This window comes from Mesorhizobium sp. Arg314 (genome assembly GCF_053714275.1).
This window is the reverse complement of record NZ_JBSKBP010000041.1, coordinates 1-43,178: the sequence shown is the minus strand read 5'-3', so window position 1 is coordinate 43,178 and position 43,178 is coordinate 1. Positions and strand designations below refer to the sequence as shown.

Sequence of the window (43,178 nt, the reverse complement as noted above, 5' to 3'; positions counted from 1 at the left end):
TGTCCGACCGCGAGAGCACCCATTCCGCTCAGGAAGTCGATATAGCGCCGTCCCTCCACATCCCAGATCTCTGCACCCTGAGCCCGCTCGACATATATTGGGACGGACCAAGAGGCTCCCGTCGAAACAGCAGCGTTCCGGCGCTCGTCCAAAGCAACATTCGACACCATTCAACTAGCTCCTGTTGTGATCCGCATCGAGATACAGGGGGGACAATTTGTCGGCAAAGCCGCCCGGGGTCGCGTGCCTACTACACTTGTCACGGCGTATTCCCTTGCTTCTGCGCCAGCGGCAACAAGGGCGTTTCGCCAGTACAGAAACGCTGCTATCGCGTTGAGGCGTTCTGCAAACCGTACGCAGCCCACGTAAGGACTGCAGCCGAAGAAGGTACGAGCAAACGCTTGAGTTGCAATTTTACGGAATGGGCGACCTGTAGACCGGAACGGCCAAGGCCCATGCGCGCCACGTCGGCGACCAAGTCGATATGACGGTGGCCGTCGGTGCCCCCAGATCTCCGCAGCTCCGGAGCGTTCCGCGCATTTGGGAAACGAACAGCCGATCCTGCGCGGCAGCGCACTCTTAGATTCCGTCTGGCATTCCGCGATTGATCTTGCCGTCATGTCCGATGTACTTTGTTGTAGATGCACGCGCTGCCTTATGTGGGGCCCTCAGCGAACTTGTAGCCGTTCTTCCTGGGTGGGCCCGTACTTTCCAGGTATCCGGAAAACCCAGTAGTGCGCGTCCTCCTCCGCGACGTATCTGCCGTCGTTCAGACACTGTGTTAGCGCGAGTACGCCCTCATCCTGAAGACGCTTCACCTCGTCCTCAAAGCGCGTGGCATCCGCATAGCTCTTGCGGGTGTTTGTGATGATGAACCCCTCCGGGCGCGTGATCCGAGCCAACTCACGCAGCCGATCCGGTTGGACATGGCCGACCGTTAAGACGCCGCAGCAGACCGTGATATCATAGCTCGCCGAGTAGTCGGAAAGCGGTACGTTGAGATCGACATGGCCCCTGACGTGGCGGTAGACGTGAGTGTGCCGGGCCTTTTCGGCCATCTCCTCGGAGAGATCGAACCCGTCGATCACGCGAAACCCGAGGCGTTCCAGTTCCACTCCGACGAGGCCTGTTCCACAGCCGGCATCCATAATTGAGATGGCTGCTCGCTCCCTTGCCAAATAGGCCATTTGCACAACTCCCGCCAGTTCCGCCACGATCATCGGCCCGCAGTACCCGTAGTGGATAGTATCCAGATCGTAGCTATTGGCCCATTCGCGATAGAACTTCGCCAAGCGATCCGCGTCGCCATCGAGGCCAAGGACATCCTTTAGGCGCTTTCGCGCGGCTTGCTCCAGCGCGGTTGGTTCATCGACGATATTCATCCAGTTTCTCCGCACGTAGGCAGATGGTCATCGGTGGCGCCCGCGCTACCCGTTGCCGGTCCCCAGCGACCAACAAAACTCGTGCCAACTGGCCGAGCTGGGTAAAAGGACGTTGTTTGCCAAGGTTTTTGGCCTGAGCAAACTAGAAATTGCCTAGGAGCCAAGGGGCGCGGACGGAACAAAATCGACAGAAAAGCTGACATTGTTTTGGCTGACATGACGTTATGCTTTGAAGCAGAAGCAGAAGAGCAACCAGGCGATCCTGGTTCTGTGCGCCAAGTTCCTGCATGCCATGGATGCCACTCTTTTTTGCCGGGGAGACCTCCATTGACGTGTGATCGAGTGCGCGGTCCCGTGCCAGGCCTGGTCCGCCAATCTCACCTCCCGACCAGCACCCGCCCAGTGGCTCCGGATTGCAACAGATCGTTCAACCAAACTTTACAAACTCTTCAGGTCTGAAAATGGTTCGTGATGTTACGCTCCGCGCAATATCAGTTCTAGCGGCGGCAATATTTGTACCGCTTATGCTGCGCTGGCCGAAGCGGGGACTTACAGCCTTTGGCAAGAAGGGCGTTCATCCGAGTTGAATCGACGAATGCGGCGTTGCCGGAAATGTGGCGTGATGCTGATCAATGAAAATACTGATAATCCGCTCATCATGGCAGCTCCTCCTAATTGTCTTCGGAGACTAGTCGTTTGCGCGCATCCCGACCAAGGGATTCGCAGACATCTGCGCTCCTTTCCCGGTGCCTGGCATCACCGACCGGTAGGACCGTCCAACTCAGGCGCCTAGAACTTAAATAGATGAAGGGAGGCTACTCCATGGCTAGACAGTTTGTGTTCTCCTCTGAATCCGTTGGCGCCGGACACCCAGATAAAATGGCCGACAACATCTCCGATGCCATTCTCGATGCCGTTCTTCGTAAGGATCCCAAGGGGCGCGTGGCCTGTGAAGCGCTGGTGAAAAACTGTGAGACTTTGGTGAAGACAGGGATGGTCGTGCTGGCTGGCGAGATCACCAGTGACGCCCAGATCGATTACAGCCAAGTTGCACGCGATACCATTCTTGACATTGGATATGATGACGACGCCATCGGGTTTGATGGTCGCCGTTGCGCTGTCGTTCTGGCGATCAACGAACAATCATCTGACATCAGCCAAGGTGTCGACCAAGGACGAGGGATTGATCTGGATCAGGGAGCGGGGGATCAGGGTCTCATGTTCGGGTACGCTTGCAACGAGACCGATACACTCATGCCCTTGCCGATCCAACTCGCCCACCACTTGACAAAAAGGCAGGCGGAGGTCCGCAAAGCAGGACAGCTCAGCTGGCTGCGTCCCGACGTGAAGTCGCAAGTCTCCGTCCGTTATGAAGGTTTGCGTCCGGTGGCGCTGGATACCATCGTCCTGTCGACGCAACATGACGAAGAGGTTTCGCAGGAAGCCGTACGGGAAGGCGTTATTGAGGAGATCATAAAGCCGATCTTGCCGACCGACCTGGATACGACAGGGATCAGAATCCTGGTCAATCCGACGGGACGGTTCGTGGTCGGCGGACCGCGTGGCGACTGCGGCCTCACCGGACGCAAGATCATCGTCGATTCCTACGGCGGGATGGGACGCCACGGCGGCGGTGCCTTTTCCGGCAAGGACCCCTCCAAAGTCGACCGTTCGGCAGCCTACGCGGCCCGGTACGTCGCGAAGAATGTCGTGGCGGGCGGACTTGCCGAAGTTTGCGAGGTGCAGATTGCTTACGCAATCGGCGTGGCCGCACCGGTTTCGGTTTTCGTCAACACCTTCGGCACGGCGACGATCGAGGAAGAAAGGATCGAGCGCCTCATTCTTGAGCTGTTCGATCTCAGGCCCAAGGGCATTATCAAGATGCTTGATCTGTTGCGCCCGATATACCGCAAGACGGCGACCTACGGGCACTTCGGCCGTGAAGAGCCCGAGTTCACCTGGGAGAGGACGGACAGAGCCGATCTCTTGAGGCGGGAGGCAGGTCTGGCTGCAGCGTGAGGCCGCTGCCGCATTTGCAAGCGTCAGACCATCGCAAAGAGCGCGCCCGGTCGGCATGGCAAGAAGCCGGCTCGGTTTTTTGGCGGAGACACATTGATGCCGGAATATGACGTGCTTTGCATCGGCAATGCCATTGTCGACATCATCGCGCAATGCGACGAGGCTTTCCTCGAGACCAACGGCATCATCAAGGGCGCGATGAACCTCATCGACGCCAAGCGCGCCGAATTGCTTTACAGCCGCATGGGACCCGCGATCGAGGCTTCCGGCGGCAGCGCCGGCAACACCGCGGCCGGCGTCGCCAGCCTCGGCGGACGGGCCGCCTTCTTCGGCAAGGTGTCGAAGGACGCGCTGGGCGAAATCTACACGCATGACATCAAGGCACAGGGCGTGGCCTTCGATACCGGGCCGCTCGAGGGCGAACCGCCGACGGCGCGCTCGATGATCTTCGTCACGCCCGACGGCGAGCGTTCGATGAACACCTATCTCGGCGCCTGCGTCGAGCTTGGCCCAGAGGATGTCGAGGCCGACAAGGCGGCCGGCGCCAAGGTGACCTATTTCGAGGGTTATCTGTGGGATCCGCCGCGCGCCAAGGAAGCCATCCGCCAGACCGCGAAGCTGGCGCATGCGGCGGGCCGCGAAGTGTCGATGACACTGTCGGATTCCTTCTGCGTCGACCGCTATCGCGACGAGTTCCTCGAGCTGATGCGTTCGGGCACCGTCGACATCGTCTTTGCCAACAGCCACGAGATCAAGTCGCTCTACCAGACCGCTTCCTTCGAGGAAGCGCTCGACGCCATCCGCAAGGATTGCAGAATAGCCGCCGTCACCCGTTCCGAAAAAGGTTCGGTCATCGCGCGCGGCGACGAGACCGTCACCATCCAGGCGACAAGGATCAAGGAGCTGGTCGACACGACAGGCGCCGGCGATCTCTACGCAGCCGGTTTCCTGCATGGCTACACACAGGGCCGCGACCTCAAGGCCTGCGGCGACCTTGGCTCACTGGCAGCCGGATTGGTGATCCAGCAGATCGGGCCTAGGCCCCGGCAGAACTTGCGCAAAGAGGTCGAGCAGGCGGGGTTGTTGTAGGCACATCTTGAAGATTTGGCCCCTGTCGGCCCCATCACCCGCAAGGGACCGAAAGCACGCTACGCGGGCGTCAGCAATGTTGCGTTTTGTCGAGTCCGCGACACTGTGGGTTCGGCCTCATCTTCTGCTGCATTCTCGTTAAACCCCTGAAATAAAAGTCGCAAAATCTTTTCAGCGGCTCGCTTCGTGTTGGCACGAATTTTGATTTTTCTGATCTTGAGAGACGATGAACCCGCTAGGGGGCATTAATGGCCAGGGGAGATATTGGAAACGGGAACGAAGCTAGCAAGCAACGGGTCAGCTCGGCATCAGATAGTGCACGTATTAAAGAGGCGTCGAGTTTACCGGTGGGAAACTGCGCCGAACTGTAGCTGCGATTGACGTGGACTCCTTGGCGCAGCAGCTCGGATCTACCGGCCGGTCTGCCTGGCAGACCCAATCCAAAGCTGATCCACGGTCTCCATCGCGGGCCAGACAAGGAACCCCGTACATGAGGTGTTTGGTACTCTTCGTTTGCAGGCAACACCAATTGCCATGGCCAAGGGCCATGAGGGAAGTGTCTCGTGGCAGCGGTAGAACGACAGCTGGCGCATCGAACCGGCGCTCGAGAGCGAGCGACCGGTGCGCAATGCTGATTTATGAAGGGTCCGCATATGACGCCACTCATCCTGATCTGTTCTGAGGATGCCGAGTTCTACCTAATCTTCAGTCATGTCCTGGAGGTGGACGGCTTCGCAACTGAGCTGGCCGGTGGCGTCGAGGACGCGATCCGGCACGCGGCTGAGCGTGAGCCGCAGGCTGTTGTCCTGGACTGTCAAGTGGCTAGCGCTGCCGGCCCCAGAATCTGCGCCCGGCTGAAAGGTGATCTGCAAACCGAGGCCCTGCCCGTCATCGCCCTGATCGCATCCGGCGCCGAGCACCAACAGCTCGATCTGATTAAGGCCGGCATTGATGAAAGTTTCCTACGGCCGTTTGCGCCGGCTAAATTGCTTGCTTATTTGGGCGGGAAGCTGCGCGCACCGCTGCTCCCCAACGGGGGGCAAAGGGGGTCGCTGAACTGCGGACAACTTAAGATGGAGTTCGGCAGCCATAGGGTACATTGCAATGGCCAGCAACTCCATCTAGGCCCACTCGAATACAACATGCTTCGTCACTTGATGGAAAATCCTGGCAAGGTCTGCAGCCGCGACGAACTTGTCAGCGCGGCCTGGCCCGCCAACATCCATGTCGGTTCGCGCACCGTTGATGTCCATGTCAGCCGACTGAGAAAGGCACTCTCCCCCCACAACGTCATCCGAACTATACGCTCGGCGGGTTATGCTCTCGAAGAGCAGGAAATCTGAATTCACGATCGTCTGCTCGTGTGTGGTGTAACTCGGCGGAGCAAAAGCTGCTCGCGAGCGCGCCCTCGATTGACCGAATGACGATCACTTGCTCCGAGATCGGGGTTTCCTGAATGTGCTCATTGAACGAGCAGCAGAAAGGAAGCTCTCATGCCGGCAGGAAAGAAGTTTATCGGCCTCGACGTTCATCAGGACACCATCGTGATTGCGGTTGCAGACGATGGCCTGGACAGGGAAGTTCGCTATTTCGGCACGATTGCCAATCGACCGGAAGAATTGCATGCGGCACTCAAAAAGATCGCTCAGGATGGCGCGCAGCTTCGTGTCTGCTATGAATCCGGACCATGCGGTTTCATCATCTATAGGTTCCTCGCAAAGATCGGCGTGGACTGCATGGTGATTTCGCCATCTTCGATGCCGCGCCGGCCGGGAGATCGTGTGAAGACCGATCGCCGGGATGCACAGACGCTGGCCCGACTGCTGCGAGCCGGCGAACTGGTTGCCGTGTGGGTGCCGGACGAAGCGCATGAAGCGATTCGCGATGTCGTTCGGGCTCGGCGGCAAGCGAAGGACGACGTCAGCTCAGCAAAGTCCGCCCTGAAGAGCTTCCTCTTGCGCCATGGCCGGCGGTTCTCTGGGAAGGCTATCTGGGGCAAGGCTCATTGGGGCTGGCTTTCGGATCAGAAATTCGACTTCCCGCACCAGCAATTCGTCTTCGAGGAATACAAGCGGCGGATTCATGTTTTGGAGGATCGTTGCGACAGACTGGACGAGGTTTTGAAGGAGGCCGTCTCTGGCTGGGTGCTGGGTCCGCTGGTCCATGCGCTTCAGGCTTTGCGAGGCGTGAAGCTGATAGCGGCCGTCACCCTCGTCGCAGAGATCGGAGATCTCCATCGGTTCGATAGCCCGAAGCAGCTCATGGCCTGGCTCGGCTTGGTGCCGGCTGAGTATTCCAGCGGCAAGAGGATCAAGCGTGGCGAAATCACCCGAAGTGGAAATGCGGCGGCGCGCACGATGCTGATCGAATCGGCGTGGCACTACCGCTTTCCTGCGCGCGAAGGCCGAGCCTTGTTAAATCGCAATGCCGAGATACCAGAGCTTATAAAGGCCATCGCGTGGAAGGCGCAGGTTCGCCTTTGCGGCAAATTCCGAAGGCTTGCGGCCTCTGGAAAGCAGACGGTCAAGGTGGTGACCGCTGTTGCGCGTGAGCTTGCCGGGTTCATCTGGGATATTGCACGGCATACGCCGCTAGTTGCCATTGAGGCACGGGGGTAGCGCGCGCAGGGCGAAGCTGGTCGGGGTGCACAGCCCGGAGCGCGCGGCCTTCAGGCACAACAGGAGTGATGAGAAACGGAACAAACATGGACTTGGCTGGCGTGCTGCACGGTCTGATTGATGTAGGATAATCCTCGATACGGCGCTGGGGCAGACTTGATCGATGCCCGCCACATTGAAGGAGGAAGGTCCGCGACGGAAAAAGGTCGTGCGGTAGCCAATCCGCGTATAGGTGCTTGATCAATCGTCGTCAGGAAACAGCCGCGCAGCACACCAGCCAAGTTCTCATCTTGCAACGGCATCGATTTTGGTGCCAGAGTAACCTTGTGCACACTCAGTCGTGATCGTCATAGGAGCGCTGTAGCGAGCGAGCGGCTTTGCGGTGATCATCGGCGCCTCCAGATCGACGCGTCGGAAGAAGAACCGGGCCCTCAAATCAGTGCCCGTCAGCGCGCGCCGTTTCTGTACGTCCTGACGAAACGGGATGCCCGACGCGGGTGCCTTGCGGCGGGCACTCAGCTCTACTACTCGGTTTATGCCGTCACCCGCCCGGGCGACGGCATAGACTTTTCCTAGGCCGCCTTGGGTGCGTCTCTCAGGCTGCGCGCGGCTTTGACCATATTGACGAGTGCCGGGCGGACTTCCTCCCACCGACGCGTCTTCAAACCACAATCGGGATTGACCCAAATCTGACTGTCGCAAAGGCGCTGGCGCGCCTGCGTAAGCAGGTTCGCCATCTCGTCGACTCCCGGCACCCGCGGCGAATGAATATCATAGATGCCCGGTCCTATCTGATTGGGATATTCAAAACTCCGGAAGGCGTCGAGCAATTCCATCTGCGAGCGCGAGGTTTCGATTGAGATCACGTCGGCATCCAAGGCCGCGATCGCGTCTATGATGTCGTTGAATTCAGAGTAACACATGTGCGTGTGGATCTGAGTCGCATCGTACACGCCCGTCGAGGCCAGTTGGAAGCACTCGACAGCCCATTCGAGATAGGGTTTCCACTCGGATTTGCGCAGCGGCAATCCCTCGCGCAGTGCAGCTTCGTCGATCTGAATGACTCTAGCACCGGCCATTTCGAGATCACCCACTTCGGCACGAAGGGCGAGGGCGATCTGACGGCAGACGACCGAGCGCGCAAGATCGTCGCGCACGAACGACCAGTTAAGAATCGTCACGGGGCCGGTGAGCATGCCTTTAACGGGTTTGTCAGTCAGCGATTGGGCGTATCGCCACCAGCGCACCGTCATCGGGTTGGGACGCGATACGTCGCCAAAGATGATCGGGGGGCGCACATAACGCGATCCATAGCTCTGCACCCAAGCGTGCTGCGTGGAAACGAAGCCGGAAAGCTGCTCACCGAAATATTGCACCATGTCGCTTCGCTCAAACTCGCCGTGCACCAGCACGTCCAGGCCGATCTCTTCCTGCCAACGGATGGCTGCTTCGATCTCCTTCCTCAGGAACGCCTCATAGTCGACATGGCTCAGTTCTCCCTTTGCATGGGCGGCACGCGCGTTGCGAATCTCGGGTGTTTGCGGGAAAGAGCCGATCGTCGTGGTCGGGAAAGGCGGCAGCCAGAGGCGTTCCTCCTGAAACCTGGAACGTTCAGAAAAGCCGCTCTTCCTGCGCATCATGACTTCGTCGATAGACGCGAGGCGTCCTTCGACCAGCGGATCATGGACCTTCGGTGACGTCAAACGCGCGGCTGCTGCTTGGGTGGAAGAGTCCAGCTCTGCTGCAACCGCGTCGCGGCCTTCGCACAGGGCCCGGGCGATCGTGGTCAGTTCGTCCATCTTCTGCGCCGCGAATGCGAGCCATGACTTCATGTCATTGTCGAGCGCGGTTTCCTGTTCGAGGTCGATCGGCACGTGTTGAAGCGAGCACGACGGCGCGATCTCCACTCGCTCCAGTGGCCAGCCGGCGACGACCGGCTTGATCCGGTCAAGCATGGGGCGCAGGTTCGCGCGCCAGACGTTGCGACCATCGATCAGGCCAAGCGACAGCACCAGGTCTTTTGGCGCAAGCCGACCCACCACCTCCAATTGTTCGGGAGCTCGTGCAAGGTCGAGATGCAGGCCCGCCACAGGAAGCGAAAGAGCGGTCTCGAGATTGTCCTCCAACCCGCCGAAATAGGTGGCGAGCATGATCTTTAGCTCCGGCACCGCTTGCGACAGTCGCTCGTAGGCAAAATTGAACGCATCTTGCTCGTTTGGAATGAGGTCGAGCACGAGTGCCGGCTCATCGAGCTGCACCCAGTCGGCGCCCGCCAGTTTCAGTCGACGTAGCAGCAGCTCGTAAACCGGCAGAAGCCGCGGCAGCAGCGCAACAGGGTTGAAGTCGCGGGCGGGCGACTTGGCGAGCTTGAGGAAGGTGACCGGCCCAAGGATGACCGGGCGGGTGTGAATGCCCAACGCCCTGGCATCGAGGAAGTGATCCAACGGCTTTGAGGACGATAGGGCAAAGGCTTGATCGTCGGCGAGCTCCGGGACCATGTAGTGGTAGTTGGTGTCGAACCACTTGGTCATTTCCAGGGCTGTCACGGCCTGATCGGTCTGCCCGCCACCAGCAGCCTCTCCTTGGCTGCCACGAGCCATGGCAAAATAGGTGTCGAGCGAGATTTCTCCCTCCCTCCAGCCATAGCGTGGCGGGATAGCGCCGACCATTATTGCTGTGTCGAGCACATGATCATAGAGCGAAAAGTCGTTGGACGGGATCTTTGTGACGCCGCGGTCGCGTTGTTCAATCCAGTTCGCGACACGCAGCGCCTGCGCCGTTTTGAGAAGGTCGGCAGCGCAACATTTTCCGGACCAATACGCTTCAAGCGCGCGCTTTAGCTCGCGACGGCGCCCAATGCGCGGCACGCCAAGTGTGGCTACAGGAACTTTGTTAGAGAGAGACATACCATACCCCGATGATTGGGACGTGGACGCAAGGCAGACGTTGGCAAGCAGACGAGCCGGTTGCTACGCCCACCGAGACACCCCGCGTGTGGACCTTGTTCGCCGTGGCAGGTCTCCTGGCTCGCGGGTCGACACCTCAGCCCGTCTTCCCGAGGCTATTCACCTCAGTGACTTGAATAGGCTTGGCTCGCCGCTTACAGTTGCGGGGGGCAGCGCCGGCATCTACCGGCTTCCCTCTTAGCTCCGTGCGGCTAACCGCATCAGAGAACCATCGACAACCGGACACTCGCCGAAGAGAAGATTCCAGTCAAGGTGATATAAACAAATCTTTATGTCTTTATACAATTCTTATTATCGCTCGTGCGTGCGGGATAGCTGTAAACGTCGGCTGACTGCGACCATCCTTGCCACCGAGGGGCTCGGGCAAGTTCTTCCGCTTCTGCCCCTGTTGATGGCGACCTGTCGCAGGTCAAGCCTACCCGTGGTGCCAGGGGTTGACTTCGATCATGCTGGCGGCAACATTTCGGATACACTCGAAGCGAGCATAGGCAGAGGCAATTCGCTCTATTTCCCGGGCACTGCGTGACGCCCCCCCGGGAACTGAACAGTCCCCATTCGGCCCGCTTGGCGGTGACATCGAGGCCAGGCTCGACCTCAGCCGAGCAACATAGCGATCTGGAGGCAGACAGGGGATAGTTTTCGGCGAGCACCCGGTCTGCCAGCAATGGGAGAAGCTTGATACCTTCAATGGCATCCGCGCCACACGCCCCAAACGACCATCATCATGGAAGCAATGCGCTATGGAAGCACCTGCGCTTTGGCGTCGGCACCTCGATGACACGTTCGAGTTCCTCAATCAGATCCGCAACAGCTCGAGCCAGCAAGAAATCTGCCAGCACCTGATTTTCCATGCCGAGCGGTTTGGCGCCAGAAACGTGCTGGCAGGACCGATCCCGCCACCGCGAGCGCTGAGGCGCGAGCAGATTTCCCATGTGCTGCTTGACGCCTGGCCACAGCAATGGTCAGAGCGCTATTTTTCGAACGGCTACCTTTATCGCGACCCTACCATCCAACTCGTGAAGCGTGGGGCCACGCCCTTCCGGTGGAGCGAGATCGATCAGGTTGCCAGCGTTTGCTCTTTCGGCCGACGGGTCATGGCGGAGGCATCGGAGTTTAAGCTACGCGACGGATTCACGATACCGTTCGCGACTTTGAACGGACAGGCGGTGGGATTTTCCGTTGCAGGGGAGAAGCTCGAGCCAGATCCTCACGACCGGCTCGCCTTTCAGTTTGTCGCCGCGTGCGCCTTCGGTTGCGCGGTTGTTCTTGCCGAGGGAAAACGAACTTCGAAACCCGTACGTCTGTCGCCTCGACAACAGGATGTCCTGCGCTGGGCTGCCGAAGGCCTCACCGTCGGCGATATTGCGGATCGCCTGAACATCAGCCGCAACACGGCAGATACCCATCTGCGATTGGTGCGCGAGAGGCTCGGCGTGACAAACAACGTGCACGCCGTCACGAAAGCTTTCCGCCTGGGGCTGATCAGCTAGCCTCACACAATTGCGTGATGCCGCATCGGTCCGCGATGAACCATTTGGTTGGCCTCGAAACTGGAGAACAACCGAGATGCTTCTTGCCGTCACGTCGCACAATGCCGACGAATAACAGGCGGACCTGGATCAGGCGTTTCGTCTGCGCCACAACGTGTTTGTCGAGGAAAGGCGCATGCGACACGGGCCGCATCGAGTAGCGGCTCAGATCGTGATAGACCTGCTCACCGCACGTCGGTCCCAGTTCCCGCACGCGCGACTGTCGGCTTGCCGAAAGGAGTCGCAAGACCCAGCGCATGAGCTTCGGCAAGTACAAAGGCCGGAGCCGAACGGGCACCATCCGGGTCAAGCACCGCTTCGGCATCCGCGGCCCAAGGGCTAGTGCATGCAGCCAGGGAACGCCATCAGGGCGGTGCTCGCCATATCGCTGAAGGCGGTTTGGCCTGGCGTGTCGCGGCAAATCAGGAGGGTCGCGGCCGTCGCCGCTACAGCTCGAAGGCGAAGGCCGCCAATCGCGATCCTGGCCTTCATGCATTCCACTTTCATGGCCTTCAGCCCGAGGGCCGGTTCTTTCCACCTCGGCGAAGTCGGCATATTCCTAAAACGTCAGCGGCAGAAGCGGCTCGGCGCGCGGCCAACCGACGTGTCGCCGAGTTCACTGCCGTACCTCTGCGCGAAATTGGCGCTCGCCAGATTGGAAATCGCGCTGCAGAAGCCCTGCATCCTGTCGCCCCCGACCCAATCACCTGCTCAATGTTCACGAGATCGACACACGCCTTGGCAATGCAATTGGCAGACTGCTGATCCACCACATCGCACCCCAGAGATAGAAATCCGGCGTCTCGTCGTGGGGCCCGTTGGTGACCTAGTCGCCTAACGCAGACCCGATGTCGTTGACGCGCAGCAGGCTGGCCCTGGGCTTCCTTTATGAGGACCATGCACGGCTCATCCAAAGCACGGCGTCCAGCCCGACCTCGGCGCCGGCCTTCCGTAGGTACTTGTAGAGGTACGGGTCTGCCCACTGACCGGCTTGAGGAGCGACCGATCGTGGCCGATCAGTTCGGTCGGCACGGGCGTGGCATTGACTTGCCAGAAAGCAACACCGCACCGCAACCGAGATCGCGCGCGGTTGTAGGCTCGATTCCATCCCGGGTGAAGGCCGTATTTGTCGCATATCCGACTAATGTCGGCCAGCGCACAGCGCCCCGACAATCGTATTCGTCGCATTGAGCGGGCTTTCACTTGGCGCGGCATTTGCAAGGCCGATTGGCAACGAGCCTGCATATCGGCTCAGGACAAATCGTCCCAGCTCAACTCGCCAAACCCGCGGTGGTGTCCGGGGCCGAAAGCAGAATCACCGACCTACAATCAAGGAGTAGCCCATTGACCCTTCGCCGAGGACGCGAGTTTTTAGCATGAGCAGCCAGAATGGCAGAAGTCCCAAAGCTCCTCAACCAACTGCTGTCTGTCACAATACGTCCTGGCCACCGGGTGTGCGTTTAATGAAGAAGCGGCTCGGCACGCTTCCGGTTATAGCCATGTTTATCGCGATGGTGTGGCGGACAAGCCCGTATCTGACCATCTCGTCATTGCTGCTGAGGCTAGTCAATGCGCTGCTTCCCGTCAGCACACTCTATGTCAGCAAGCTGATCATCGACAAAGTCGTTGAGCAAAGGCCATCCGGGGCGCCCGCCCTATCCACGTTGATTTATAACGAGCAGTTATATTCGCTTGCACTGTTGATCGCCGCTGGCTTCGGGCTGGCTGTGTTCGCCGATTTAGTCAGCCGCGTCGGCTCTCTCGTTCAAAACGTACTTGCCGAGCGCGTTACCACCGCATCGAGCGTCCGTCTCATGGAACATGCCGCGACCCTGGATCTGAAGGATTTCGAAGACGCCGAATTTCAGGACCAGCTCGAACGCGCTCGCGCGCAAACAAGCAACTCCATGACGCTGCTGTCCCTTTTTGGCCAAGCGGCGGGCATGATAAGAGTGATCAGCTTCGCCACGGGCCTTCTCATCTTCGCTCCATGGGTTATTGTTCTGCTGTTGGTGGCGGTGGTTCCGGCATTACTTGGCGAATTCCATTTCAATGCGAAGAGCTACTTGCTCGATTTCAGCCGCACGCCCGAGCGGCGAGAACATAACTATGTACGCCTGACGGCAACCAGCGTGGAAACGGCCAAAGAGGTCAAGATTTTCGGCTTGAGCCGCTTTCTCATCGATCGCTATGTCCAGCTTGCAGGGAAATTCTACACCGCAAACCGCAAGCTAGGTGTACGGCGTACGATCTGGAGCGGTATATTCACCTCCATCAGCACGATGGCCTATTGGGGCGCTTACGCATACATCGTGTGGGGTACGCTAAAGGGGGACTTCTCCATTGGCGACCTTACGTTCCTCTCCGGTTTGTTCCTGCAACTGAGCGATCAGCTGGAAACACTGCTGTTCGGTTTCGCGAGTACCGCCGGTCAGGCGCAGTACCTCAAGGACCTGTTCTCCTTCTTTGACTTGGAGCCTGAAATCCTGACGCCCGAGAATCCGCTGCCCGTGCCTCGTCCAATCAGAGAAGGCTTCGTCTTCGAAGATGTGGGATTCAGATATCCGGGAGCGGAGCGGTGGGCGGTGCGCGGTCTCAGCTTCACGCTGCGGGCCGGAGAGGTGTTGGCGCTTGTTGGGGAGAACGGCGCTGGCAAGACCACGCTGGTTAAGCTTCTGGCACGCCTCTACGATCCCAACGAGGGCCGGATCCTTCTCGATGGGAAGGATTTGCGCGAGTACGATCTGGATGAACTGCGTAGTTCGATCGGCGTGATTTTCCAGGACTTCGTTCGCTACAATATGACCGCTAGCGACAACATCGCGGTTGGCCGCATCACGGAGCGCGAGGATAGAGGTCGCATAGAAAGCGCTGCCGAACGCAGCCAAGCCGGCCAAGTCATCGGCAGGCTGCCCGGCGGGTATGACCAGATGATCGGTAAGCAGTTTGATAATGGCGTGGAGCTGTCAGGCGGCGAATGGCAGAAGATCGCCATTGCTCGTGCCTATATGCGCGGTGCCCAGCTATTAATCCTGGACGAACCGACAGCCGCACTGGATGCCCGTTCGGAATCCGAGGTGTTCCGGCGGTTTAAGGAACTGAGCAAGGGCAAGACATCGGTTCTAATTTCCCATCGCTTTTCCAGTGTGCGGATGGCCGATCGAATCCTGGTGTTGGCCGACGGGAAAGTTGAGGCGCAGGGTATACATGAGGAACTTTTGGCGCAGTCAGGTCGCTACGCCGAGCTCTTCGAACTCCAGGCCGCTGGCTATCGCTAGGCGCTCATTGGCTAGTAAGGAGTGAACGGCCCTTCCAGATGCCCAGCGTGCCTGCTTCTCCAAACCCATTCGGCGACGTCACATTCCATTGGGATGGATAGCGCTCTGCTGTTTGACAGAGTGGAGTTGTTCACCGACCGCTCGAAAAACATGCCCGGTAGCTGACAAATGGAAGAACCACGCCATCTGCACAGGTCTTGGCGCAATTCCGCTTTGGAATTGCGCCGATCGACCTGACCGCGCACGTCTGTCTCCTCGCTGCCCCCCCGAGTTGCGCCCACACTATCGCCCTAGTCCTTCCCGAAAGTCCTGTTTCTGGCTATATTTCTTAAATAGGTAAAGGTGATCATGGGAAGTTCACAGAAGCGCGCCATCCAACATTATCGATCCCGCCTTGGCCTGCGCGGCTTAGCGCGCTTCGAAGTGCTCGGTCGGGATGTTGATCGCGATCTGATCCGATCGATCGCCCGGCGCCTGTCAGAGGACACCCGCGAAGCTTCAGAGCTTCGCGCGACCGTGAGCAAGTCGATCGCTGGCGAGCCGTCCCAGCCTGGCGGGATTCTCGCCGCATTGCGGCGGTCGCCGTTGGTGGGGGCCGATCTCGATGTTTCACGGCCTCACGAGGAGGGGCGCGAGCTCGACCTGTGACGCGCCACTTGGTTGATACCAACATCATCAGCAATGTAGTCAAACCGCAGCCATCGGAATCGCTCGTGGCATGGATGTCGTCAAAGCGCGACGAGGATCTGTTCATAGCGTCGCTGACCCTTGCGGAAATCCGTCGCGGTATTTTGGAGAACCGCGAGGCAAAAAACGCCACGCGCTTGACAAGTGGTTCTCGGGCTCTGAAGGGCCGCAGGCACTGTTTGCTAACCGCATCCTCTCGTTTGACGACAAGGCGGCGCTGATCTGGGCGCAGCTAATGGCGAAAGGGAGAGCGGCCGGCCAGCCACGCAGCGGGCTCGATATGATCATGGCCGCTGCCGCCGGTGCGAACAATTGCGTGGTGGTGACGGATAACGAGAAGGGCTTTGCGGGACTGCAATTCGTCAATCCGATACGCGGGCGGTGTGACGCTCGTCGGTAAGGGATGCTGGGGAGGGAGACGCCGAGACTCAGTTAGAGTGGGCTGACTCCACATCCGCTGTGCGCTGCTCAGTTCGTCCGCTTGCGCCAGCTGTATAGACTTGTCGCAGGTCCAGACTACCCCTTGTGCCAGGGGTTGACTCCGATCATGCGGGAAACAACATTTCGGATGTATTCAAGCTGAGCATAAGCAGAGGCATCATACACGCTTGCACTCCAGTAATGCGCGCAGCGGAGCCGATCGTCGGCCTGCTTCGCGGTGATGTCGAGGCCAGACTCGACCTCAGCCGAGCGACATAGCGATCTGGAGCCAGATAGGGGACAGTTTTCGGTGAGCATCCGGTCGGCCAGCAATGGGAGAAGCTTGATACCTTCAATGGCACCCCCCCGCCACACACCACAAACGACCATCATCATGGAAGCGATGCGCTATGGAAGCACCTGCGCCTGCGCTTTGGCGTCGGCACCTCGATGACACGTTCGAGTTCCTCAATCAGATCCACAAAAGCTCGAGCCAGCAGGAAATCTGTCGCCATCTGATTTCCTATGCCGAACGGTTTGGCGCCAGAAACGTGCTGGCAGGACCGATCCCGCCACCTCGCGCGCTCAGACGCGAGCAGATTTCCCATGTGCTGCTTGACGCCTGGCCACAGCAATGGTCAGAGCGCTATTTTTCGAACGGCTACCTTTATCGCGACCCTACCATCCAACTCGTGAAGCGTGGGGCCACGCCCTTCCGGTGGAGCGAGATCGATCAGGTTGCCAGCGTTTGCTCTTTCGGCCGACGGGTCATGGCGGAGGCATCGGAGTTTAAGCTACGCGACGGATTCACGATACCGTTCGCGACTTTGAACGGACAGGCGGTGGGATTTTCCGTTGCAGGGGAGAAGCTCGAGCCAGATCCTCACGACCGGCTCGCCTTTCAGCTCGTCGCCGCGTGCGCCTTCGGTTGCGCGGCCGTTCTTGCAGATAGAAAGCGAGCCTCCAAACCGGTGCGTCTGTCACCTCGACAACAGGACGTCCTGCGCTGGGTTGCCGAAGGCCTCACCGTCGGCGATATTGCTGATCGCCTCAACATCAGCCGCAACACCGCAGATACGCACCTGCGAGCGGTGCGCGAGAGGCTCGGCGCGACAAACAACGTGCATGCTGTCGCCAAAGCTTTCCGCCTGGGGCTGATCAGCTAGGCTCCCACAATTGCGTGATGCAGCATCGGTCCGCGATGAACCATTGGTTGGCCTCGAAACTGGAGAACAACCGAGATGCTTCTTGGCGTCACGTCACAATGCCGACGAATATCAGGCGGAACTGGATCAGGCGTTTCGTCTGCGCCACAAGATGTTTGATGAGGAAAAGGGCTGGCCGACCTGCGGCCCGAAGACGGTCGTGAGTTCGACCGCCTTGAGGACAGGCGTGCCGTACGCATGCTCGTCATCGCGTGTCGTGGGCTACCAACGCCTGCCACGCGGCGGAAGTGCTTCAGCTTGGAGAAGAAACGCTCGAAATTCCAGGGTCGGTTGCTGTCCGTCGGAATGTTGGGCGGCCTTTGCTGCTCGTTCAGCTCGCGGATGCGGTCGGCGTCGCAGGCCGGTGGGGCGGGACCAAGCGCTTGGGCAGGTCGCGCCAGGGCGCACCAGATCGCAGGATCAAAAGATGCCCTTCAACCGGAGATTCCCGAGTCAATAGGTCGCAGGTCATTAAGGCTTCCTTAACCATATGATTCTGTTATGATTTTTGCCTCAACGGAGGGCGAATCGCTTGGACGCGACCTACAATCTCAACGGCGGCTTCAAACCCACCATCAAGCGGTTCGCCGATCTCGCAGGCCCGGACTACTTCCCGACCCCGGCATGGGCAACGCACGCGCTCATGGAAAATGAACGGTTCGACGGCGAGATTTGGGAGTGCGCCTGCGGCGATGGCGCGATGTCCCGAGTGTTGGCGCGCGACGGCAATAAGGTGCGCAGTTCGGACCTTTTCAATCGAGGCTTCGGCGATATCGGTATAGACTTCAACACGGCCAAGATCGCCGCCGACAACATCGTGACTAACCCGCCTTACAACAGCGCCGAAGGGTTCGTGCGATCTGGCGTCACACTGGCCCGGAAGAAGTTCGCTTTGCTGCTCCGGCTCGCCTTCTTAGAAGGCGCAAATCGCGCCAATACGATCTTCGCCAAATGCCCGCCGTCTCGCGTCTGGGTGTTCAGCGAGCGCATCACGTTCTACCCCGCCGGAGCCGTTCAGGGCGGCTCCGGGACCACGGCATACGCATGGTTCGTCTGGGATAAAGATGCCCAGACGCAAACAGAACTGAAGTGGTTTAAACCAGGCTACAAGGCCAAGTTCTCTAAGGCCGCCTGAAACCGCCGGGAATGGCAATCAAGTCTCCTTCATGGATAAGATTGCCGGGCTGGTTCCGATGAGATTTGATGTTTCGAACGATCTGCGAAAAGCAATCGTCGGCTCGGCCGTCTAGCTGTTCTTCATCTTCGGCGCCAAGCGGAATACGCTTTCGTAGTTCAGCAATGAGCTTGGTCGTGGTAATTTGACGGCCCGGCTCCGCGTCTATGATCGCAATCACATCGGGGCCGATATCTGCTTCGCCTACTCTGCCCGGTTTCTTAGCCATTATTCCCTTCCCATAGTTTGGCGTCGGGGAGAATGACTCGGATTCAAATTAGGTGCAACTCACTACGTGAAGGGGATAATTCCCTGAAAGAAACGCCGGTTGACGGCCTAAGCGCAATCGTCTGACCGCCCATCTCAGCCGTTCACGTTTAGGTGTTCACACCTAGTTGGGATCCTTCTTTCCTTCTGGCGCCGGCTTCTTGACCCCGTGCCGTTCCAACGTCGACAGCATGGTGCGTTCGGTCAGTTCGACGCCTTCGATCAGCGCCTTGAAGCCGGCATCGCCCGACGCCTTTGCCTCGGCGGGAATGGCGTCGAGCGCGCTGCGCAGATTGTCCGACACCGACAGCATGTCGCGGGCGAAATTGGCGACCGCATAATTGCGCGCATCGTGTACGTCGCGCGCGGTGCGACGGCGCAGGTTTTCCATTTCGGCGGCGACGCGCAGCGCGCGGTCCTTCAGCTCTTCATTTTCCTTCAGCAGCCGCGCAACCGCTTCGCGGTCGCCATTGAGGCTGCCTTCCTTGCGTTCGGCATTGGCCTCGACGGTCTCAACTTCATCGGGCGCGCGTTCGTCTTTTGATTGGTCGCTCATCAACATTTCCCGTGCTCTCGAATGGTATGGATTTTGTGCCGGATATCGAGGTTTGGCGGCCAAAAATCAATGGCAGGCATACTGAAAGCCCCTGTCGCATTTGAGCACGAATGACGAAGAGCTTTCGATTCCTACTATTGAACGGCCACTTTGGCTTAGCCATCGATCGAAGAAGTGGCCAAGCGCAGATTTGAACGCCGCTGAGCCGGTTTGCGCCGGGTAGCGCTGATTGGTTGCCGTCGCGTTCATTGGGAGCGCGGCTACAGACTGCCGCGCTATCCGGCCATCGCCGGATTGTCGCAATGAACCTGCAATTTACAGGCCATTGACTTCCAATTGTCACGCACGAAGCTACGGCTGGGCCGATGATGCTTTATTTATCACCAAAGATCTCGCCAGCGCGATTTCAATAGGCGGTTGGTAGCGCAACCGTTTCGCAATCTGCATCCGACGGCCACCGCCGGGCTTATACGGCAGGCGTTCGACATCAGCGAGCTGCGCGTGGGACGGCACTCGTGCCTCTCTGTTTTTTGATGGTCTTGGCTGCCAAGTTTAGAAGATAAGAAGCGCCGTTGAGCACTTAAAACGCAATCGTCTGGCCATTTCCACCATCTTACCCCGTTCGGGTCATTACGAGCTCCGATCGTTGCGCGAGAGGCTCGCGCGTGACAAACAACGTGCTGCTGTCGCGAAATTTCCGCCTGGGCCTGATCAGCTAGCCTCACGCAATCGCGTGATGCCGCATCGGTCCGCGATGAACCATTGAGTTGACCTCCACAAATTGGAGGACAACCGAGATGCTTCTTGTCGTCACGTCGCACAATGCAGACGAATATCAGGTGGAGCTGGACCAGGCGTTCCGGCTTCGCCACAAGGTGTTTGTCGAGGAAAAGGGCTGGACCGACCTGCGGCGCGAGGACGGTCGCGAGGTCGACCGCTTTGACGACAGGCGTGCCGTCCACATGCTGTTCACCGCGGACAACCGCATCGTCGGCTACCAACGCCTGCTGTCGTCGACGCGACCTCATCTTTTGTCGGACGTCTTGCCTGAGCTATGCGAAGGCACGCGTCCCGTTGGAGAAAACATTTGGGAATGGTCGCGCTACTGTGTCGAGCCCCAATATCGGGAACGGGGACGGATGCTGAGCCCCGTTGCCAATGCGCTGTTGTCGGGCATCGTCGAGTGGGGGCTGGGCAGCGGGATCGACACAATCATTATCGAAATGAACCCGCTCTGGCTGCTGCGCCTGGTTCAGTTGCATTTCAAGGTGACGCCACTGGGATTGCCGAAAATGATCGGCGGCGAAGAGACGGTCGCGGTAACAGCCAGTTTTGATGAGCGCACGCTGCAAAGGCTTCGCGAGACGCGCAGCCTCGGAAGCAACAAAACCACATCGTAATTGCAACACCGGTCCCGCGCAGGGGAAAGGTGCCATGCGCCGCTCCGTCCAACTCATCACACTTCATTTTGCCACCGTTGTCGCCGAGGAAGGCAGCTTCCTTTGTGCATCCCGGCGACTCGGGATTCATCACTCGGCGCTCAGCCGGCGCATAAAAGATCTCGAATTGACGCTGGGCGTGACTTTGTTCAACCGCTATCCGGGCGGCGTCAGGGTGACGGCCGCCGGCGGGTGTTTCCTGACGAAGATACGACGCATTCTGAAAGATCTGGACGACACTTTTCAAGGGCTTGAATCAGCGGGCCACGGCGATAGCCAGCCGCTATCGATAGGTTCGGATGGGCCACCTTGCCATTGTGGGCTTCTCAGTGCTGTTGTTGCCTCCTTAGGCAAAGATCCCAACTTGCTCGCGTTTCTACGCAAGCATCATCCCGAGCTCTGATGCTCCATCATCGTCCCGCGCGCGAAAATCGCCGCCTTTGATGTCGCGGCGGACCCAATCGAACGCTCGATCCGCGGCCATGAACGGAGACAACATGGGCGCAGCTACATCTGGCCGGATCTGCTTGCGGCCGACTTGACCGCCGAAGAGTTTGTGGCGTCCAGACTATAGGATCCATGTCTCAGGATCATTCATGGAGACGCTGAACCGAGCGGCGGCCGCAGAGCTGGTTTTTCGGATGCAGGCGAAGTCCTGCATCTTGGGTACGCAGCCAGCTGGACAGCGCGAGGAGTACCGCTCGCAACAAGGTTCGCGCCGAGGGCGCTCCGCTTTGGAGAACCGACACCGCGACTTTAGCTCGCCGATCTTTCGGCGCGGCGCCAACCGGCCATCATTGACGGCATCCCGCCTGGGCTCGCGAGGCAGGCCTTTGCTGCTGCGCACAGAGGAAGGATCGGGGACAGCATCCCATCCAACCCACGATGGCGGCGGCGCATAAGCCCAAGCACTCGCCCAACAATTCGCCCAGTCAGGCCACGCCATTTCCGACCTGTCATCCCTCTTCATCTTTCGTCTTCCCCCGGGTGTGGTTTGGCTTCGGGAAATCCTGTTGTGGAGCCACACAGAGATCTTGTGAGCAAACCTGCTCACCCTTGTAGTTGGCCAGGGCCTGCAGCAATCGCTGTCCAATCCGCCGCTTCGTTTTTTCCGAGCCATTCTGCCAGTCGGCAAGCGACTTCAGTGCCACTTCGATCAACTCGATCGCGCGATCCTTGTCGCCGCTCTCGTAAAAGTACTGACCAACTGCCGGATAATATAGGAACTTGAAGGCGCCGCAGCCTGCCGGGGGATCCAGAGCCAGGATGTGTTCGGATAGCTCCTTGCCCATCGCGAAGCGGTCGGCAGATGGAATGTTTGAATAATCCTCCTCCGGATGGAAGAGTTGTTCCAGCGCCTGAGACAACCAATTCACTGAGTTTTTGTTGATCGCGTCGCGAACGAAGAGCTGCAGGACCGGCAATCCTGCCCTCATATCGCGCATTTCGTGAAGTAGCAGATTCGCATGACAAGTCCGGATGTTGGGATCGTCCGGGAACAAGGCGACACCCACTTCGATGGCCGAGAGCGCGGTGTGCCACTCCTGTTTCTTGAACGCCGCATAATATTTCTCCAAAATCGGCATTTTCACCGCTCGTTCGCGCATTCTGGCTTCGTCTCCGGCAATCCGCTTGGCATCACCGGCTTTCGCTTGTTTGCTGGTGCGCCAGGTGCCGTCGATCACTTTGGGCAAGACCTCATCGAGGTCCATCGGATGACCGATAAAAGCGATGGCGCCGTCACGATCGACAATGAACGAGGTCGGAATCCCGAGGGAGAAGCTGGGTTCCATCCAAAGCTTGTCCATTTCGCCTGAGAAGTCGAACGCTATCCGATAGTTCAGATACGAGCAGTTTCGGGTCAACCACGCGTCCAGCTGAGTACGCGCTTCGTCCGCGGTCGGAGCGCGTTCAGAAGTTGCGACGCCGACAACCTCAAGCCCGCGATCCTTGTATTTCTCCTGCAGCTCCGCGAGATGAGGCATCGCCGCCACGCATGGGCCACACCACGTCGCCCAAAATTCGACGATGTACAGTTTCCCAGGCTGGAAGGCTGTTAGCGGCTCGCCACGCAGCCAGTTTTCCATTTTGATCGCAGGGGCCGGGGAATCCATCCGAAGCACCATGTCACTCTCCAACTATCGCCAGATGCGCTACTTTTGTGCGAGCTTTGTTTTTCCCGGGAAACCGAACACGCGAACGAAGCGTGTGGGCAGCCCTCACTCAGTATTGCCGCTCTTTAAACTTAAGCAAAGGCCGTGCCACATCGCTCAGCGCCAGTAAGCCTACGACTTTGCTCATGACGTCTCATCGGCCAAGATCACCCTTTGTAGCAAAACCGACGTGGCGTCTGTCGCGGTCGGATTTTGGACACGGACACGTGTGGTGTAGCCAAGATCGATGGTCGGCTCGTCGAGCAGCAGCACTTCGGCCGCTGGTCAGAATCACGCGCGCGATCTCCGCGCCCTGTTTGCCTCGCGCAGGAACAGCCTGCTTGCCTGCTCATGGCTGATTTCCTAGCGCGGTTGATCAGGCGAGCGCGGCGCGGCGCGGGCTGCCGCAATATCGAGAGCAGACACCTTGAGGCCACCGCAGTTGCCCAGCACGGTCTTGCCTCTTGCTCGCTGCTTCGCCTCTGATGAACCGCGCTGAAGCGTTTGGTGCAGACCTCACGCCTGTCGGAGGTCAGCGCGCCCCTGAAGCTCGGATCTCCGTATTGGTCTCGGCTCGTATTGGGCGCGCTAGGTGAATGATTCCTTCCGCCTTACATAGGTGCACGGCCGCACCTGTCTCGAGATGGCCGGCCCCGTGTTACCGGACTTGTCCCCGCGCTGCTTGCGCTTTGCGGCTGCGATAACCGCGATCGGATCGCATAAAGGCCTCCAGCATATGGGGGATCAGAGCCGCCGCTTCGACGGGCTCATACAACCGGCTGTATTCCGCCGCGTAGCGCTCTAGCAGGCTGTTGAAGAAGTCCACTTTCGGGCGGTGAAGTCGGCTTCGTCGCCGTTGTGGAAGCAAATTTGCCCGTTGATCGAGCCGTCAGGTTGGATTTCAGCCCAGCCGTCGCCTTGGGCTTCGTCCATTTCGTCGTTGCCTTGCCAGGAGAAGGCGACGTGATTGGCATCGGCGCCGCCGAAGATCTGCCCGGTGACGCAGCCGAAGGCGAATTCGCCGGAGCCATTTGCCGCGAACTCGATGTAGGCGGGCTCCATCATGTCGGCATAGTCCTCAACATAATCGGGCATTTCCACGATCCGCCAGCGGCCTGCGACGCTCATGGCGGTGCCGCCAGCAGCTTGGGCAAGCGCACCAGATTGTAGGCCGCCAAGTTCAGGGTGAAGGCCGCGCCCACACGGGCGCATCCTCGCAGCTTGACCTTGGCCATGCCGGCCGAGGCCTTGATCCAACCGAACACTTCTTCGATGCGCTTGCGGCGGCGCTGGCTGACCGAATAGCCGGTGTGACAGCGCGTGCGGCCATCGATCGCCGTCACGCGAGGCTTGCCGGTCTTGCTCAAATGGCCGTTGACAGCAATGTGCGGCGTGACCTTGCGCTCGCGCAGGTCGTTGACGAACTGGACGACATCATAAGCCTTGTCGGCACCGAGCGTGATGCGTCGCCGCGATGGTCTGCGGTCCAACATGGCCAGCGCTGCCTCGCGCTCGGCTGTACCCGTAGCCTGGGTAATGCTGCCATCGATCGCCAGCCCGTGACGGTTCTCCATCAGCGCATGTCCCAGATAGCAGAGCTTTGCCGGCTGCCCGTCGCCCTTCTTGTAGAGGCGCGCCTGCGGATCGCTCGTGCTCTGGTGCGTATCGTTGGAGCGCCTCTCCTTATGAAAGCCACGCTCGGCGTTGCGACCCGTTCCATCCGGATCGTTGTCGCTGCCGTCCTTGCGGCGAAAGCTCTTGATCGAAGCCCAGGCCTCGATCAGCGTCCCGTCCACCGAGAAGTGATCCGACGACAGCAGCCGCTTCACCCGTGGCTGGGCAAGCACCGCGCGCAAAAACTTTGCCGCGATCTCACCTTCCAGCAGCCGATCCCGGTTCTTGGTGAAGCTCGAATGATCCCAGGCCGCTTCGTCAACACCCAGCCCCACGAACCAGCGAAACAGAAGATCAAACTCCATCCGCTCCATCAGCTGACGCTCTGAGCGAATGCCGTAGAAAGCCTGCAACAGCATCGCACGCAGCAATCGTTCCGGCGCGATCGAGGGCCGGCCGAACCCGGGCCGATAAAGCACCGCAAAATCGCTGTCCATCCCTGCAAGAGCCGTGTTCACGATCTCGCGGATCACCCGTAACGGATGATCGCGCCGAACACGCGCCTCATGATCAACATACGAAAACAGCGAGCCTGTCCGTTCGTCTAAGCCGCGCATCAAATGGCCCTTCCTAAGGACACCAGTGAATCACGCTTAGTCCGGCCGCGCTACCGACTTCTTCAACAGCCTGCTAGCTCATCCTTGAGCGGCTCGGGAAGCGCGATCGTCCTGCGCACCGTCCCGAATTTCGGCAATGGGCCAAGTTTCAGGTTCCCCATGCGCCGCCTCCCACGGAAAATGCGACAGAGACATGTTGAGCGTTCAGATGCTCGACGTAGGCGACCAGATCGCGATGGACCGCCGCCGGCAGTTCAATTGTGAACTTGACCGGTCGATCGTCACGAATTGCAGAGAGTTTCAGCTTGGTCATGTGGGATCCTTCGCTGCGCCGTACGGCGCCAGAACGAGATCGCGATTGACGATGACGCGAACAGGAAAACCTGGCCGGATGGTCAGCGTCGGCTGAACATTGAGCTGATTGCGCACGATCTGTTGGCCGACATTGCTGAGCGAATCCTGCGCGCCTTCGCGGATGGCCTTGGCAATATCACTTTCGTCTTTGCTGGACCCAAGAGACGTGCCGATTCCGAGTACAGTCGAAAGTGCCGCAGCTCGGAAGAGTTGGCTCCAATGGTGATCAACTTCATCCTCGAGCCCGGAGAAACCCTCAGTATCGGCGCCCTGCTGGCGCTCCAGCACGATCGAGACGCCGTCCGGCATGATGAGCCGGTTCCACACCAGCAGCACGCGCGACTGGCCGAAGGCGACCTGGCTGTCGTACTGACCAATCAGTTTTGCTCCTTGGGGGACGAGCAGGTATGACCCTGTCGGGCTGTCATAAACATTCTCTGTGACCTGAGCGGTGATCTGACCAGGCAGGTCGGAACGGATGCCCGTGATGAGGGCAGCCGCAATAACCGTTCCTGCCTGGACGACATAGGGCGAGGCTTTTTCGGCGAGACGATCGGGACTGACGGTGCGGCGGTCCGGCGCTGCATTGACGAAGGCGAGCTTGCGGTCGTGCAGGTTTTGAGCCGAGCCTGGATCGAGCGCCGGCGGTTCGAGAGGCGACGCCGACCCGGACAAGGGGTCGCCGACGCCATTATTTGCGCCAAAACTCTGTCGCGCTGAATTGGTCCGCGCGTTGCTGTCAGTGAACAGCTTCGCCACGCGGGCAGCCTCGATTTCGGCCAGGCGGCGTTGTTCATCCGGATCGACGCGCGGTGTGCGAATATCTGGGACCTGAACCTGCTGGCCGCGTTCTTGCGCGCGAAGGATCGGGCGTCCGAGATCGCCGGGCAATGCAGGCCCGAGTTTCGGGACACCCGAATAGTCCTTTGGCAGCGTCTGCAGCCCATCAGCGGTCGCGCGGTTTTCGGTGCTAAACAGGTCAGTCGGCTGCTCCTTGCCGTGCCGTCCAGTATCCAGCGCCCAGATCACCGTTGCCAGGATCGCGACGCTTGCGACGCCGCTAAGGCCAATGAGTACCTTGCGCGATAGTCGAGTCACCCTGGCGGGCTCTGGTCGCAGCCGCAGCTCCGCTTCGATATCGGGGCTATTTGAATTGGTCGTTTCGCTCATCGAAACAGCCCCACGCTGCGCTGCGGCTTCTTCCCGTCGGTGCGCACGATGCGGACGCGCTTCTCGCTCGTCTTGTCGCCCAGCCTCAGTTCGGCCGCTGCAAACAGCCGGTCGACCACATAGTAGTTTTGCCGAGCGCGGTAATTCACCAGTTCGGAGCCGCCGGATGGACCGATGACGAAGAGCGGCGGCATTTCACCCTGGCCGATGCCCGATGGGAATTCGATATAGACCTTTGCGCCGTCGTCGAAAGCGCGCAGCGGCTTCCAGGGTGCAGCGTCACCCTCGATGCGATAGCGGAAGTTGAGTTTCTGGATGTCGACGCCCGAAGCTACAGGCTGCGCAGCGGAAGCTTGTACGTTCAGCCGGCGCAGAGCAATCAACTGATCCTGTGGGTACTGCCAGGAGACCGAGGCCATGTAAGTCTTCTCGGTCGAGCGCAGCTCGATATGATAGGTGCGAAGGTCACTGTTGATGACCAGGTTGGTCAGGAGATCCGGGCGTGTCGGCTTAACGAGGATATGGACCTGAAGTCGGTCCCCTGCCCCGCTTTGCGTGTCGCCAATGATCCAGCGAACGGTGTCGCCGGCGGCGACGGGACCGGAGCCGACAAGTTGCTCGCCCGGCTGCAAGGCGATGTCGGTCACCTGGCCCGGGGCGGCATAAATCTGGTAGAGCGCGCCCTCGCTCCAGGGATAGAGCTGGATCGCGTTGATGAAGCCGTCACGGACGGGCTGCATGCGGGCGGCCTCATTGGCCTGGCTAATGCGCTGCTTGGGATCGGGCGGCTCAGTCTTCGCCTTGGCACTGCCGAGGGGCTTCAACTGGCCGGGAAGCGGGAGCGGTTTTGCGAGCTCCACCACCTTCACCGGCCCGGGCGGGTCGGCTTTATGGACAGCAGGCGCGGCATCGTCGTAGTCGATCTCGGGCGGAATGTACTTTTTCGAGGCGCAACCAGCGAGCGCTGTCGCGGATAACAGCCCTACGGCAAGCATGCGCGTCATCGTCATGCTGCGCGCGGTTTGTCTCGCCGATTTCCGTGTCCGTGCCGCACGCATCATGAGAGCTCCTTCGACCAGTTAATGGCGTTGACGTAGACGCCGAGCGGATTGGCTTTCAGCCGGTCGGCATCGCGGGGTTGTTGAATGATGATGGTGAGGATGGCGGTCCAACGCTCGGTGCTGGCCAGGCTGCCGTTCTCGTAACGGCGCTCGGTCCAGGCGACACGAAACGAGTCAGGCGAGGCGCGGATGACGCTCGAGACGTCGATCGCGACCTGGACTTTGCCAACCTTGGCAAAAGGATCGTTCAGGCGGGCGTAGTCGTTGAGAGAGGTGGCGCCGCGATCGGTCGTGTAGTCGTAGGCGCGCAACCAGTTCTGGCGCACAATGACAGGATCGTCCGCTATGCTGCGCACCTGCTCAATGAAACGGGCGAGATGCCATGCGATCTGCGGATCTGTGGGCTTGAAGTCGGCCATGGCCGGGGTCACGACCTGGGCCTCGCCAACCTTGTCGACCTGGACCACCCAGGGAACGACGGAGCCTCGCGTCGACTGCCACACCAATGCCGCGGCGAAGCCGCCGGCGAGCAGGAGCGAACCGAAGGCCATCAGCCGCCAGTTTTTCGCCTGCACACGGGTCGAGCCAATGCGCTCGTCCCAGGCTTGTGCTGCACGCTGATACGGTGTCTCTGGTTGAGGTGTGTTGCTGTAGCGCACAGAGGGTCGTTTGAACTGATTCATCGGCGGTCGTCCTGATTGAGGGAAACACTCATCGAGCCGCCGCCATGATCGCCGGAGCGGATGGAATGGGCGGCCATGCTGGCGCCATGGCTCATGGTCTGGTCGCGCTTCATGCGGCTGGCCCATGCCGGCGGCGGGCCTGCCACCGGACCCTGAGAACCGAATGATGCCTCCTTAAAGGAGGATTCATTTGCCGCTGCGCCCATGCCGCCGACAGGTGACTGGCCGCCCGTCGCATTCCATGCAGCGGACCGACCGGATTGACGACTGCTGGCTAGAGCCGACGCTGCCCGCGAAATGGCCTCTTTGAATGGCTGAACGGCCGCGCCGGCTCCGCCGGCTCCAGCCCGCGCGACACCGCCGAGACCGGCAGCGACGGCACCCGCACCGCCATGGCCCGACGTTGCAGCCGCGAGCCCGTAAGCCGTCGACATGCTTCCCGCCAAGTGCGCCCCACCACGCGCTGCTGCGGCCGATAGGCGCCCTCCGGAGCCAACAGTACTTGTCGCAGCGCTTAGTCCTGCACGTGCTCCCATGTAACCGGCAGCGCCCAGGCCGCCGGCAGCAAGGCTCGTGCCGACGGCGGCACCCGCGCCGAGTTGCGGGGCACCCGAAACAAGGCCCGTCGCAATGCCCGGGCCGAAGATGGAAAGCCCCAAAAGCGAAAGAGCGCCCAGCACAAGCGACAGCACATCGGTGATCGTGGGTTGATCACCGCCGAAGCCTTGCGTGAACTCCCCAAATAGACCCGAGCCGATACCGACGATCACGGCAAGCACAAGAATTTTCACACCGGAGGCAACGATGTTGCCGAGCACTTTTTCGGCGAGGAAGGCCGTCCTGTTGAACAGCGCAAACGGGATCAAAACAAAGCCGGCAAGGGTCGTGAGCTTGAATTCGATCAGCGTGACGAAAATCTGAACGGCGAGAACGAAGAAGGCGATCAGCACGATCGCCCAGGCGATCATCAGCACGGCGATCTGGACAAAATTTTCGAAGAACGAGACGTAGCCCATCAATTGGCTGGCGGCTTCGAGGATCGGGTTGCCGGCGTCGATGCCAACCTGCGCGACGCGGCCCGGCTGCAGCAGTGCAGAACCGGAAAGTGTGGACCCTCCTGCCCTGAGTCCGAGCCCGGAAAAACTCTCGAAGACGATGCCGGCGAGATGATTGAAGTTTCCAATGATGAAAGCGAAGAAGCCGATATAGAGCGTCTTCTTCACCAGCCGGTGCAGCACATCCTCGTCAGCGCCCCACGCCCAGAACAGGCCGGCGAGCGTAATGTCGATGACGATTAGCGTGGAGGTGAGAAAGCCCACCTCGCCACCGAGCAGGCCGAAACCGGAATCGATGTAGCGGGTGAAGGTTTCGAGAAAGCGGTCGATGACGCCGGTATCGTTCATGTGCGTTAGGTCCTAATCAAAGAAAGGAGTGCTTTGATTTTATTGTCGTTTCTGGTCTCGCAGGGTGAGAGACCCTGCACACCGTGTGGCGCAACATGCGGTGATGAGCAGATGGGTGAGGCGAGCCGGGTGCTTCCGGTGAGCCGTAAATCAGCAGAACCCATCAAAGCCGGACGGGCGGGGACTTCCGACCCTGTACGTGGTCCGGCCAGCGAGCTTGCCATGGCGAGGGAAACCGAACCGATGGTGAACGCCTCGTTACACTCGGACACTCGCCAACTCGGAAGTAGGCGGGTCGGTCGGTGGTGCGAGCCACGGACCTGTGGAGCGTTGGTCCGGGCTATGAGTACTCGGACTGGGGGCGCGCGGTGTGCCGCGCGCCAGCCTCGATATGGGCTTGCGTGGTATCGAGGCCAGAATCCACACGGGGTAAAGTCGGCGCCTAAAGCGGGCGAGAGATCAGTTACGGAACCTAAGAACCTTTCCGTCGCTTCCGGAATAGTCGGACCCCGGATGGCTGAAGCGACCAGCGACCGCGATGGTGAGGGACGGAGCCTTCGTAGTAGTCCGAGGACGGGAAAGCCGTCCACATGGCGAAGGAAGGCAGTGGATGCAGCAAGCAGGCAGGAGGCGGACTGATGTCCAACGAGGTGAATATCTCGTTGGTCCTCGACATGCAGCGCAAGCTGTATCGGTGGAGCAACGAAGACCCCGATAAGGTCTTCGCTGATCTGTTCAATCTCGTATGCGACCGTAGAATCCTGGAAGAAGCTTGGCGAAGGCTGACCCGCAATCGCGGCAGCCAGACACCGGGCACCGACGGGATGACGCGGCGCATGGTCGAACAGCGTCCCGATGGCGCAGCGGGGTTCCTCGATGAAGTACGCGAGGCGCTTCGCAACGGAAGCTATCGTCCCCAACCCGTCAGGCAACGGCTCATCCCGAAGCCCGGCAAACCGGGGAAGTTCCGGCCACTCGGCATTCCAACGCTGGTTGATCGTCTGGTGCAGATGGCTTTGAAGCTGGTCCTGGAGCCCATCTTCGAGGCGGACTTCTATCCGACCTCCTACGGGTTCCGGCGTGGCCGAAGCACCCACGATGCTCTGGCAAGAATCCAGAGGTTCCTTCACCCGACAAAGCGCGGACCCTCGGTCTATCGCTACGTCATAGAGGGAGACATCAAGGGTTGCTTCGACGCCATCGATCATCACGTCATGATGGAGCGGGTGCGAAAACGCATCAGCGACCGCAAGGTGCTGAAGCTGATCCTCTCGTTCCTGAAGGCCGGTGTGATGGTCGAAGGGACCGAACGTCACCCCGTAACCGGATCGCCGCAAGGCGGCATCATCTCGCCGATGCTGTCGAATATCTATCTGACAGCCATCGATGAGCGGTATGGGTGGTGGACTGGCCGCCCCCGCGAACCGAGCATCAACCCGGCCGCCCGAAGGGTCAGAGACCACAAGAGGGGTCGGCAGGTGCTTTACATGGTGCGATACGCGGACGACTTCGTCGTTCTCGTTGACGGTACGAGGGAGCAGGCGGAAGCGGAAAAGCTCGCGCTGGCGGAGTTTCTGAAAACGGAGCTTCGCATGGAACTGTCGATGGAAAAGACCCGGATCACCGATGTCAGGGAAGGCTTCGACTTCCTTGGCTATCGGATGGCGCAGACCAGAGCCTATCGGACACGCCGATGGATCGGCAACCTCTTCATCCCGAAGGGGAAGCTGAACGACCTGCGCTACAAGATCAAGGCCTTGGTGAAAGCCATCTCTACAGGATGGACGCTCGCCGACGTCATCGACAGGCTCAATCCGGTAATCACGGGATGGAGGAACTACTATCGCTATGCCACCAGGGCATACGACAGGTTCAAACAGCTCGACTTCTGGATATGGCAGCGCGTCGGGCGCTGGCTGAGGATGAAGCACGGCAAGGCGGGTTGGCCGACCCTGCGGCGCCGCTATCATCTCAGCGCCCCCGGAAAACGCCGGCAATGGACCGAAGGGCCCAAACGCCTGCGGTTCCTCTGTGACGGAGGGACCATGCGTTACCCGGAACAGCGAATCGAGAAACCGAATGGATGGAACGCAAAATGGGAACACAGGCATCGCGAAAGCATGCTTGACTTCTGGGATGCGTTCGCGCGCCTCAGGCGTGTCTGAGGCCCGCCCACGGGCAAGCAATCGCCCGTGCATGGAGAGCCGGATGCTTGGAAACCTGCACGTCCGGTTCGGAGGGAGGGATGGAGAAACTTGTCTCCGAGAGGGGATGTAGCGCTTCATCTCTACCCTACGGGGTCTTGTCCTCGCCGAGCGAGCGGTCGATACGGCCGAACCGATCGTCGGCCGGCCACGCCGGTTTGTCGCGGTTACCGGGCATGAAGAAGCGGCGTCGGCTTTCTTCCCAAGCCGCCTTGCAGGCAATGTCGCGGGTGGCCTGTTCGCCGAGCGTGCGGCACCGCATGAGTTCCCCGACAAGCGGACCGCCATCGGCATCGGCCGGACGCAGGGTTGGCGGAACGGTGTATTTGTCGTCGTTGCGCGAGATGATGGTGATGGCGACCGCCAGTGCGAGCGCCGTCACCCCGATCAAGCGAGCGGTCGTCTTGAGGTCCATCGGAGAACACCTTAGTCGTGGAACATGCGCACGCTGCTTGGGCCGTAGTTTTTGCCCGCCATGAACCGGCTGAACTGTTCTCGCGCCTGTTCCTGGGCGGCTGCTTGCCTGGCGCCCTCAAGGGCCGCCGCCCGCCCTTGCGCGGCCATCATCGCGGTGAGGTCGGCGACCTGCCTTGCCTGAACGGCGAGAAGCTGGTTGCCGGCTTGCGTCGCCTGCAGAATGCCGACCGCCGACTGGCTGGCGTCGACCGCCGAGCTGGTCTGTTCCCGCGTCCCCTCGATGTTGTCGACGGCGACGGCGCCAGCCTTCAACGAATGCTCGAATGACGAAACTGAGGTCTGCCAGCGTTCGCGCGCGCCATCGACAAGCTGCTGGCTGGAGAGATCCGAACCGAAATCCTCATAGGTCGACTTGAACTGGCTCTCGATGTCCTGGACGCTGTAGGCGAGCCTGTCGGCCTCGCCGAGCAGGGCCTTCATCTGGGAAAAATTGCCCTCGATCTGGCCCAGCAGTGATGTTGGTAGCGAGGTGAGGTTCTTCGCCTGGTTGATCAACATCTGCGCCTCGTTCTGAAGCGAGGTGATCTGGTTCTGGATCTGCTCCAGGGCGCGGGCAGCCGAGAGTACATTCTCCGCGTAATTTCTGGGATCGAAGACGATGAATGCCGACGCTGGGCAGCAGGACAGGACGACGCCGACAGCGACAACAGCAGCAGCAGCCAGATGCCGGACACGGGGACGGTTGGCGACGGCATTCATGACGAAACCTCCTTTGCGGATTGGTCGATGATGTTGGTGAGGTGGGGAACGAGGTCAGCGGCCCAGGACAGGCCGCGATCGGCAAGCCAGGCTGCGAGGAAATGTTCGCGACCGCTCTCGGCAATGATCCGCTCGATTGAGGCCTGATCAGTCTTTGAAGAGGCGGTGCAAAGGGCGAGGGCGATCGGCCCAAGACCCAAATCGAACAGCCGGTTGCCTCTCCGCGACTGGCAGTAATAGTCGCGCTTAGGTGTCGCCCGGGCGACGATCTCGATCTGACGGTCGTTCAGTCCAAAGCGCCGATAGATATCCGTGATCTGGGGCTCGATGGCGCGCTCGTTCGGCAGGAAGAGCCTCGTGGGACAGCTCTCGACGATGGCCGGCGCTATTTTGCTGCCGTCGATGTCGGAAAGTGACTGCGTGGCGAAGATGACGGAAGCATTTTTCTTGCGCAGGGTTTTCAGCCATTCGCGCAGCTGTTCGGCGAAGCCGCCATCGTCGAGCGCAAGCCAGCCCTCGTCGATGATCAGAAGCGTCGGCCGGCCGTCCATCCTCTGCTCCACGCGATGGAAGAGGTAGGCAAGCACTGCCGGTGCCGCACCGGTGCCGATCAGCCCTTCGGTCTCGAAGGCCTGAACCGATGCCTCACTGAGACGCTCATGTTCGGCATCGAGCAATCGGCCGTAAGGACCGCCGATACAGTATGGCCGCAGCGCCTGCTTAAGTGGCGTCGACTGAAGCAGAACCGAGAGGCCGGTTAGCGTCCGCTCTTGGGCCGGTGCTGAGGCCAAAGACGTCAGAGCCGACCAGAGATGCTCCTTGACTTCCGGCGTGACGGGCACGCCCTCGCGCAGGAGAATGTCGACGAGCCAGTCAGCCGCCCAGGCCCGTTCAGGCGTGTGATGAATGCCGGCCAAGGGTTGCAGACAAACATCGCCGACGTCTCCGGACAGATCAGCCAGTGAGAGCAGAGCAAGCGGATCGCCCGACGGATTGCCACCGAGATTCTGCCAGTCGCCGCCCATGGCAAGCACGGCCGCGCGGATCGATCCGCCGAAATCAAATGCAAAGACCTGGTTGTCTGGATAGCGCCGAAACTGCAGCGCCATCAGCGCCAGCAGCACTGACTTGCCAGCTCCGGTGGGGCCGACAACAAGCGTGTGGCCGACGTCGCCGACATGAAGGCTGAACCGGAACGGCGTTGAGCCTTCCGTCCTGGCGAAGAACAATGGCGGCGCGCCAAAATGCTCGTCAATTGCCGGACCTGCCCAGACCGCGGAAAGCGGGATCATATGGGCGAGGTTTAGCGTCGACAGCGGCGGCTGGCGGACATTGGCATACACGTGACCGGGGACACTGCCCAGCCAGGCCTCGACGGCGTTGACGCCTTCGGCGAGGCAGGTGAAGTCGCGTGACTGAATGTTCTTTTCAACCAGCCGCAGCTTTTCGTCGGCAATCGATGGATCGAGATCCCACACCGTCACCGTCGCAGTGACGTAGGCCTCGCCGATCTGGTCAGAGCCGAGTTCCTGAAGTGCGGCATCCGCGTCGGCTGCCTTGTTGGCCGCGTCCGTGTCGACGAGGACCGATGCCTCATTGGTCATCACCTCTTTGAGGATCGCCGCGACGGACTTCCTTTTGGCGAACCACTGACGGCGGATTTTTGTCAGCAGGCGAGTCGCGTCGGTCTTGTCGAGCATGATTGCCCGCGTCGACCAGCGGTAGGGGAATGCAAGACGATTGAGTTCATCGAGAATCCCAGGAAAGGTCGCGGTCGGGAAGCCGATGATTGTGAGCATGCGCAGGTGGGATCCGCCGAGCCTCGGCTCCAGCCCGCCGGCGAATGGCTGATCGACCAGCAATGCATCGAGATGCATCGGTGTCTCAGGAACGCGGACGCGATGGCGTCTGGTCGAAATCGTCGAGTGCAGGTAAGTCAGCGTCTCGGTGTCATCGAGCCAGTCGACTTCGGGAACGAAACCTTCGATCAGGTTGAGCACACGGTCGGTGCGGCCGACAAAACTCTTCAAAAGCTCCCAAGGATCGACGCCGCTTTTTTCGCGGCCTTCGTAGAGCCAGCTCTCCATCCGCGATGCGTCCTCGGCCGGTGGCAGCCAGACAAAGGTAAGAAAATACCTGCTCTCGAAGAGCTCGGGATGCGGCTCGCGATCACCCCACTGAGGCGATCCACTTTCGGCATCACCCTCGAACTGCTCGCGGCGCTCGAGATCGACCAACGCCGAGGCGCCGTCGGGGAAAAGACCTTCCGGATAGTGCTGCGCTGGAAGCCGGACGGCTTCGACGAAGATTGCCCAGCCGGAGCCGAGACGGCGGAGCGCATTGTTGAGGCGTGCCGTCGTGCCGACGAGTTCGGCCGGCGTTACACTGTCGAGATCGGGGCCGCGAAAGCGCGCGGTTCGCTGGAACGAGCCGTCCTTGTTGAGCACGATCCCGGGGGCCACCAATGCAGCCCAGGGCAGATAGTCGGCGAGGTTTTGCCAGCGTTTGCGGTATTCGGTGAGGTTCATCATTGAGAAAGACCTCTCAGCAACCGAAATGGGTGGGATAGCGCAGGTGCCGGCGCACCACGTCGACGAACTGGGCGTCGCGCTTCGCGGCCAGCACGGCAGCGAAATGACCGAGGGCCCAGATGACGATGCCGGCGAACCAAAGACGCAATCCAAGGCCAACTGCGCCGGCGAGCGTTCCGTTGGCGATAGCCACCGCGCGCGGTGCGCCACCGAGCAGAATCGGTTCGGTGAGCGCCCGGTGGACAGGTGCAAAGAAGCCACGGACATCCTCTTCCATCAGATCAGCGCTCCACCGCCGAACGAGAAAAACGACAGGAAGAACGAGCTCGCCGCGAAGGCGATCGACAGTCCGAAGACGATCTGGATCAGCCGGCGAAAGCCTCCGGAGGTGTCGCCGAAGGCGAGCGACAGGCCGGTGACGATGATGATGATCACGGCCACGATCTTGGCCACGGGTCCCTCGATCGATTCGAGTATTTGTTGAAGCGGCTGCTCCCAGGGCATGGAAGAACCTGCCGCATGAGCAGGGACAATCATCATGGCCCCGATCGCGGTAGCAGTGGCGGCGCGCGGGAGGGCCGCGCAAAGCTTAGGGATAGACGATGAAGTGAAGCGGATCTGGTTCATTCTGCAGCTCCATAGAGGACTCGGGACTTACGGTTAGATTGGTCTGGGTTTTGGCTTCGAGCATGCGGTAGTCGCCGGTGACGGGATCGAGCCCGTCAACGAGCGCGATCTCGACGAGGCGACGGGCTGCACCACGTCCTGCGAGCACAGCGACGAGATCAATCGTCTCGGCGATCAGAGCGCGAGGAACCGTGACAACGGCTTCCTGCACCAGTTGTTCAAGTCGGAACAGCGCGCCGAGTGCAGTGCTTGCATGGATGGTACCGATGCCACCGGGATGGCCGGTACCCCAGGCTTTCAGGAGTTCGAGAGCTTCCGCTCCACGCACCTCACCGATCGGGATGCGGTCGGGGCGAAGCCGCAGCGACGACTTAACGAGATCGGAGAGCGAGGTGACGCCCTCCTTGGTCCGCAGGGCCACAAGATTGGGCGCAACACACTGCAGCTCGCGCGTATCCTCGATCAGCACGATGCGATCGGAGGTCTTCGCCACCTCTGCCAGCAGCGCGTTGACCAGCGTCGTCTTGCCGGTCGAAGTTCCACCCGCGACCAATACATTCTTACGCTTTTCAATGGCGAGCCGCAGCACATCTGCCTGCGCACCCGTCATCACGCCGCCGCCAACATAGTCCTGGAGCGTGAACACGGCGACGGCTGGCTTGCGGATGGCAAAAGTGGGGGCTGCCACAACGGGTGGCAACAGGCCTTCAAACCGTTCACCCGTTTCAGGCAGCTCGGCTGAGAGGCGCGGAGCGCCTGAATGCACCTCGGCGCCGACATGATGCGCAACGAGCCGGATGATCCGCTCGCCATCTGCCGGGATCAACATCTCATCGGCGGGAGATAGGCCTTCTTTTAACCGGTCGACCCACAGGCGGCCGTCTGGATTCAGCATCACCTCCACGATTGAGGGATCTTCCAGGAAGCCCGCAATGGCGGGGCCGAGCGCGGTGCGCAGCATGCGCGCTCCTCGCGAGACCGCCTGCCTGCCGGCATTTTGATAGTCTGCCACGATGATCCCCATTTTCTCGGGCGATTTGTTTCGCACCGCTAACGGGGATGATTAGAAGAAGCAGGAATGTGTGCCTGGCAACAACGAAATCGGCAGGCAGCAACGCGACATGCAGAGACTTGCAAAATGCGGTGCGGATGAGCTGGCCGACCGCCTTGGCTTCCCTATCCCGTGTGCGACTCAGCCGTGTCCGAGGTTGATGGAGGCGCAATGTCGTCGGCAATTTCTTGCCTGAGCTTTGGTCCCTTGCTCAACCTGCGCCCGAGCGCATCGACGAAAGCGTCATAGCGCTGCCGGCCTTTCGCGCGCGCTTCAGGCTGAGCGGAGTCAGGTAAGGCCGGGGTTGATGTGAGCCAGAAGCGCACGAATAACGCCAGCGTCTCGATTGAGATACCGAGGTCGCGTTCGACGCGCTGAACGCGTCGGTCGATCTGGTCGAGCCGACTTGTGATTGCCGCCTCTTTACGCTCCTCAGAATCCGGAGACAGAAAAGAGGCGATGGCTGCCTCGGCGATCAGCGACAGGGAGACATCCCTCCTGGCGGCGCAGTCGGCAAGCGCATTCATGACCTCCGGTTCCAGATAGGCTGACAGACGGCGCTTCTTCATCGGGTCAAAGTTCGATTCCGTCTTTGGGATCGAGTGCGGCCTGCCGCGCGGTGCGCCGCATCGTCTGGTCGACCGAACGCCGACGGGCGGCCTCATCATCGGATTCGTCGCGATCAAGGTCGAATTCATCACTGCGCGCCAGCGTGCGATCCGGCGCGATATCCTCATGCTCGGGCAATTCGGGCTCGCGGCGGATACCCCCATTGTCAGGGTCGCTGTCCTGAGAAGCGTCCAATGCAGGCTCTCCTTGCGCGGACCGCACCGTAGCAACCGACAATCCAGTCCAATTATCTGGGCGCAACAGTGCGTCGGTGGTTGCGGGCTTGGGCGGAGGCAGCACGCGCTCGGCAAGCCGCGCATCTGCGAAATAGCGCGCCTTCTTCGCCCGGATCGGAGACAATCCAGAGACCATCACAATGGCATCGGTCGGGGGTAATTGCATGATCTCGCCGGGCGTCATGAGTGCGCGGGCCGTCTCCTGTCGCGAGACCATGAGATGCCCAAGCCAAGGCGACAGACGATGCCCGGCATAGTTCTTCATCGCCCGCATTTCGGTTGCCGTTCCCAGAGAGTCGGAGACGCGCTTGGCAGTCCGCTCGTCGTTGGTCGCGAAACTCACACGCACATGGCAGTTGTCGAGGATAGAATTGTTCGGTCCGTAGGCCTTTTCGATCTGATTGAGGGACTGGGCAATAAGGAACGACTTGATGCCATAACCGGCCATGAAGGCGAGCGCCGACTCGAAGAAATCAAGCCGGCCAAGCGCCGGAAATTCATCGAGCATCAGAAGCAATCGATGCCGGCGATCCTTTGCATGGAGATCCTCCGTTAGCCTGCGGCCGATCTGATTCAGGATAAGCCGGACGAGCGGCTTGGTGCGGCTGATGTCCGATGGCGGTACGACCAGATAGAGCGTCATGGGTTGCGCGTTCTCGACCAGATCGGCAATGCGCCAATCGGACCGGGACGTCACCTGGGCCACAACCGGATCGCGGTAAAGCCCGAGGAAACTCATCGCGGTCGACAGCACGCCAGAGCGCTCATTCTCCGATTTGTTGAGCAGTTCACGTGCCGCCGATGCGACGACCGGGTGTGGACCGGCATTGCCTAGGTGCTTGGTCAGCATCATGGTTCGCAATGTCGTCTCAATCGGCCGCTGCGGGTCGGAGAGGAACTTGGCAACACCAGCGAGCGTCTTGTCATGCTCGGCGTAGAGGACATGCAGGATCGCGCCGACCAGCAGCGCGTGGCTTGTCTTTTCCCAGTGATTTCTGCGTTCCAGCGATCCTTCTGGGTCGACCAGCACGTCGGCGACGTTTTGGACGTCCCGGACCTCCCACGCGCCGCGACGGACTTCCATCAGCGGGTTGTACGCGGCTGACGCAGCATTGGTTGGGTCGAACAGCAGCACACGGCCGAAACGTGCTCGCCAGCCTGCTGTTAGTTCCCAATTTTCACCCTTGATGTCGTGGACGATTGCGCTTCCCGGCCAAGTCAACAGGGATGGCACGACGAGGCCGACGCCCTTGCCGCTTCGGGTCGGCGCGAAGCACAAGACATGTTCCGGACCGTCGTGGCGAAGGTAGTCGAAATCAAGCTTGCCGAGAATCACGCCATTGGCGCCGAGCAAGCCTTGGGCTTCGATCTCCTTTCGCGCAGCCCAGCGTGCCGAGCCATAGGTTGCCACGTATTTGGCCTCCTGCGCTCGCCATAGTGACATGCCGATAGCGACAACAATCGCGATGAAACTGCCGCTTACCGCGATCACTGCGCCTTCAACAAAGACCGTCGGTGCATAGGCGTCGTAGAAAAACCACCACCAGAAAAATGCCGGTGGCGGATAGATCGGTTGGCCGACGAGTTCGACCAATGGCGAACCAAGTTGCTCCTGAAAGCCTAGTCGCCAGGCCGTCCATTGGGTTGCTCCCCAGATGGCCGTAAGCACGATGGTCAAAACAGCCACGATCTGACCCCACAATATTTTTGTCGCTGGCATCATTATTCCCGATTCAAAATTTCGGGAGCGAATGAAGAGCGTACCCACACAGGGAGCGCAACAGGAAAGGCTTCATCGCGGCAACTCATAGTAGCCAGACGTAGAAAGAGTTGCGATCTGCGACCCCCGATTCGTTCTTAGCGAAAAATTTGAAGCAGCCCGCGAAAGCAGTTAGCGACACTCGAATACGCGGAATCGACTGCTTCCCGAGGATTGCCCCGACCGTCGTATCAGACAGGCTTGCGACTTCGACTTTTGTCGGCCGGATCGGATGTTCCACACCGCAGAATTTGCCGCCCGGCGTGGCGGCGAGCGGGAGAGGACCCGTCAGGGCTATTGCTTTGGCCGTATGGCTAGTCCCTCCCTATTAGCGTCCCGTGCGCGGCCGGCCTCGGCTTCATCGTTCTGCTCGCCTTCGGTTCTGGCCTTGATGCCCGCCGCGATTTGATTGCGCCGTTCAGCCTTTGCACCGGTAACGCGTCCATGCATCCATGCCGCGGCGGCGCCAATTACGCCGGTGGCGATCACCAGGATGGTCGGGTTAGAAGACACGAATGCGAGTAGACTTGTCATGAAAATGTTCCCCAGAATATCAAAATTATTACCATCAGAGTTTAGAGAGACGTGCAAAGATTGGTCCATGTCGTTAGAAATCCGCCCCACGCACTTCGCATCGTCGATGAGGCCGTGAACGACGGATTCAGTGACGCCGAGCGTGAGACTGCCGCCGGCCCACCCGTCGGGGGTGGGCCGAACGGTGACAGTGTTGCCTTCGAACGTCAGTGAGCACGGCAGCGGGTGCGGTGCTGCAGGGCGCCCTTTTGCGGAGCCAGGTTGCGGTGATTGTTGCAGTGTTCGCCGGGGCACACCGTCCGTGCTGGCCTTTCTCCGCAGCGTACCCGCAAATGTAGTAGAAGTGGCGGTCGGCGTACGTCACCGGGTCGCCACGAACGATGGCGGCAACAGTGCCGTCATTCTCGCGGCTCACCTTGACGTAGCCGGGATAGATTTGATCCCGCTTGGTGTAAGCACACACGAGTTCGGTCACTGGTTTCCCTTTTAGAAGATGAGGAGGCAATGAAGCCTTCTTCGACGCCCACCAATGCAACGCCCTCGGGGACGAGGCCGCAGTGTATGCCGCGGCCTTACATTTCCACTGACTGGTGTCAGGTAGCGCCTTACAAAAATCCATGATCACGTCCTTCGGCAGCCGGCTGTCCGCGGGTTTGAGCGTCCAAGACGACCAGCGCGTTGGGCGTATCCTCCGCAGATGATGCCGAGCGCCCTAACTAAAGGCATGAATGTTCCATGCCTGTCTTTCCATAACCTGACGGACTGAGAAAAAGGTCGCTACTCGGTTCGCGTAGCAGGCAACTGATGCGTCACCTTCGGAAGTGAAGACGTGACAGCCATTGACTTGGAGGACTACCACTGATGAGCGGGTTCAAGCACGGTCCCCGGCGAACCCTTCGAGAAGATGTCATCCTACACTGGACAAGTCCAAGACTGAAATCGCCAGTTATGGCGGCGCCAGAATAACGGACTGGCCTAGCCCCAGCGCGGTGACCAGCCCAACAGCGTGAGACCTCCCGCCTTGGAATCAGAGCTAGTGAAGCGAACGACCTCAGTTGTGAGTTGCGACCTAATGCAACTGCCCGGCAAGGACATGGTCTGGCGACTAAGCGAGGGCTAGATAACCACCTGCGTCCCGATCTCGACCACGCGTCCGGTCGGAATCTGAAAATATTCCGTCGCGTCCGCCGCCGTCTTCGCCAGGCCGATGAACAGCCGGTCCTGCCAGATCGGCATGCCGGAATTGGGCGAGGCTTTCAGCGAACGGCGCGACAGGAAGAAGGACGTCGTCATGATGTCGAATTTCCAGCCCTGCTTGCGGCAGATCGCCAGAGCGCGCGGGATGTTGGGCTGCTCCATATAGCCGAAGGTCAGCGTCACGCGCATGAACAGCTCGTTGACCGGCTCCAGCTTCACGCGCTCGCTGTCGGGCACGACCGGCTGCGGCGCCGTCACCACCGACAGGATGACGTTCTTTTCGTGCAGCACCTTGTAGTGCTTCAGGCTGTGCATCAGCGCCGTCGGCGCGCTCAGCGGATCGCTGGTCAGGAACACCGCCGTGCCCGACACCAGTTGCGGCTTCTTCTTCAACAGGTTGCCGGCAAGGAAATCGAGCGGGATCTCGTTGCGGCGCGTCTTGTCGAACAGGTAGCGGCTGCCCCTTACCCAGGTCCACATCGCCATCACGATGGTGAACGCCACCGCCAGCGAGGCCCAGCCGCCTTCGAATACCTTGACGATGTTGGAGGCAAAGAAGCCGACATCGATGAAGCCAAACAACGCCGTCAGGCTGAGAGTCAGCCAGGCCGGCCATTTCCAGATGCGGGTCATGATCACATACAGGAGTACTGTCGTCACCAGCATGTTGCCGGTTACCGAAATACCGTAGGCAGAGGCCAGTTTGCTGGATCCGCCGAAACCGACGACCAGCAGCATCACCACCAGCGCCAGCAAGAGGTTGACGCGCGGCATGTAAATCTGGCCGGACTGCCGTTCCGACGTATGCAGGATTTCGAGCCGCGGCAGCATGTTGAGCTGCACCGCCTGCCTGGTCAGCGAATAGGTACCCGAAATCACCGCCTGGCTGGCGATCACGGTTGCCGCCGTCCCCAGCACCACCATCGGGATCAGCGTCCATCCCTGGTTCATCTCGAAGAAGGGATGGCCGACGATGCCGCCATTCGCCAGGATGAAAGCGCCCTGCCCGGCGTAGTTCAGCAACAGACAGGGGAACACGATCGCCAGCCAGGCGAGCACCATCGGCTTGCGGCCGAAATGGCCGAGATCGGCGTAGAGCGCCTCGGCGCCGGTGACGGCCAGAAAGACTGCGCCGACGGTGACGAAGGCGACGTCTGGCGAATGTATCAGGAAGGCAACCATGTAGTGCGGGCTGACCGCCCACAGGATTTCAGGATCGGCGATGATGTGGTTGAGACCGGAGAAGCCGATAGCCAGGAACCAGACAGCGGTCACCGGGCCGAACACCAGTCCGACGCCGCCCGTCCCGAAGCGCTGCGCCGCGAACAGTATGGCGAGAACGACCAGTGTCAGCGGCACGACATAGGGCTGGAAGGCGGGCGTGACGACATTCATGCCTTCCACCGCTGACAACACCGAAATCGCCGGCGTGATGACGGCGTCGCCGAAAAACAGCGAAGCACCGACGATGCCTATTGCCAGGATCAATGCGGAGCGCTTCGGGAAACTGCCGTGCGCCAGCGCCATCAAAGACAGCACGCCGCCCTCACCGCGGTTATCAGCGTGCAGC

Annotated in this window: 33 protein-coding genes, 4 pseudogenes and 1 riboswitch; of the genes and pseudogenes, 13 read left to right on the top strand and 24 right to left on the bottom strand. The window is 60.1% G+C overall.

The genetic code is table 11. The features are described from left to right. Positions 1–668: 668 nt before the first annotated feature. Positions 669–1,382, bottom strand: coding sequence for a class I SAM-dependent DNA methyltransferase (locus ACWGS9_RS28480; RefSeq protein ID WP_454508367.1), 714 nt, complete (start codon positions 1,380–1,382; stop codon positions 669–671). A gap of 822 nt (positions 1,383–2,204) precedes the next feature. On the opposite strand from ACWGS9_RS28480, the gene metK reads away from it, so the two are divergent. The 4 genes from metK (at position 2,205) to ACWGS9_RS28460 (ending at position 7,108) form a co-directional block, all read left to right on the top strand. Then, entirely contained in the window at positions 2,205–3,401 is a 1,197-nt protein-coding gene (gene metK, locus ACWGS9_RS28475) for a methionine adenosyltransferase (protein WP_454508366.1), read from the top strand. Between the two features lie 96 nt (positions 3,402–3,497). Next, positions 3,498–4,490: an adenosine kinase gene (locus ACWGS9_RS28470; RefSeq protein ID WP_454508365.1), complete on the top strand. Its 993-nt coding sequence runs from the start codon at positions 3,498–3,500 to the stop codon at positions 4,488–4,490. A 653-nt stretch (positions 4,491–5,143) separates the two neighbouring features. Further along, complete coding sequence (locus ACWGS9_RS28465) at positions 5,144–5,833, top strand: response regulator transcription factor (RefSeq protein ID WP_454508364.1); 690 nt, start codon at positions 5,144–5,146, stop codon at positions 5,831–5,833. Between the two features lie 150 nt (positions 5,834–5,983). Continuing rightward, positions 5,984–7,108: an IS110 family RNA-guided transposase gene (locus ACWGS9_RS28460; protein ID WP_454508363.1), complete on the top strand. Its 1,125-nt coding sequence runs from the start codon at positions 5,984–5,986 to the stop codon at positions 7,106–7,108. A gap of 572 nt (positions 7,109–7,680) precedes the next feature. Here the strand turns inward: ACWGS9_RS28460 and metE are convergent. Continuing rightward, positions 7,681–10,014, bottom strand: a complete 2,334-nt coding sequence (gene metE, locus ACWGS9_RS28455; protein WP_454508362.1) for a 5-methyltetrahydropteroyltriglutamate--homocysteine S-methyltransferase — start codon at positions 10,012–10,014, stop codon at positions 7,681–7,683. 89 nt (positions 10,015–10,103) lie between these two features. Beyond that, a riboswitch (cobalamin riboswitch) is annotated at positions 10,104–10,302 on the bottom strand. Between the two features lie 512 nt (positions 10,303–10,814). On the opposite strand from metE, the gene ACWGS9_RS28450 reads away from it, so the two are divergent. The 5 genes and pseudogenes from ACWGS9_RS28450 (at position 10,815) to ACWGS9_RS28430 (ending at position 17,154) form a co-directional block, all read left to right on the top strand. After that, positions 10,815–11,564 carry a helix-turn-helix transcriptional regulator gene (locus ACWGS9_RS28450; protein ID WP_454508361.1) on the top strand — a complete coding sequence of 250 codons (750 nt, stop codon included), beginning with the start codon at positions 10,815–10,817 and terminating at the stop codon, positions 11,562–11,564. Positions 11,565–13,066: 1,502 nt separating this feature from the next. Next, positions 13,067–14,881, top strand: coding sequence for an ABC transporter ATP-binding protein (locus tag ACWGS9_RS28445; protein ID WP_454508360.1), 1,815 nt, complete (start codon positions 13,067–13,069; stop codon positions 14,879–14,881). 348 nt (positions 14,882–15,229) lie between these two features. Continuing rightward, positions 15,230–15,529, top strand: coding sequence for a hypothetical protein (locus ACWGS9_RS28440; protein WP_454508359.1), 300 nt, complete (start codon positions 15,230–15,232; stop codon positions 15,527–15,529). Next, positions 15,526–15,968, top strand: a pseudogene (locus tag ACWGS9_RS28435) (PIN domain-containing protein). The gene ACWGS9_RS28440 and the pseudogene ACWGS9_RS28435 overlap by 4 nt, the downstream one beginning before the upstream one ends. Positions 15,969–16,398: 430 nt before the next feature. Next, positions 16,399–17,154, top strand: a complete 756-nt coding sequence (locus ACWGS9_RS28430) for a helix-turn-helix transcriptional regulator (RefSeq protein WP_454508358.1) — start codon at positions 16,399–16,401, stop codon at positions 17,152–17,154. A 272-nt stretch (positions 17,155–17,426) separates the two neighbouring features. On the opposite strand, the pseudogene ACWGS9_RS28425 reads toward ACWGS9_RS28430, so the two are convergent. Continuing rightward, positions 17,427–17,564, bottom strand: a pseudogene (locus ACWGS9_RS28425) (IS5/IS1182 family transposase); the annotation flags it as partial. Positions 17,565–17,725: 161 nt separating this feature from the next. Here ACWGS9_RS28425 and ACWGS9_RS28420 point away from each other — a divergent pair. After that, entirely contained in the window at positions 17,726–18,328 is a 603-nt protein-coding gene (locus ACWGS9_RS28420; protein ID WP_454508357.1) for a hypothetical protein, read from the top strand. Here ACWGS9_RS28420 and ACWGS9_RS28415 read toward each other — a convergent pair. Continuing rightward, positions 18,315–18,596 carry a hypothetical protein gene (locus ACWGS9_RS28415; protein ID WP_454508356.1) on the bottom strand — a complete coding sequence of 94 codons (282 nt, stop codon included), beginning with the start codon at positions 18,594–18,596 and terminating at the stop codon, positions 18,315–18,317. The two genes, ACWGS9_RS28420 and ACWGS9_RS28415, sit on opposite strands and share 14 nt — an antisense overlap. 165 nt (positions 18,597–18,761) lie before the next feature. After that, a pseudogene (grpE, locus tag ACWGS9_RS28410) lies at positions 18,762–19,190 on the bottom strand (nucleotide exchange factor GrpE); the annotation flags it as partial. 797 nt (positions 19,191–19,987) lie between these two features. On the opposite strand from grpE, the gene ACWGS9_RS28405 reads away from it, so the two are divergent. Both ACWGS9_RS28405 and ACWGS9_RS28400 read left to right on the top strand, forming a co-directional pair. Next, positions 19,988–20,590: an acyl-homoserine-lactone synthase gene (locus tag ACWGS9_RS28405; RefSeq protein ID WP_454508355.1), complete on the top strand. Its 603-nt coding sequence runs from the start codon at positions 19,988–19,990 to the stop codon at positions 20,588–20,590. 34 nt (positions 20,591–20,624) lie between these two features. Beyond that, positions 20,625–21,032, top strand: coding sequence for a LysR family transcriptional regulator (locus ACWGS9_RS28400; protein WP_454508354.1), 408 nt, complete (start codon positions 20,625–20,627; stop codon positions 21,030–21,032). Positions 21,033–21,585: 553 nt separating this feature from the next. On the opposite strand, the gene ACWGS9_RS28395 is transcribed toward ACWGS9_RS28400, so the two are convergent. The 9 genes and pseudogenes from ACWGS9_RS28395 to trbL form a co-directional block, all read right to left on the bottom strand. Continuing rightward, positions 21,586–22,755: a TlpA disulfide reductase family protein gene (locus tag ACWGS9_RS28395; protein WP_454508353.1), complete on the bottom strand. Its 1,170-nt coding sequence runs from the start codon at positions 22,753–22,755 to the stop codon at positions 21,586–21,588. Between the two features lie 685 nt (positions 22,756–23,440). Continuing rightward, the gene (locus ACWGS9_RS28390) at positions 23,441–23,608 is read right to left on the bottom strand and encodes a DUF2274 domain-containing protein (protein WP_454508352.1); all 168 of its coding nucleotides are present in this window, start codon (positions 23,606–23,608) and stop codon (positions 23,441–23,443) included. Beyond that, positions 23,584–23,910 carry a hypothetical protein gene (locus ACWGS9_RS28385; RefSeq protein WP_454508351.1) on the bottom strand — a complete coding sequence of 109 codons (327 nt, stop codon included), beginning with the start codon at positions 23,908–23,910 and terminating at the stop codon, positions 23,584–23,586. Before ACWGS9_RS28385 ends, ACWGS9_RS28390 begins: the two co-directional genes overlap by 25 nt. Next, positions 23,907–25,013, bottom strand: coding sequence for an IS5 family transposase (locus ACWGS9_RS28380; protein ID WP_454508350.1), 1,107 nt, complete (start codon positions 25,011–25,013; stop codon positions 23,907–23,909). The genes ACWGS9_RS28385 and ACWGS9_RS28380 overlap by 4 nt, the downstream gene beginning before the upstream one ends. Before the next feature lie 205 nt (positions 25,014–25,218). Continuing rightward, positions 25,219–25,326: pseudogene (locus tag ACWGS9_RS28375) on the bottom strand (DUF2274 domain-containing protein); the annotation flags it as partial. Continuing rightward, on the bottom strand, positions 25,323–26,537 hold the full coding sequence (locus tag ACWGS9_RS28370; RefSeq protein ID WP_454508349.1) for a TraB/TrbI/VirB10 family type IV secretion system protein: 1,215 nt from the start codon (positions 26,535–26,537) through the stop codon (positions 25,323–25,325). The gene ACWGS9_RS28370 and the pseudogene ACWGS9_RS28375, both read right to left, overlap by 4 nt. Beyond that, positions 26,534–27,547, bottom strand: a complete 1,014-nt coding sequence (gene trbG / locus ACWGS9_RS28365; RefSeq protein ID WP_454508369.1) for a P-type conjugative transfer protein TrbG — start codon at positions 27,545–27,547, stop codon at positions 26,534–26,536. Before trbG ends, ACWGS9_RS28370 begins: the two co-directional genes overlap by 4 nt. A gap of 47 nt (positions 27,548–27,594) precedes the next feature. Next, a complete protein-coding gene (gene trbF, locus ACWGS9_RS28360) occupies positions 27,595–28,281 on the bottom strand; it encodes a conjugal transfer protein TrbF (protein ID WP_454508348.1) in 687 nt (228 codons plus the stop codon). Further along, complete coding sequence (trbL, locus tag ACWGS9_RS28355) at positions 28,278–29,684, bottom strand: P-type conjugative transfer protein TrbL (RefSeq protein WP_454508347.1); 1,407 nt, start codon at positions 29,682–29,684, stop codon at positions 28,278–28,280. Before trbL ends, trbF begins: the two co-directional genes overlap by 4 nt. Before the next feature lie 638 nt (positions 29,685–30,322). On the opposite strand from trbL, the gene ltrA reads away from it, so the two are divergent. After that, complete coding sequence (gene ltrA / locus ACWGS9_RS28350) at positions 30,323–31,849, top strand: group II intron reverse transcriptase/maturase (RefSeq protein WP_454508346.1); 1,527 nt, start codon at positions 30,323–30,325, stop codon at positions 31,847–31,849. A gap of 127 nt (positions 31,850–31,976) precedes the next feature. Here ltrA and trbK-alt read toward each other — a convergent pair whose 3' ends face one another. The 10 genes from trbK-alt to ACWGS9_RS28300 form a co-directional block, all read right to left on the bottom strand. Further along, the gene (gene trbK-alt / locus ACWGS9_RS28345; protein WP_454508345.1) at positions 31,977–32,303 is read right to left on the bottom strand and encodes a putative entry exclusion protein TrbK-alt; all 327 of its coding nucleotides are present in this window, start codon (positions 32,301–32,303) and stop codon (positions 31,977–31,979) included. 11 nt (positions 32,304–32,314) lie between these two features. Then, the gene (gene trbJ, locus ACWGS9_RS28340) at positions 32,315–33,064 is read right to left on the bottom strand and encodes a P-type conjugative transfer protein TrbJ (protein WP_454508344.1); all 750 of its coding nucleotides are present in this window, start codon (positions 33,062–33,064) and stop codon (positions 32,315–32,317) included. After that, a complete protein-coding gene (gene trbE / locus ACWGS9_RS28335; protein WP_454508343.1) occupies positions 33,061–35,595 on the bottom strand; it encodes a conjugal transfer protein TrbE in 2,535 nt (844 codons plus the stop codon). Before trbE ends, trbJ begins: the two co-directional genes overlap by 4 nt. A gap of 13 nt (positions 35,596–35,608) precedes the next feature. Further along, positions 35,609–35,872 carry a VirB3 family type IV secretion system protein gene (locus ACWGS9_RS28330; protein ID WP_454508342.1) on the bottom strand — a complete coding sequence of 88 codons (264 nt, stop codon included), beginning with the start codon at positions 35,870–35,872 and terminating at the stop codon, positions 35,609–35,611. After that, on the bottom strand, positions 35,872–36,135 hold the full coding sequence (locus ACWGS9_RS28325) for a TrbC/VirB2 family type IV secretion system protein (RefSeq protein WP_454508368.1): 264 nt from the start codon (positions 36,133–36,135) through the stop codon (positions 35,872–35,874). Before ACWGS9_RS28325 ends, ACWGS9_RS28330 begins: the two co-directional genes overlap by 1 nt. A gap of 49 nt (positions 36,136–36,184) precedes the next feature. After that, the gene (gene trbB / locus ACWGS9_RS28320) at positions 36,185–37,183 is read right to left on the bottom strand and encodes a P-type conjugative transfer ATPase TrbB (protein ID WP_454508341.1); all 999 of its coding nucleotides are present in this window, start codon (positions 37,181–37,183) and stop codon (positions 36,185–36,187) included. A gap of 215 nt (positions 37,184–37,398) precedes the next feature. After that, positions 37,399–37,842 (bottom strand): CopG family transcriptional regulator, encoded by a 444-nt coding sequence (locus ACWGS9_RS28315; RefSeq protein WP_454508340.1) that lies wholly within the window; start codon positions 37,840–37,842, stop codon positions 37,399–37,401. Positions 37,843–37,846: 4 nt separating this feature from the next. Further along, positions 37,847–39,838 (bottom strand): conjugal transfer protein TraG, encoded by a 1,992-nt coding sequence (locus ACWGS9_RS28310; RefSeq protein ID WP_454508339.1) that lies wholly within the window; start codon positions 39,836–39,838, stop codon positions 37,847–37,849. Between the two features lie 333 nt (positions 39,839–40,171). Further along, the gene (locus ACWGS9_RS28305) at positions 40,172–40,480 is read right to left on the bottom strand and encodes a hypothetical protein (protein ID WP_454508338.1); all 309 of its coding nucleotides are present in this window, start codon (positions 40,478–40,480) and stop codon (positions 40,172–40,174) included. Positions 40,481–41,527: 1,047 nt separating this feature from the next. Further along, on the bottom strand, positions 41,528–43,178 hold a 1,651-nt coding region (locus ACWGS9_RS28300), incomplete at its 5' end, for a potassium transporter Kup (protein WP_454508337.1).

Coding starts and splice junctions, on each gene's coding strand:
- ACWGS9_RS28480 (WP_454508367.1), bottom strand. CDS start 1,382: ATGAATATCGTCGATGAACCAACCGCGCTGGAGCAAGCCGCGCGAAAG.
- metK (WP_454508366.1), top strand. CDS start 2,205: ATGGCTAGACAGTTTGTGTTCTCCTCTGAATCCGTTGGCGCCGGACAC.
- ACWGS9_RS28470 (WP_454508365.1), top strand. CDS start 3,498: ATGCCGGAATATGACGTGCTTTGCATCGGCAATGCCATTGTCGACATC.
- ACWGS9_RS28465 (WP_454508364.1), top strand. CDS start 5,144: ATGACGCCACTCATCCTGATCTGTTCTGAGGATGCCGAGTTCTACCTA.
- ACWGS9_RS28460 (WP_454508363.1), top strand. CDS start 5,984: ATGCCGGCAGGAAAGAAGTTTATCGGCCTCGACGTTCATCAGGACACC.
- metE (WP_454508362.1), bottom strand. CDS start 10,014: ATGTCTCTCTCTAACAAAGTTCCTGTAGCCACACTTGGCGTGCCGCGC.
- ACWGS9_RS28450 (WP_454508361.1), top strand. CDS start 10,815: ATGGAAGCACCTGCGCTTTGGCGTCGGCACCTCGATGACACGTTCGAG.
- ACWGS9_RS28445 (WP_454508360.1), top strand. CDS start 13,067: ATGAAGAAGCGGCTCGGCACGCTTCCGGTTATAGCCATGTTTATCGCG.
- ACWGS9_RS28440 (WP_454508359.1), top strand. CDS start 15,230: ATGGGAAGTTCACAGAAGCGCGCCATCCAACATTATCGATCCCGCCTT.
- ACWGS9_RS28430 (WP_454508358.1), top strand. CDS start 16,399: ATGGAAGCACCTGCGCCTGCGCTTTGGCGTCGGCACCTCGATGACACG.
- ACWGS9_RS28415 (WP_454508356.1), bottom strand. CDS start 18,596: ATGGCTAAGAAACCGGGCAGAGTAGGCGAAGCAGATATCGGCCCCGAT.
- ACWGS9_RS28405 (WP_454508355.1), top strand. CDS start 19,988: ATGCTTCTTGTCGTCACGTCGCACAATGCAGACGAATATCAGGTGGAG.
- ACWGS9_RS28400 (WP_454508354.1), top strand. CDS start 20,625: ATGCGCCGCTCCGTCCAACTCATCACACTTCATTTTGCCACCGTTGTC.
- ACWGS9_RS28395 (WP_454508353.1), bottom strand. CDS start 22,755: ATGGTGCTTCGGATGGATTCCCCGGCCCCTGCGATCAAAATGGAAAAC.
- ACWGS9_RS28385 (WP_454508351.1), bottom strand. CDS start 23,910: ATGAGCGTCGCAGGCCGCTGGCGGATCGTGGAAATGCCCGATTATGTT.
- ACWGS9_RS28380 (WP_454508350.1), bottom strand. CDS start 25,013: ATGCGCGGCTTAGACGAACGGACAGGCTCGCTGTTTTCGTATGTTGAT.
- ACWGS9_RS28370 (WP_454508349.1), bottom strand. CDS start 26,537: ATGAGCGAAACGACCAATTCAAATAGCCCCGATATCGAAGCGGAGCTG.
- trbG (WP_454508369.1), bottom strand. CDS start 27,547: ATGACGATGACGCGCATGCTTGCCGTAGGGCTGTTATCCGCGACAGCG.
- trbF (WP_454508348.1), bottom strand. CDS start 28,281: ATGAATCAGTTCAAACGACCCTCTGTGCGCTACAGCAACACACCTCAA.
- trbL (WP_454508347.1), bottom strand. CDS start 29,684: ATGAACGATACCGGCGTCATCGACCGCTTTCTCGAAACCTTCACCCGC.
- ltrA (WP_454508346.1), top strand. CDS start 30,323: ATGTCCAACGAGGTGAATATCTCGTTGGTCCTCGACATGCAGCGCAAG.
- trbK-alt (WP_454508345.1), bottom strand. CDS start 32,303: ATGGACCTCAAGACGACCGCTCGCTTGATCGGGGTGACGGCGCTCGCA.
- trbJ (WP_454508344.1), bottom strand. CDS start 33,064: ATGAATGCCGTCGCCAACCGTCCCCGTGTCCGGCATCTGGCTGCTGCT.
- trbE (WP_454508343.1), bottom strand. CDS start 35,595: ATGATGAACCTCACCGAATACCGCAAACGCTGGCAAAACCTCGCCGAC.
- ACWGS9_RS28330 (WP_454508342.1), bottom strand. CDS start 35,872: ATGGAAGAGGATGTCCGTGGCTTCTTTGCACCTGTCCACCGGGCGCTC.
- ACWGS9_RS28325 (WP_454508368.1), bottom strand. CDS start 36,135: ATGATGATTGTCCCTGCTCATGCGGCAGGTTCTTCCATGCCCTGGGAG.
- trbB (WP_454508341.1), bottom strand. CDS start 37,183: ATGCTGCGCACCGCGCTCGGCCCCGCCATTGCGGGCTTCCTGGAAGAT.
- ACWGS9_RS28315 (WP_454508340.1), bottom strand. CDS start 37,842: ATGAAGAAGCGCCGTCTGTCAGCCTATCTGGAACCGGAGGTCATGAAT.
- ACWGS9_RS28310 (WP_454508339.1), bottom strand. CDS start 39,838: ATGCCAGCGACAAAAATATTGTGGGGTCAGATCGTGGCTGTTTTGACC.
- ACWGS9_RS28305 (WP_454508338.1), bottom strand. CDS start 40,480: ATGGACCAATCTTTGCACGTCTCTCTAAACTCTGATGGTAATAATTTT.